This is a genomic window from Amycolatopsis echigonensis, assembly GCF_014174495.1.
In the GTDB taxonomy this organism is placed as follows: Bacteria; Actinomycetota; Actinomycetes; order Mycobacteriales; family Pseudonocardiaceae; genus Amycolatopsis; species Amycolatopsis echigonensis.
The window spans coordinates 1-56,820 of the sequence record NZ_JACJHR010000053.1 but is presented as its reverse complement, the minus strand read 5'-3'; the positions used below and the strand labels follow the sequence as shown (position 1 = coordinate 56,820).

Below are 56,820 nucleotides of genomic sequence, written 5' to 3'. Positions count from 1 at the left end.
AGCCGCCCTTCGCCGACTGGATCCCGCGAGACGTCGAAACCGTCACTGTGTTGGCCGTGGAGTACTGACACTGCGGCCCGCTCATCTCTGGCTTGAGCACTGAAGTTTGAAGGATCGCGCCGAGGTCTTGGGTGCTAATGAGGTCGCAGGACTTTTGGGAGCCCATCTTCTTCGTCGGCGCTCCGGCGGGAGAACTGCATCCCGTGAGGACCAGGAGTGAAATCCCGAGCAAGGTGGACGTTCCTGCCCTCAGGACTCGTTGTTTCAACGGGCACGTTCCTTCTGATTGCTCCTGCGTGTGCAAGTCACTACGCGTTGTGTGTAGCCGCGCCAGCTGTTCCGCGTGGCCGAGAACCGGACCGACCATCCGAACGGGTTACGTCTTGACTCGGGAGCAGGCTGCGGTGCGCTGTGCTCGCTCCTGCGGCGCGTCGACCCGCCGGAACTGTCCGGCCGGTCTCCGCGGTGGTGTGTGCACAGGCACCGGATGGGCCGATGGCGACGGCAACCGGGGGATCGTCAGCGGTGGTGCGGTTGCAGGCGTGCCGCGGGCTTAGTTGTGCTCCCGGTCATGCGGATGACCAGTGACTTTGTGCATGCGTTCACAAGTGGACTACCGTAGGAACCCGTCCCCGCGAGGTCCGGCATCGAACCGGACGGAAGCCGTGGGGTCAAGGGTTGGTTTTCCACTGCCGGACAGGCAGGTGGGAGACAGCGCGGGCACGAAGCCGGATTGAGGAGACGTCAGCGTGGTGACACAGCGGGGTGGGCGCGGTGGTGCCGAACCGCCGGGCACGCCTCCTCGCGACGAATCCGACGCCGCCGAACCCGCCCCGCCAGCTGCGCGCCGCTCCGGGGGACGGCATGCCGCGGGCAGCCGCCGTCGAGCTACGGTAAGCGAGAACGGCTTGGGGCGCAACGGGAATTCGGCGGAAGCCAGTCACGCGAGCGGCTCGGAGAACGGGCGGGCCGCCGCTGGTGGCGAGCATGCCGCGGGCAACGGCCGGGCGGCTGGTCGTGATCAGGTCGCCGGTGGTGGCGAGCATGCCGCGGGCAACGGCCGCGCTGCTGTTCGCCGTCAGGAGGCCGGTGGCGAACACGCCGCTGGCAACGGCCGGGCAGCGTCCGGCAACGGCCGCGCCAGCCGGGCGGCCGCCAAGGCCGCCGTCGAGGCTCAAACCCCCGCCGAGGACGAGCCGAAACCTCGCACCCGCCGCCCCGCCCGCCCTTCCCGGACCGCGCCGGACGCCGACAATGCCCCGACCGCCGAGATGCCCGCCGTCTCCGACGCGGAGGACACCGCGGTCCGCGCGAAGCAGATCCCGGAGGCCGCCGTCGCCCGGCTGGCCGTCTACCTGCGGATTCTCTCCGGCTTGGCCGAACAGGGCGCGACCACCGTCTCCAGCGAGGAACTCTCCGCCGCCGCCGGCGTGAACTCCGCCAAACTGCGCAAAGATCTCTCCTACCTGGGCTCCTACGGCACCCGCGGCGTCGGCTACGAGGTGCAGGTGCTCGTCAGCCAGATCGAGCGCATCCTCGGCCTCACTCGCCAGCACCGGGTCGCCGTGGTCGGAATCGGCAACCTCGGCCACGCGCTCGCCAACTACGGCGGCTTCCCCGGCCGCGGCTTCCCGGTCGAGGCGCTCTTCGACCTCGACCCCGACCTGATCGGCGTGCCCGTAGGCGGCCTGCCGGTCTCCCACATGGACGACATTCCTCGCGTTTGCTCCGAAAGGGAGATTTCCGTGGGGATCATCGCCACACCTCCTACCGCCGCGCAGTCGGTGTGCGACAGGCTGGTGGCAGGCGGCGTCCAGTGCATCCTCAACTTCGCGCCGGTAGTGCTTCAGGTACCGGCACACGTCGAGGTCCGCAAGGTCGACCTGGCTGTCGAGCTGCAGATCCTCTCGTTCCACGTGGCTCGGCGCGCCGACAGCGCGGCCAGCGCGGGCGCCGCCGGGGAAAACCAGGGAAATACCGGGTTACCCGGCACGGGCCGACCAGCCGACAATGGCAGCGGCGGCGGACAAAACGGCGCCGGTACGGACGGCGGTCTCGGAATGGTGGTGCGCTGAATGAGCGTGTTGGCGGTCGGGCTCTCCCATCGCAGTGCGGATCTCGGCACGCTCGAGCGTGCGGCGATCCCCGCGGACGAGCTGACCAAGGTCCTGCACGACCTGCAGCAGGCGGAGCACATCAGCGAGGTCATGCTCGTCTCGACGTGCAACCGCATCGAGGTCTACGCCGTGGTCGAGACGTTCCACGGCGGCGTCAACGACGTCTCGGAGGTGCTCTCCCGCAAGGCCGGGATGGAGCCCGCCGAGCTGTACGACAGCCTGTACGTGCACTACGCCGGCGCGGCCGTCGAGCACCTGTTCTCCGTCGCCTCGGGCCTCGACTCGATGGTGGTCGGCGAGACGCAGATCCTCGGCCAGGTGCGCGCCTCGTACGCGACCGCGCGCGACGCCGGCACCGTCGGCCGCACGCTGCACGAGCTGATCCAGACCACGCTGCGCGTCGGCAAGCGCGTGCACTCCGAGACCGGGCTCGACCAGCTCGGCGCGTCCGTCGTGTCCGAGGCGCTGGCCGCCGCGGGCGACATCGCGGGCAAGCACGCGCTGATCGTCGGGGCCGGTTCGATGGGCGCGCTCACCGCGTCGCAGCTGCGCAAGGCCGGGATCGCCGAGATCACCGTCGCCAACCGCACCGAAGCCAACGCCGTCCGGCTGGCCGAGAAGGTCGTCGCCGAGGGAATCCCGGCCCGGTCGGTGCCGCTGTCCGACCTGGCCGCCGCGGTCGAACTCGCCGACCTCGTCGTGGCGTGCACCGGGGCGCAGGACGCGGTGTTCCTCGCCGGCCACGTGCCCGCGCGCGCCGGACGTCCGCTGGTGGTCTGCGACCTCGGGCTGCCGAAGGACGTCGACCCCGCGGTCGCCGAACTCGCCGACGTCACCGTGGTCGACCTGGAGACGATCCAGCGCCGCATGCGCGACGCCGGGGCCCCGACCACCGAGCGGCAGACCGCCAAAGCCAACGGCATCGTGCTCGACGAGGTGCGCGAGTACCTCGCCGGACAGCGCAGTGCCGAGGTCACGCCCACGGTCACCGCGCTGCGCAGGCGCGCGGCCGAGGTGGTGGACGCGGAGCTGCTCCGCCTGGACAACCGGCTGCCGGAACTCGACAGCCAGGTTCGCGAAGAGGTCGGCCGCACGGTTCGCCGGGTGGTCGACAAGCTGCTGCACGCGCCGACGGTGCGGGTCAAGCAGCTGGCCGCCGAGACGGCCGACACCGACTACGCCAACGCGTTGCGGGAACTGTTCTGCCTCGACCCGCAGGCTCCTGCGGCCGTGGCGAGCCCGACAGCGCCGGAATCCGAGAAGAAGCGGTAAGTGACCAGAGTCATTCGCATCGGCACGCGGGGCAGCAAGCTCGCCCTCGCGCAGACCGGCATCGTCGCCGACACCATCCGCGCCACCGGAGCGGAGGTGGAGATCGTCACCGTCACCACACCGGGCGACCTCTCCAGCGCCCCGATCTCGCAGATCGGCGTCGGCGTGTTCACCTCCGCGCTGCGGGAAGCGTTGCTGCGCAACGAGATCGACGTCGCCGTGCACTCGTACAAGGACCTGCCCACCGCACCCGAACCCGGCCTCGTGCTGGCCGCCGTGCCGCCGCGCGAGGACCCGCGCGACGCGCTCATCGCGCGCGACGGCCTCACCCTCGGCGAGCTTCCGCCGGGCTCGAAGGTCGGCACCGGAGCGGCCCGGCGGATGGCGCAGCTGCGCGCGCTGGGTCTCGGTTTGGAAATCGTGCCGATTCGAGGCAATATCGATACCCGCATGCGCAAGGTGACCGACGGCGAGCTGGATGCCGTGGTGCTCGCGCGTGCCGGACTGGCCAGGGTCGGCCGGGTGGACGAGATCACCGAAACCCTCGACCCGATCCAGATGCTGCCCGCCCCCGCGCAGGGGGCGCTGGCGCTGGAATGCCGGGCCGCCGACGTGGACGTCGAGCACCTGCTCGCGTCCGCGGCGGACGACGAGAGCACGAGGGTCGCGGTGACGGCCGAACGGGCTCTGCTCGCCGCGCTCGAAGCCGGGTGCAGCGCGCCGGTGGGCGCGCTCGCCGAGATCGTCGAGGACCTCGACGACGAGGGCGCGGTGGTGGAGCGCATCTCGCTGCGCGGCACCGCTGCCGTCGAAGGCGAGAACGGCGGCGTCGACATGGTGCGGGCGTCCGCGATCGCCGGGATCGGCGAGGCGGAGAAGCTCGGCCGGGAACTGGCCGCCGAACTGCTTGACCTGGGAGCCGGGGCGCTGCTCGGCCCCGCGCTGTGACGCCAGCCGTCACCGACCCGCACGACCTGCCCGACACCAGCGGCCGGAGCACCGGCCGCCCAAGAGGAGAAGAACACCAACGATGACCCCTGCTCGCAAGACCGCCGGGCGCGTCGCCTTCGTGGGCTCGGGCCCCGGGGACGCCGGGCTGCTCACCGTCCGCGCCCAGGAACTCCTGGCCAAGGCCGAGGTCGTGGTGACCGACCCGGACGTGCCGGCCAGCGTGCTCGCGTTCGCGGCTCCGACCGCCGAGGTCCGCCCCGCCGTCGGCGAACCGTCCGACGTCGCCAAGGACCTGACCGCCGAGGCCAAGGCAGGCCGGCTCGCGCTGCGGCTGGTCTCCGGCGACCCGCTGACCAGCCCGGCCGTCGTGGCCGAGGTCCAGGCCGTCGCCCGCACCTCGGCTGTGTTCGACGTCATCCCGGGTGTCGCGCCGGGCACCGCGGTGCCGGCGTACGCGGGTGTCGCGCTCGGCGGCACCTACACCGAGGCGGACGTCCGCGGCGAGGTCGACTGGGGCGCGCTGGCCGCGGTCCCCGGCCCGATCGTGCTGCACGCGACCTCGGCGCACCTGGCCGAGGCGGCGAGCCAGCTGACCGAGAAGGGGCTGCCGCCGACCACCCCGGTCGCGGTCACCGCGAACGGCACCATCAACACCCAGCGCACGCTGGACACCACCCTCGCCTCGGTCGCGAACGACGCGGGCGAGCTGGTCGGCCCGCTGGTCGTGACGGTCGGGCAGGCCGCCGGGCAGCGCTCGAAGCTGTCCTGGTGGGAGTCGCGCGCGCTGTACGGCTGGAAGGTCCTGGTGCCGCGCACCAAGGAGCAGGCGGGCGAGATGGCCGAGCGGCTGCGCGGCCACGGCGCGACCTCGCACGAGGTGCCGACGATTTCCGTCGAGCCGCCGCGCAGCCCGGCGCAGATGGAGCGGTCGGTCAAGGGCCTGGTCGACGGCCGGTACCAGTGGATCGTCTTCACCTCCACCAACGCGGTGCGCGCGGTGTGGGAGAAGTTCGAGGAGTTCGGCCTGGACGCCCGCGCGTTCTCCGGCGTGAAGATCGCCTGCGTCGGCGAATCGACCGCGGCTAAGGTCCGTTCCTTCGGCATCATCCCGGAGCTGGTCCCGACCGGCGAGCAGTCGTCCGAGGGCCTGCTGGCCGAGTTCCCGCCATACGACGACGTGCTGGACCCGGTGAACCGCGTCCTGCTGCCGCGCGCGGACATCGCCACCGAGATCCTGTCGGCCGGCCTGGTCGAACGCGGCTGGGAAGTGGACGACGTCACCGCCTACCGGACCGTCCGGGCCGCGCCGCCGCCCGCCGAGACCCGCGAGATGATCAAGACCGGCGGTTTTGACGCGGTCTGCTTCACCTCGTCGTCGACCGTGCGGAACCTGGTGGGCATCGCCGGGAAGCCGCACACGCGCACGCTGGTCGCGTGCATCGGGCCGAAGACCGCCGAGACCGCGGTGGAGTTCGGTCTGCGGGTGGACGTTCAGCCGGAGAAGGCGGATGTGCCGCATCTGGTGGACGCGCTTGCCGAGCACGCGGCTCGGCTTCGGGCGGAGGGTGCGTTGCCGCCGCCTCGGAAGGCGAAGCGGACTCGGCGTAGCTGAGGTTCGTCGCGGCTGAGGTTTTGGTCCGTGAAGGGCTCCTTGGGGGAATCAGATTCCCCCAAGGAGCCCTTCACGGCTTTCGGGGTGAGCGCGGGAGTACCTTGGGTGTGTGTTCCCTGAGCAGCGACCCCGCAGGCTTCGTACTACTCCGGCAATGCGCAGGTTGGTCAGCGAGACCACGTTGCGGCCACGGCAGCTGATCCTGCCGATGTTCGTGGCCGAGGGCCTCGACGCGCCGCGGCCGATCGCCAGCATGCCGGGCGTCGTTCAGCACACTCGCGACACTCTGCGCAAGGCCGCGGTCGAAGCGGTCAACGCCGGGGTCGGCGGGCTGATGCTCTTCGGCATTCCGGAGAAGCGGGACGCGCAGGGCTCCGGCGCGGTGGACGAGAACGGCATCCTGAACGTCGCGCTCCGGGATCTGCGCAGCGAACTCGGCGACTCCACCGTGCTGATGGCCGACACCTGCCTGGACGAGTTTACCGACCACGGACACTGCGGCGTCCTCGACGCGGACGGCGTGGTCGACAACGACGCCACGCTCCGGTTGTACGCGGACATGGGCGTCGCGCAGGCCGAAGCCGGGGCGCACGTGCTCGGGCCGAGCGGAATGATGGACGGCCAGGTCGGCGTGATCCGCCGGGCGCTTGACGAGGTCGGGCACAGCGAGACCGCGATTCTCGCCTATTCGGTCAAGTACGCCAGCGCGTTCTACGGTCCTTTCCGCGAGGCCGTCGATTCGCAGCTCAAGGGCGACCGCAAGACCTACCAGCAGGATCTCGGCAACGCGCGCGAGGCGATGCGCGAGCTCGAGCTGGACCTCGCCGAGGGCGCGGACATGGTGATGGTCAAGCCCGCCCTGTCCTATTTGGACATCATAAAGGCGGCGGCCGACATTTCCCCGGTTCCCGTCGCGGCGTACAACATCTCCGGCGAGTACGCGATGGTCGAGGCGGCCGCGGCGAACGGCTGGCTCGACCGCGAGCGCACCGTGCTCGAGGTGCTCACCTCCATCCGCCGCGCGGGCGCGGACCTGATCCTGACCTACTGGGCGGCCGAGGCCGCAGCCTGGCTGGACTGAGCCCGGGTAGGGTCTTTCGGGTGGCCGAGAAGGACGACAACACCCCGAAGCCAGCCGAGGTGACCCCGGACGAGTTCGCCGGGCTCACCGACGACGAACGCCGCAAGCGCGGTCGTGCGCCGGATCCGATGCTGCCGGGGGAGTCCGCGCCGAAGGCCAGGCCGCCGATGCAGGTGCACGTCGCGTTCGTGCTCGCCATCGTGGGTGCGGTGATCGTGGTCGCCGGGCAGGTCGTCGTCCTCGCGTTCAAACAGCAGCTGGTCGACCACGCGGTCGAGCAGCTGCGGAAGAGTGGGCAGAAGGTCGACGTCGCTCAGCTGCAGACCAACGCCAACACTCTCGTGTGGGCCATGCTGATCGGCGCGCTGTGCTTCGGTGCGTTGCTCGTGCTGTTCGCCTGGAAGGCCCGCGAGGGCACGCGGTCGGCGCGCAGCATCGCGACGCTGCTTGCGGTGCTTGGCATCGTCTTCGAACTCGGGGCGAACCGCAGCGTCTTCGCGCTCGCCGCTTCGCTGGCGCTGGTCGTCATGTTGATCCTGCTGTACCTGCCGAAGGTCGCGGACTACTTCCCGAAGGTTGGCAAGACCCTGTAATGGCGGCCAGGACGCTGTACTCCGAGGCCGGTGTCGGCTGGTCGGCACTGGTCTGGGGCCCGCTGTTCGCGCTGCTGGGCGCGCTCGCCGAACTCGCCACCGGCGGGCCGACGCACATCGTCGGCTGGGTGCTGATCGGCGCCGCGCTGTGCGTGCTGACGCTGCCGTGGGTTTACGCGCGGCGACGGTTCCTTTCGCTCGAGGTCACCACCGAGAGGCTGCGGCAAGGGCGGGAGACGCTGGCCGCCGAGCGAATCGCGTCGGTGACCGACGTCGGCGCGCCGGTCGGGACGCGCGTTCTCGGCGGTGGCTGGTCGGTGCCGCGGAAGTACGACGAGTTGCCGGTCGAGCTGGACGACGGCACGGTGGTGCTCGCCTGGGCCCGCGACGTCGAAGCGCTGAAGGCCGCGCTGTCGGAGCTGGCCGCGAAGAACCGGCCCGAGACCGAATCGACCGGGGAGGAGCAGTCCGATGACTCCCGGAACTGAACCCCCACGAGGGACGCGGAACGACGGTGAACCTGAAATGCTGGACCCCGTGATCGACCTACCCCAGCCGACCGGAGCCGGGCTTTGGCCGCCGGAGGAAAAACAGCCCGAGGCGAAACTCAACCAGCCGTGGCGCGCGTTCGTCGCGCTCGGCGAGGTCGTGGTGGCCGGATTGGTGCTCTGGGCGGCGTTCGCGCTGTGGCACGCCGGGGTCGTCACGGTCGTCACCACCGCGGGCGACGGCACGCGATTGGCGTCGCAGCGCTACTTCGGCGGGCACATCGCCGGGGCGCTCGGGCTCGGCACGTTGTCCGCGGTGCTGGTGGTGGACGCGTTCCGCCAATTGCTGCTCGCGGTGCGTGCCCGGCACAAAAAGAAAAAGGACTGAATTACACAGCTGGCCCACAGGGAACCAACAGCTGACTGCTAAGCAGGCCCCGCAGTCTTGCGCCCATGACGCGGCTGCGCACACGAACCTGGGTGGTCAACGGAGTCCTTGTCGTGCTGCTCGGCGGCGCGGCTTTCGGGATTTACCAGGCATTTTCTCCGGCTAGCTCCACGGCGTCCGCACAAACCCGGACCACGCCGGTCCGCCGCGCGAACGTCTCCCAGACCGTGTCGGCGGCGGGCACGATCGCGAGCACGTACACCGGCGTCGCGAACTTCACGACGTCCGGCAAGGTGACGAGCATCGACGTGAAGGTCGGCGACGTCGTGAGCGCCGGGCAGAAGCTCGCCACGATCGACTCTTCCCAGGCGAGCAAACAACTTCAGGTCGCCAAGGACAATCTCGCGGTCGCCGAGGACAACCTCACGAACGCGGAGGACAACCCGCCGGCGAACCAGACCGCGGCACAGGCGCAGAGCAGCACCGCGTCGCTTCAGGCCAAAGTGGATCAAGCGCAGCTGGACGTCGACAACGCGGAATCGGCGCTGGCCGCGACGACGTTGACCGCACCGGGGGCGGGAACGGTCACCGCGATCAACGGGACGGTCGGGCAGCAAACGGGCAGCGGATCCGGTTCCAGCAACAGTTCAGCGGGCACGTCTTCCTCGAATTCCGGTTCCGGCGGCCAGTCCGGCCAGCAGTCGTCCTCCGGTAACAGCACCACGAGCAGCAGCACCGGTTTTATCGACATCACCGACATGGGCAATCTCGTCGTCAATACTTCGGTGGCGGAAATTGACGTGAGCAAGGTGAAAACCGGTCAGAAAGCCACGGTTGCGCTGAACGCGACACCGGATCAACCGTTGCAGGCGACCGTTTCCAGCATTGATCTCACGCCGACCACGAGCAGCAATGTCGTCAGCTACGGCGCGAAACTGGCGTTGTCGAATCCGCCGTCGGGGTTGCGGCCCGGGCAGTCGGCGAGCGTCGTGATCACCGTCGCGGAAGCCGACAATGTGCTCAGCGTTCCGGCCGCGGCGGTGCGGACCAGCGGGACGACGAACGTGGTCACGGTGGAACAGAACGGGCAGCCGGTGTCGCGGCAGGTCGAGGTCGGGGTGCGCGGAGAGTCCACCGTGGAGATCAAGTCCGGGCTGCAAGAGGGCGACAGCGTGGTCCTCACCGCGGCGTCGCCGACGACGTCGAGCGGCTCCAATGGCCAGCAGCGAACCGGTGGCACCGGCGGTCTCGGCGGGTTCGGCGGCGGTCAGCAGGGCGGATTCGGCGGCGGACGCCAGAGCGGCGTCGGCGGCGGGGGCCGGGGATGAAGCCGGTGATCGCGGTCTCCGGACTGCGCAAGACCTACGGCAGCGGGGAAACCGCCGTGCACGCGCTGCGCGGGGTCGATCTGCGGGTGTGGCCGGGCGAGTACGTGGCGATCATGGGCGCGTCCGGGTCCGGGAAATCGACGCTGCTGAACATGCTCGGCTGCCTCGACACTCCGACCTCGGGCCGGTACCTGCTGGACGGATTCTCGGTCGCCGACCTCAACGAACGGCAGCTTGCCTTGCTGCGCAATCGAAAGATCGGCTTCATCTTCCAGTCCTTCAACCTCGTGCCGCGCACCAGCGCGTTGTCCAATGTGGAATTGCCGATGGTCTACAGCGGACTCAAGCGAGGGGAACGGCGACGCCGCGCGCTCGCCGCGCTGGAGATGGTCGGGCTGACCGACCGGGCCAAGCATCTGCCGAACGAACTGTCCGGCGGGCAGCAGCAGCGCGTCGCGGTGGCGCGAGCGCTGGTCGGCGGACCGGCGTTGCTGCTCGCCGACGAACCGACCGGAAACCTCGACCACGCAAGCACGGTCGACGTCCTCGGCGTTTTCGACCGGCTCAACGCGCTCGGCCGCACGGTCGTGGTGATCACGCACGAGGACGAGGTCGCACACCACGCCCGCCGCGTCGTGCGGGTAAGCGACGGGCGGATCGTGTCGGACGAGGTCCGCGCCGGGGTGGTCGCGTGAACTTCCTCGAGATCATGCGGTTCGCGGTGCGCGGGCTCGCCTCGAACAAACTGCGTTCGGTGCTCACCACGCTCGGCATCACCATCGGCGTCGCGTCGGTGATCTTGCTGGTGGCAGTGGGAAACGGCGCTTCGGCGGCGATCACCGCGAGCATCCAGGGCCTCGGCACCGACGTGGTCAACGTGTCTCCGCTCCGCGGCGGCGGGCAGACCAGCCAGGTCCGGCCGCTCACCGTGCAGGACGCGCACGCGCTGGTCGACCCGGTGGGCGCGCCGGACGTCAAGGCGGCGGCCCCGGTGGTGAACACCAGCGGGACCGCGACCTACGGGCAGACGTCCTACGACGTGTCGAGCGTCGTCGGCACCGAACCCAGCTACTTCACCACCACGAACCGGCAGATCGCCGACGGCCAGCTGTTCGGCGCCGAGGACGTGACGCAGGCGCGCAAGGTCGTGGTGCTCGGGCCGACGACGGCGCAGTCGATCTTCGGCACCGCCGAACCGGTCGGCAAGAACGTGCTGATCAACAGCATCCAGTTCACCGTGATCGGCGTGCTGCAGACGAAGGGCAGCACCGGGCTGCAGAACGCCGACGACGTCGCGATCGCCCCGATCAGCGCGGTGCAGAACTCGCTCGCCGGCTACGGCGGGCTGAACCAGATCGCGGTGCAGGCGACCACGGCCGATTCGATCGGGCTGGCGCAGGCCGAGGTCACCGCGATCCTCGACGCCCGGCACGGCATCCAGGCCTCGGCCAATCCGGACTTCCAGATCCAGAACTCCGCGCAGCTGCTGCAGACCCGCACGTCGGCGATCCAGACGTTCACCGTGCTGCTCGGCGCGGTCGCGGCGATCTCGCTGCTGGTCGGCGGGATCGGCGTCACGAACATCATGCTCGTCACGGTCACCGAGCGGATCCGCGAAATCGGCATCCGCAAGGCGATCGGCGCGCCGCGCTCGGCGATCCTTGGCCAGTTCCTCGCCGAGACGACCATGCTGAGCCTGTTCGGCGGACTGCTCGGCGTGCTGATCGGCGTGGTCGGCAGCCGGTTCAGCGTCGCGGGCATCCAGCCGGTCGTGGTGCCGTCGTCGATCGCGCTCGCGTTCGCGGTGTCCGCCCTGATCGGGCTTTTCTTCGGCAGTTTCCCGGCGAACCGGGCTTCGCGGCTGCGGCCGATCGACGCCCTCCGGCACGAGTAGGAGCCCCATGTCCGCGTCGACCACCCAGCCCATTCCGACCCCGCCGGAGGAGCCGGCCGCGCAGCGTCCGGAAGACCTCATCGCCGAACCCGCCGTCCAAGGCGATCTCACGACTGAGCTGAAGCAGGTCGCGCGGCCGTTCGGCAAGCCGACCCTCGTGCTCGCCGGGCTGCTCGTGCTGGCGCTGGCGTTCGCCGGCGGCGCGTGGACGCACGCGGCGTTCGGTCCGTCGAGCAGTACTTCCAGTGCCCGTCCTGATTCGACAGCCGGACAACAGGGGACCGGCTTCGGCGGACGCACGGCAGGCGGTCGCGGCACGATCGGCACCGTGGAGAAGGTCGACGGCAGCACGGTCACGCTGAAGACCGTGCAGGGCAGCGAAGTCAAAGTGTCCACTTCGGACAGCACGACGGTCGGGGTGACGCAACCGGGCAAGCTCAGCGACCTCAAGCCGGGCCAGACGGTGACCGTCCAGGGCCGCACCGGATCGGACGGATCGGTGGCCGCACAGGCGATCGTGGCGCAGCCGGGCCGTTAGGGGACGTCGTTGAGCGCGATGATCGCGACGTTCAGCGCGGTCGTGTAGAGCAGCCACGCCAGATACGGCACGAGCAGCAGCGCGGCGATGCGGGACCGGCGGTAGAACAGCGCGATCGTCACCATCACGGTGAAATCGAGCAGCACGATGTCCACGCACGCGACCTGCGTGGAACCGCCCGCGAAGAACAGCGAGATCCACATCAGGTTGAACAGCAGGCCGATGCCGTACGCGGCGAAGCCCTGGTTCTCGCCGTCGGTGCGCCAATAACTCCAGCCGGCGACGGCGAGCACGAGGTACAGCACTGTCCACACCGGACTGAACAGGGACGAGGGCGGGGCCCACGCCGGCAGCACGTAGCGGTTGTAGGCGTCCGGTGCGGTCGTCGCGGCCAGCGCGCCGACCAGCGCGATGACGCCGACCAGCCCGAAGAACACCGCGAGCATCAGCCACGGGTTCCGGCGATGTGTGGGCGCCGTCACGTCTCCTCCATGGCTCGCCCCGTCCATGGGCGCCCATCCTAAGAGCGGTCGGGCCGGTGCGCCGGGTGGCAAACGGGTGGCAGCTTGGGCGCCACCGACACCCGATCGGAGGATTTGCAAGACTGGGACGGTGAGCACTGGCACCGAGCAGTCCAAAGCATGGTTCGCACGCGCCAAGGCGGCCGTTCCGGGCGGGGTGAACTCGCCGGTGCGCGCCTTCAACTCGGTCGGCGGCACGCCGCGGTTCATGGTCCGCGGCGAGGGCCCGTATCTGTGGGACGCCGACGGCAACCGCTACGTCGACCTCGTCTCCTCGTGGGGCCCGATGATCCTCGGGCACGCGCACCCGAAGGTGGTGGCCGCCGCCCGCGCGGCCGCGGAGCACGGGCTGTCCTTCGGCACGCCGACGATCGGCGAGGTCGAACTGGCCGAGGAGATCATCGGCCGGGTCGGCCCGGTCGAGCAGGTCCGGCTGGTCAACTCCGGCACCGAAGCCACGATGAGCGCCATCCGGCTGGCCCGCGGTTTCACCGGCCGCGCCAAGATCGTGAAGTTCGCCGGGTGCTACCACGGCCACGTCGACGCGCTGCTCGCCGAAGCGGGTTCCGGCGTCGCGACGCTCGGCCTGCCGACTTCGCCGGGCGTCACCGGCGCGCAGGCCGCGGACACGATTGTCTTGCCGTACAACGATCTTGACGCGCTTCGCAAGTCCTTCGCGGAAAACGAAGGCCAGATCGCCGCGGTGATCACCGAAGCGGCCGCGGGCAACATGGGCGCGGTGCCGCCGGACCCCGGTTTCAACGCCGCGCTGCGTGACCTCGCGCACGAGAACGGCGCGCTGCTGATCATGGACGAGGTGATGACCGGCTTCCGCGTTTCGCGCGCCGGCTGGTTCGGCCTCGAAGGCGTGGCCGGCGACCTCTACACGTTCGGCAAGGTGATGTCCGGCGGGTTGCCCGCCGCGGCGTTCGGCGGCCGCGCGGACATCATGGCGAAGCTCGCGCCCGGCGGTCCCGTCTATCAGGCTGGTACGTTGTCCGGTAACCCGGTCGCGGTCGCCGCGGGTCTCACCGCGCTGCGCGAAGCCGACGACGCTGTGTACGAGAAGCTCGACGCCAACGCGAAGCGTCTCGGCGGGCTCTTCGACAAGGCGCTCAGCGAAGCGGGCGTCACGCACACGGTGCAGTTCGCGGGCAACCTGGTGAGCGTCTTCTTCACCGACAAGCCCGTACGCAACTACGCGGACGCGCAGGCCACCGAGACGTGGCGCTTCCCGGCGTTCTTCCACGCGCTGCTCGAAGCGGGCGTGTACCCGCCGCCGAGCGCGTACGAGGCCTGGTTCGTGAACGCCGCGATGGACGACGAAGCGTTCGGTGTCATCGAGGCCGCGTTGCCGGCGGCGGCGCGCGCGGCGGCTGAGGCGGTTCGCCCATGACGACCGTCGTGCACATGCTGCGGCACGGTGAGGTCCACAACCCGGAGAAGATCCTCTACGGACGGCTGCCCAACTACCGCCTGTCGGAGCGTGGACAGCGTCAGGCGCTCACTGTCGCGGAGGCACTCGCCGGACACGACCTGGCGTACGTCGTCGCTTCGCCGCTTCAGCGCGCGCAGGAGACCGCAGCGCCTATCGCGGGCGCGCACCGTCTCGACATCGCCACCGACGACGGTCTCATCGAAGCGGGGAACGTCTTCGAGGGCCAGCGCGTGGCGGTAGGCGACGGCGCGCTGCGGCAGCCGAAAGCGTGGCCGCACCTGGTGAATCCGTTCAAGCCGTCATGGGGCGAGCCGTACGTCGAGATCGCACACCGCATGCTCGGCGCGGTACACCGTGCCCGCGTACAGGCCGAAGGGCGCGAAGCGCTGTGCGTGTCGCACCAGCTCCCGATCTGGACGCTTCGCCGGTTCCTCGAAGCGAAGCGGCTGTGGCACGACCCGCGGCAGCGGCAGTGCTCGCTCGCGTCGCTCACCAGCCTGGTGTTCGACGGCGAACAGCTGCTGGAGATCGTCTACAGCGAACCCGCGGGCACCACGGACCCGAAGGTGACCGGCGCATGAAACGGCGGCTGCTCGGAATGCTGCTGGCCGCCGCGCTGGTCGTGACGGGCTGCTCGACCGGCAAGGACGCGGTCGTCTCGGGCGGCACGTTCACCTTCGTCTCGCCCGGCGGCAAGGTCGACATCACGTACCCGCTGAACGAGCGCCAGCAGGCCCCGACGCTGACCGGCGACGACCTGATGCACGAGGGCAAACAGCTCTCGCTCGCGGACTTCCCCGGCAAGGCGCTGGTGATCAACCTGTGGGGCCAGTGGTGCGGCCCGTGCCGGGCCGAAGCGCCCGAGCTGGAGACCGTGAGCAAGCAGATCGCCCCGCTCGGCGCCGAGGTGATCGGGCTCGACGTGCGCGATCCGGCGCGCGACGTGGCACAGGACTTCGTGCGCGACCGCGGCCTGACGTACCCGTCGATCTGGGACCCGTCCGGACGCGTGCTGCTGCAGCTGTCCGGATATCCGCGCAACATCATCCCGTCGACGCTGGTGCTCGACAAACAGCACCGGGTCGCGGCGGTGTTCCTGCGGCAGGTGCTGGCTTCGGACCTGGTTCCGGTGGTGCAGCGGCTCAGCGCGGAGAAGTGACCCGGGACCAAGGTCCCGGCTGCGCTGTGGCGTAGGTCCTGTGAGCGGGCCCCGCCCGCCTCACGTCCAGCTCACTGCCTACTCTCAAGTGCGTGAACTCCGTGTCCGAGCTGGCGCTCTCCGGGCCGCTGCTGCTCGCCGCGGGTGTCGCGCTGGTCGCCGGGGCCATCTCGTTCGCGTCGCCGTGCGTGGTGCCGCTCGTGCCCGGGTACCTCGCCTACCTCGCGGCTCTCGTCGGCGCGGACGCCCCGGCGGTGCGCGACGGCGAGGAACGCAAGAAGGGCCGCTACGCCGTCCTCGGCGCGGCGGGGCTTTTCGTGCTCGGGTTCACCGTGGTGTTCGTCGCGACCATGGGCACGCTGGTCTGGCTCGCGAACACCTTGCTGGTCAACGAGGATCTGCTGCAGCGCATCGGCGGCATCCTCACCATCCTCATGAGCCTGGTCTTCCTCGGCTGGATCCCGGGGCTGCAGCGCGAGGTCCGCTCGCACCACGTGCCCGGCGGCGGCCTGTGGGGCGCGCCGGTGCTCGGCGCGGTGTTCGGGCTCGGCTGGACGCCGTGCATCGGGCCGACGCTCTCGGCCGTCACCAGCCTCGCCAGCGCCACCGGCGGGGCCGCGATCCGCGGGTACGTGCTGGTGCTCGTCTACTGCCTCGGCCTCGGCGTCCCGTTCCTGCTGATCGCGCTCGGCGCGCGCTGGGCCGTGCGCGCCACCGACTGGCTCCGCCGCAACGGCCGCCGCGTGCAGATCTTCGGCGGGGCGCTGCTGATGCTGGTCGGCATCCTGCTGGTCACCGGGCTGTGGGGGGACGTCATGGGCTGGCTCCGCAACTCCGTCGCCTCCGATCTCGAGCTGCCGTTGTGACCACTACCGAAGCGCCCCCGAAGAACCCGCAGCCGTACCGGCCGTCGCCGGCCAGGCAGGTCCTGGCTTTCCTGCGCAACACCTGGCGCGGCCTGACCTCCATGCGCACCGCGCTGGTGCTGCTGTTCCTGCTGGCGCTCGCCGCGCTGCCCGGCGCGCTGCTGCCGCAGCGGCGGCTGAACGCGCCGAAGGTCGACCAGTACATCAGCGCGCACGGCTGGTGGGGTTCGCTGCTCGACAAGCTGGAGTTCTACGACGTCTACTCCAGCGTCTGGTTCTCCGCGATCTACCTGCTGCTGATGATCTCGCTGGTCGGCTGCCTCACGCCGCGCAGCTTCGAGTACCTCAAGCAGATGCGGGCGAAGCCGGTGCTGACGCCGCGCAACCTCGCGCGCATGCCGCACCACCGGATCGCCCGCACCGCGCGCAGGCCGGAGACGATCCGCGAGGACGTGCGCAAGCAGCTGTCCGGCTGGCGGCGTATCGAGCGCGAGGAGGACGGCGGCGGATTCAGCGTCTCGGCCGAACGCGGCTACCTGCGCGAGACCGGCAACCTGCTCTTCCATTTCGGCATGCTCGGCCTGATCATCTTCTTCGCCCTCGGCAAGCTCTACAGCTACGAGGGCCAGGTCATCGTGCAGGCCAACGGCGGCCAGTTCTGCAACTCGGGCATCTACAACTACGACTCGTTCGAGGCCGGGCTGCGCATCGACGGCACCGACCTCGACCCGTTCTGCGTGAAGGTCAACGACTTCACCGCCCGCTACACCGCCACCAACCAGGCGGACTACTACCACTCGCACATCGAGTACCAGTCCGGCGAGGACCTGCAGACCGGCACGTGGAAGCCGTACGACCTCGAGGTCAACGAGCCGCTGCGCACCGCCGGCGACCGGGTTTACCTGCTCGGCAACGGGTATTCGCCGCAGTTCACGGTGACCTTCCCGAACGGCGAGAAGCGCACCCAGAACACCCAGTGGATGTTCACCGACCCGTCGACGATGCTGTCCGAGGGCGCGACGAAGTTCGACCAGCCCGGCGTCACCGACGAGGTCCAGCGGCGCACCAAGCAGCTCGCGATCACCGGGCTGTTCGCGCCGTCCTCGTTCATCCACGGCGGCGTCCTCACCTCGACCGGGCCGCAACTGAACAACCCGATGGTCGCGGTCGACGTGCTGCGCGGCGACCTCGGTCTCGACGCGGGCCGCGGCCAGTCGGTGTTCTCGGTCGACCAGTCCCGCGTCGAGGACGGCCGGCTGAAGCGGGTCGCCCGCAAGAACCTCGCGGTCGGCCAGGAACTAACGCTCGACGACGGCACCAAGGTGCGCTTCGACGGCGTCAACAAATGGGTCAACCTGCAGGTCTCGCACGATCCGACGCAGGGCTACGTGCTCGGCTTCGCGATCGTGATGTTCGCCGGACTCGGGGCGTCGCTGCTGGTCAAACGGCGTCGCGTGTGGGTGCGGGTGCGGCCGGGCAAGGACGAGGGCGCGAGTACCGTGATCGAGGTCGCGGGGCTCGCGCGCACGGATCAAGCCGGATACGGCGAGGAATTCCAGCGGATCAGCGAACGGCTGGTCACGGGCCGGAAGGGCAGCTGAGGCATGGAAATCAACGAGACTTTCTCGCAGTACAGCGACCTGCTGTACACGACGACAGTGGCGATTTACGTGCTGGCGCTGCTGTTCACGCTCTTCGAGCAGGCGTTCGGGGCCAAGGGCCGTCTCGCCGCCGAGCGCAGCAGGCAGCGCGTGCTGGTCGGCGCGGGCGGGCCGGACTCCGACTCGGCCTCGGTCGAGGACGGCGACGCACCGGCCGAGCCCGAGGCTCCGCGCACGATCGGCCGCCCCGAGCGGATCGGCCGGATGGGCGCGGCGCTGCTCGTCCTGGGCGCGCTGCTGCAGCTGTCGGCGATCGTGCTGCGCGGACTCGCGGTGCACCGCGCGCCGTGGGGCAACATGTACGAGTACGGCATGGCGGTCACCTTCATCACCGTCGTCGCCTGGCTCGTGGTGATCAAGAAGTTCCCGGTCCGCCACCTCACCGGCTTCCTGCTGCTGCCCGTCGTGATCCTGATGTTCATCAACGGCACGCTGCTGTACACGGTGGCCGCGCCGGTCGTGCCCGCGCTGCAGTCCTACTGGCTCTACATCCACGTGTCCGCCGCGATCATCGGCTCCGGCGTCTTCCTGGTGCCGGGCGTGGCGAGCGTGCTCTACCTCTTCCGCACCGCGCACGACCGCAACCCGGCCAAGTTCTCCGGTTTCGGCCCGAAGCTGCCCGCCGCCGACGTGCTCGACCGGATTGCCTACCGTGCCACGATCGTGGCGTTCCCGATCTTCACCTTCGGCGTGCTGTGCGGCGCGGTGTGGGCCGAGGCCGCGTGGGGCCGGTTCTGGGGCTGGGACCCGAAGGAGACCGTCGCGTTCATCGCGTGGGTCGTCTACGCGGCATACCTGCACTCCCGCGCCACCGCGGGCTGGCGCGGCACGCGCGCGGCGGTGATCAACATCGTCGGGTTCTCGGTGACGATCTTCAACCTGTTCTTCGTCAACCTGGTGACCGTCGGACTGCATTCCTACGCAGGGGTGAGCTAGCCGGGGGTCCGCCACCCGGACCGGGCCTCGGGCGACTACCGTCGTTGTCAGGGGCCCTTCGACGTACCCGGGAGGTTGGCAACGGTGACCGGACCCAGTGAAGAGACTGCCGGCGAACAGCAGTCCGAGCAGGCCCAGGAACCGGCTGCCATGTTCTCCGAGGAACGGACCGATTCGACGCCGCATCCCGGCACCGGACCGTACGACGCGCAGCCGACGCAGGTCGTCGACCCGCCGCCGCAGGGGGCGTACCAGCCGCTGCCGCAGCCGGGCGGCTACCAGCCGCACTACGACCAGAATCTGCCGCCATTGCAGCCTCCGGCGCAGCAGCATCCGCAGCACGCCGCGCCGGGCGGGTACCAGCAGCCGCCCGCAGCCCCGGCTGGCACGCCGGTTCCTGCTCCGGGTGCGGTTCCCCCAGCGAACGCGCAGGGGCTTCCGCAGCCCGCGTCCAGCGCGGACGAGCTGGCCACGGCACACCTGGTGAAACAGCAGAAGCGGACGCCGCAGTCAGGCTGGCGCAAGGCGGTGTACCTGGGCAGCGGCAAGCTGATCAACCCGGGGGAGAGCCCCGCGGACACGCGGCGGCGCGAGCTGATCGCGCGCGTCAACCAGCCGCTGCGCGGGTGCTACAAGATCGCGATGCTGAGCCTCAAGGGCGGCGTCGGCAAGACCACGACCACGACCACGCTCGGCGCGACCTTCGCATCCCTGCGCGGCGACCGCGTGGTGGCGGTGGACGCGAACCCGGACCGCGGGACGCTGTCGCAGAAGATCGCCATCGAGACCACCGCGACCGTCCGGCACCTGCTGCGGGACGCGGACAAGATCACGCGCTACAGCGACGTCCGGTCCTACACGTCGCAGGGTTCGAGCCGGCTGGAAATTCTTGCCAGCGAACAGGATCCGGCCGTGTCGGAGGCGTTCTCCGAGAACGACTACCGGCGCACGGTGAACCTGCTGGAGCACTTCTACAACATCGTGCTCACCGACTGCGGCACCGGTCTGATGCACTCGGCGATGAAGGGCGTCCTCGACGTCGCCGATTCGCTGGTCGTGGTGTCCTCCGGTTCGGTCGACGGAGCCCGCAGCGCCTCGGCGACGCTGGACTGGCTGGAGGCGCACGGCTACGGCGACCTGGTGAAACGCTCGGTCGTGGTGATCAACTCGGTGCGCCCGAAGGGCAGTTCGGTCGACCTGGACAAGCTGGCCGCACACTTCGGCGCGAAGGTGCGCGCGGTGTGCCGGATCCCGTTCGACGCGCACCTGGAAGAGGGCGCGGAGATCGAGCTGGAACGCCTCGGCGGGGACACGCGGCTGGCGCTGCTGGAACTGGCGGCGACGGTGGCCGACGGGTTCAACGGACAGCAGTACCGTATTTGATTGCCCCGGCTGTGTCTAATTGCCCCGGCTCCGCCGGGGCGCCGAGATCGCCGGGGAGCCGGTTTCTTCCCTCCCGATTCGCCCGGCCTGGGGGCCGGTCGAATCGCTCAGTCCAGAAACCGGCGCGATCTCGGGTTGTGGTTCCGGAGTCTGTGAGGGTTCCCTCGGGTGACGCTGCTAGGTCGTGAGGGCAGCTTGAGGGCTGCGGAGCCCGTGAAGGGATCTGTGGCTGGTCGTGAGGGAAGCTCGAGGGTGGCGGAGTTTGTGAGGGTTTCTCTCAGGGGCTGCCGCTGGTCGAGGGCCACGCAGGTGCCGTGAAGGGGTCCTTCACGGCAAGTGCGGACGGCTCAGGAGTCGTTGTCCTCGGGGCGGCGGTTGCGCTGCTGTTCGGAGAGCTTGCGCAGGAATTCAGGATCGTCGTCAGGGGCGACGGCCGGACGGCGCTGCGGGACGCTGATCCGCTGCGCGCCGAGTGCCCGCCACAACAGAACGGCGATGGTGATCGCGCCCACCGCTGCGAGCAGAGGAATCATGCCCGGGTCCTTCCGTCGTGCTGGCCCCCAGATTAGCCGCAATCCGGCTGGGTCGGGGGCAACGGGCCGCCCCGGAACGCGGCGAAGGGTCGTGACCGGCAAGCGATGCGGGAGGCACCCCTTGCCAGTCACGACCCTTCGGCGTGTTCGAGACCCGCGGTCAGATCTTGCGGGTCGGCTCGCTGGCGTCCGTGGTGAGTTCGGCCAGAAGGTCGTTCACCTCGGACTCGCGGAACCTGCGGTGTCCGCCCGGCGTGCGGATCGAGCCGATCCGGCCCGCGGTGGCCCAGCGGGTCACGGTCTTCGGGTCCACCCGGAACAGAGCGGCCACCTCACCCGGGGTGAGCAACCGTCCGCCCATGGTTGCGGTCATTTTCCGCCTCCTTAACGCCCAACTTGCTATACCGGGGGCATCGGGCGATTTCGCCCGTCGCGCCCGGGTGGCCAACGCGGCAATCGTGGCACTTCACCCGTCGGGTACTCGAACGGTTGTCCTTGGGTAAAGAGCCCTTAAAGTGCAAAAGGGACATAACTCAGCAGATTCTCAGGATCGCTCAGGGCCTGTTCGCGCCGCGCTGACCAGGCATTTTCCAACCGGATGCGCCGAGATTCGGGTAAAGACCAGGCAAAGGCCGAGTCTGGGCGGCGTCCGGCGCTCAGGTTGCTGTGACGCAGGAGACAATTCGGGGCCTACCGGGATGAGCCGGTCGCGCGGGCGCGCCGCATAATGAGCCGGTGGATCAGCTGGACCGGAAGATCATCGCCGAGCTGCGGGCCAACGGCCGGGCTACCTACGCCGATCTCGGCCGCACGGTGGGGCTCTCCGCGTCGTCGGTGCACGAACGCGTCGGGAAGCTCGAGGCGGCGGGCGTGATCACCGGCTACCACGCGATGGTCGACCCGAACACGGTCGGGCTCGGCGTCACCGCGCTGGTCGGCATCCATCCCACCGACACCGCCACCGACGAGGACGTCGCCGCCTCGCTCGGCGAACTGCCCGAGGTGGAGAGCTGCTACGCGGTCGCGGGCGACGAGGCCTTCGTAGTAAAGGTGCGGGTTTCGACCGTCGACGAACTGGAGCTCACCCTCGGCAGGCTGCGCCGCATCCCCGGCGTCGGCCGCACCAACACCACGGTGGTGCTCTCCACCCGGTTCGAGGGCCGCCCCAACAACGCGGGCCTGGACGAAGACCCGCCGAGCGGGGCGTAGCCTGTTTCGGTGTGAGCGAGACACCGGACCACCTGCCCCGTGACCTGACGGTGTACTTGATCGCGCGGTTCGCGCTCGTCGCGGTGGTCGCGGTCGTGCTTTCGCTGGTCGGCGTGCCGCTGCTGGTCGCTTTGCTGATCGGGCTCGTCGTCGGCCTTCCGCTCGGCCTGCTGCTCCTGCGCGGCCTGAACCAGCGCGTGACGGCCGGTCTGGCCAAGCGCAACGAATCCCGCGCGCGTGCCCGTGCCCAGCTGCGGTCGCAGCTGCGCGGCGAGACCTCGGCTGACGATTCCGCGGCATGAGCAAACCGCACGACCGCGCCTGGGTCCGGGAGGCCGTCCGGATCATCGAGGCCGACGCCAACCGCAGCGCCGACACTCATCTGCACGTTTTCCCGTTGCCTCCGGAATGGGACATCGACCTCTACCTGAAGGACGAGTCGGTGCATCCGACCGGCTCGCTCAAGCACCGCCTCGCGCGCTCGCTCATCCTGTACGGCCTGGTCAACGGGCACATCGGGCCGGACACCGTGCTGGTCGAGGCGTCCAGCGGCTCGACCGCGGTGTCCGAGGCGTACTTCGCGCGGATGCTCGGCCTGCGGTTCGTGACCGTCGTGCCGCGGCGGACCAGCAAGGAAAAGATCGCGCTCATCGAGTTCTACGGCGGCGAGTGCCACTACGTCGACGCGGCGCCGGCGATGTACCCGGAGGCCGAGCGGCTGGCCGCCGAGTGCAACGGGCATTACCTCGACCAGTTCACCTACGCCGAGCGCGCGACGGACTGGCGCGGCAACAACAACATCGCCGAGTCGGTGTTCGCGCAGATGCGTGCCGAACGCCATCCGGTGCCGTCGTGGATCGTCGTCGGCGCGGGCACCGGCGGGACGAGCGCGACGTTCGGCCGCTACGTCCGGTACAAGCGGCACACCACGAAGATTTGCGTGGTGGACCCGGAAAACTCGTCGTTCTACGGCGCGTGGGAAACCGGCGCGCTCGACTACGCGACCGGGATGCCGTCGCGGATCGAGGGCATCGGACGGCCGCGCTGCGAACCGTCGTTCGTGCCCGGCGTGATCGACGAGATGTTCCAGGTGCCCGATGCCGGTTCCCTGGCGGCGATCCGGCTGCTGCGCGAGCGCACCGGGCACTGGGCGGGCGGCTCGACCGGGACCAACCTGTACGGCGCGTTCAAACTGATCTCGCGGATGCTGGCGGAAGGCCAGGCGGGTTCGGTGGTGACGCTGCTGTGCGACGGCGGCGAGCGGTACGCGAACACGTACTACTCCGACGAATGGCTTGGCGAGCAGGGGATCGACCTCGCGCCGTACCGGGCGCGGTTCGACGAGTTCCTGCTCACCGGCCGGTTCGACGGCTAGCTGCCTGCCCGGTAGCCCCTCACCAGCACGATCACGATCCGGCGGAGCCGGGCCTCGAAGTCGACGCGGGAGCCGGACAGGCGCGGGTCCTTGATGGCTTCCCGGACGGCTTCGTTCGGGTGCGCCAGCGGCCACAACCCCGCGGTGAACACGAAGATCGCCGCCGACAGTTCTTGTGCTGCCTCCGGTGACAGGCCCGGCAGCGCGGTGCGCAGCAAGTCGGCGGTGCGGGCGTTGTGCTTCGCCGACCGCAGCTTGTACTCCCGCGCGATCTCCGCCGAGACGTTCCGCTCCAGCACGTTCGCCAGCACGCTGATCAGTTCGCACAGCACTGGCCGCGCCGCCAGTGAAGCGGCGAGTGTCGCGGCGACCTCCGGCAGATCGCCGTCCAAGGTGAGCGAGTCGAGCCACGCGCCGCGGGCGCGGTCGAGCACCTCCAGGTAGACGGCCTCTCGGGTGGGGAAGTAGCGCGCGACGTTCGAGGCCGACAAGCCCACCCGGCGAGCTAGTTCGCGCATGCTGATCTCGTCGACGGAGGACTCCGTCATCAGCTGCTCGGCGACGTCGAGGATCGCCTCGCGGCGGGCTTCCACCTGCTCGGGGCTGCGGGCGCGCTGGAAGTCGGACACGTCGGGGAGTGTAACAGGACACTGCTCTCTTGATAAGAGAACAGTGTGCTGTTAGATTCGAGAGCAAGAGAACAGTGTTCCGTTAACTTCGGCAGGAGATCCCGATGCGCACCTACGACCAGCTCTTCCTCGGCGGCCGGTGGACCGAGCCCGCGACGACCGACGCCTTTGAAATCCGTTCGCCGCACGACCGTTCGCTGGTGGGCCGCGCTCCGAAGGCGGCGGAGGCTGATGTCGACCGCGCGGTGGCGGCGGCTCGGCGGGCGCTCGAACCGTGGGGGAGAACTCCGCTGGCCGAGCGGTTGCGCCTGGTCGAGCGGTTCAACGAACTGCACGCCGCCCGGGCGGACGAGATCGCCGAGCTGATCACCGCGGAAAACGGCTCGCCGAGGTGGTTCACCGGCTGGACGCAGCACAACCTCCCGGAGCGCACGGCCGCGTGGCTGAAGATCGCGCGCGAGTTCTCCTGGGAGGAAACGCTGGCCGACGAGGCGGGCAATCGGACGATCGTGCGGGCCGCGCCGATCGGTGTCGTCGCGGCGGTGATCCCGTGGAACTCGCCGCATTCGGCCGCGCTGGTGAAGCTGATCCCGGCGCTGCTGGCGGGCAATCCGGTGCTGCTGAAGGCCGCGCCGGAGACCGCGCTCGACGCGATGGTGCTGGCGGAAATCTTCGAGCAGGCCGGTTTCCCCGAGGGCGTGGTGAGCGTGTTCGCGGCGGACCGCGACGTGAGCGAGCACCTGGTGACGCACCCGGGCGTGGACAAGATCGCGTTCACCGGCTCGACGGCGGCCGGGCGGCGGATCGCGTCGCTCGCCGGACAGCAGCTCAAGCGCGTCGGGCTGGAGCTCGGCGGCAAATCCGCGGCGATCGTGCTCGCGGACGCGGACCCGAAAGCCGTCGCCGAGGGGATCCGGACCGCGACGTTCGCGAACAACGGCGAGATGTGCGTGGCCCACACCCGGATCTTCGCCGCGCGCGAGCGTTACGCCGAGATCGTGGCCGCGCTCGCGGAAATGGCCGACGGACTTGTGGTTGGCGACCCGGCGAAGCCGGACACGTTCGTCGGGCCGATCGTCCGGCAGGACCAGTACGAACGCGTGCTGTCCTACCTGCGGCTAGGCGTCGAGGAGGGCGCGCGGATCGCGGCGGGCGGACCCGAGCCGCTGGCGAATCCTGAGCTGGCGAACGGGTTTTACGTGCGCCCGACGGTGTTCGCCGACGCCGCGAACGACATGCGGATCGCGCGCGAGGAGATCTTCGGGCCGGTGCTCGTGGTGATCCCGTTCGACACCGAGGAGGAGGCGATCCGGCTCGCGAACGACTCCGACTACGGCCTGAGCGGCGGCGTGTGGACGGCCGACGCGGAGCACGGCGTCGAGATCGCGCGGGCGGTGCGCACGGGCACCTTCCACGTCAACGGCGCGCCGCGGCACGGGAGCGCACCGTTCGGCGGGTTCAAGGCGAGCGGGGTCGGCCGTGAGTACGGCTCGCACGGGTTGGCGGAATTCGTGGAATGGCAGGCGATCGCGGTGGGCGCGTGAGCTAGAGCGCCAGGGCGACCGCGCTCAGCACCGCCCAGGCCAGCATCGCCATGCCGGTGTCGCGCAGGGCCGGGATCAGCTCCCGGCCCTTGCCGCCACCGCCGACGGCCTTGATCGGCTTCAGCAGCAGCGGCGCGGTCGCGAACGCGATGAACAGCAGCGGGTGCCAGATCCCCATCAGGACGGTGAGCGCGTACGGAACCGTCACCAGGGTCAGGTAGAGCTTTCGCGTGCCGCCGTCGCCCATGCGGGTCGCCAGGGTGTGCTTGCCGGCCTCGATGTCGGTGGGGATGTCGCGCAGGTTGTTCGCCACCAGCACCGCCATCGAGAACGAGCCGACGGCTACCGCGCAGCCCAGTGCGTCCCAGCTGACCCGGCCGGCCTGGACGTAAACCGTGCCGAGGACGCCGGCCAGGCCGAAGAACACGAAGACCGCGATCTCGCCCAAACCGTAGTAGCCGTACGGCTTTTTGCCGCCGGTGTAGAACCAGGCGCCGAGGATGCAGAGACCGCCCATCGCGAGCAGCCACCAATATCCGCTCAGCGCGACGAGCGTCAGGCCCAGCACTCCGGCCAGGCCCAGGGACGTCAAAGCGGCGCGCAGCACGGCCTTCGGGTTGGCCGCGCCGGACCCGACGAGGCGCAGCGGGCCGACGCGGTGCTCGTCGGTGCCTCGGATGCCGTCGGAGTAGTCGTTGGCGAAGTTCACGCCGATGATCAGCGACAGCGCGACCAGCAGGGCGAGCAGCGAACGCCACCAGGAGAACGCGTCGAGCGCGATCGTCGCACCGACGCCCGCCACGACCGGCGCGATCGCGTTCGGCAGCGTCCTCGGCCGAGCGCCTTCGATCCACTCACTGACTGTCGCCATGGGGTCCATTCAACGCCATGCGATCTTCACCCGTTCGGTGCCCGGCCAAAAGCCGTGAAGGACTCCTTGAGGGAATCAGATTCCCTCAAGGAGTCCTTCACGGAACGAGCCGGGACCGCACTGCCTGGCGGTCGATCTTTCCCGGGCCGCGCAACGGCAACGCGTCGGCGAACTCGATGCGTTTCGGCGTGGCGGCGGCCCCCAGCTCGGCCCGGACTGCGGCTCGCAGCTCCGCTTCGTCCGCGGAAGCCACGACCATGGCGACCACCGCTTCGCCCCATTGCGGATCCGGGATGCCGACGACACAGGCATCGCGCACTCCGGGCTGCGCGCCGAGCAAACGTTCGACGGAGGCAGCGGACACCTTGACCCCGCCGGTGTTGATGACGTCGTCCGCGCGCCCGAGCACCTCGACCCGGCCGTCGGGCAGCAGGCGGCCGCGGTCCGAGGTGCGAAAAGAGCCGTCCCGGAACGACTCCGCGGTCAGCTCCGGCGCGAGCCGGTAGCCGTGCGACAGCACCGGGCCGGAGATCCACAGCCGCTCGTCGGCGTCGGGCGCCACGTGGACGCCATCGAGCGGGACGCCGTCGTAGACACAGCCGCTCGCGGTCTCGCTCATCCCGTACGAGGGGACGATCCGCACACCTTCCTCGACGGCTTGCGCCCGGAGTTTCGGCGAGGTGGCGGCGGCGCCCAGAATGATGCCGTCGAACGCCTTCGCGGCGGCCAAGCCAGCGCCGCCGTCGTCGAGCAGCCGGACGAGCTGGGTCGGCACGAGCGCCGTGTAGCGCGGCCCGTTTTCCGCCAGCACGGGCGCGGCCGCGGCGGCGAACTCGTCCGGACGGAAGCCGCTACCGGTCAGGAACGCCGGTTTCGTGCCCGCCAGCCGCGCCCGGATCAGGACTTGCAGGCCGCCGATGTAGTGCGCGGGCGTGGCGAGCAGCCAGTGTCCGGGACCGCCGAGCCGGGCGTGCGTAGCCGTCGCGGACGCGGTGAGCGCGCGCGGCGACAGCAGCACTCCCTTCGGCGCTCCGGTGGATCCGGACGTGGCGATCACCACGGCGGTGTCCGGCTCGACCGGCTGGTCCGGGGCCATCGCTTCGAGCAGCGCCGGGGCCGACGGATCCGCCGAGCTCAGCGGCAGCACCGCCGGGCCGCCGTCGAGGGCCGCCGCCAGGGCCGCGTCGAGGGCGGTCAGCGCGTCGGCGCTGCCGTCGAGCCACACCACGTGCACGGAACGACCTTCTCAGTAGTAGTACGGGTAGTCGGACCAGTCCGGGTCGCGCTTCTCCAGGAACGCGTCGCGGCCTTCCACAGCCTCGTCCTGCATGTACGCCAGCCGGGTGGTTTCGCCGGCGAACAGCTGCTGTCCGACGAGCCCGTCGTCGATCGCGTTGAACGCGTACTTCAGCATCCGCTGCGCGGTCGGCGACTTGCCGATGATCGTCCAGCCCCATTCGAGCGCGACCCGCTCCAGCTCGGCGTGCGGGACGACCTCGTTGACCGCGCCCATCCGGTGCATTTGCTCGGCGGTGTAGTCGCGGCCGAGGAAGAAGATCTCCCGGGCGAATTTCTGCCCGACCTGCCGGGCGAGGCCCGCCGAGCCGTAGCCCGCGTCGAACGAGCCGACGTCGGCGTCGGTCTGCTTGAACCGTGCGTGCTCGGCCGAGGCGAGCGTGAGATCGCACACGACGTGCAGCGAATGCCCGCCGCCCGCTGCCCAGCCGGGCACCACGGCGACCACGGGTTTCGGCATGAAACGGATCAAGCGCTGCACCTCGAGGATGTGCAGCCGGCCCGCACGCGCCGGGTCGACCGTGTCCGAGGTCTCCCCGCTCGCGTACTGATACCCGGAGCGTCCGCGAATACGCTGGTCACCGCCGGAGCAGAACGCCCAGCCGCCGTCCTTGGGCGAAGGGCCGTTTCCGGTGAGCAGGACGCACCCGACGTCCGCGCTCATCCGGGCGTGGTCGAGCGCCCGGTAGAGCTCGTCGACGGTGTGCGGGCGGAAGGCGTTGCGGACCTCCGGACGGTCGAAAGCGATCCGGACCACCCGTTTGCCGGAGCGGGCGTCCCGCGAACGGTGGTAGGTGATGTCGGTGAAGGAGAACCCTTCGACCTCGGACCAGGCGGCGGGGTCGAACAGCTCGGAAACTCGGGCGTCATCCACGTTTGGGAGAATAGGACCTGTGGACATGATCGCTGAGCCTGACGCCGCTGCCGACGAGGGACGGCCGCACGGCGCTCGAGCGGGGGTTTGCCGGTGAACCCGTCCACCGCGCAGGCCAGGGTCATCGTCGACGAACTCGTCCGCAACACCGTCTCGCACGTCGTGTTGTGTCCAGGATCTCGCAACGCGCCCCTGTCCATCGCGCTCTACGACGCCGCCGCTTCGGGACGGCTGCAGCTGCACGTCCGCATCGACGAGCGGGGCGCGGCGTTCCTCGCGCTCGGCATCGCGGCGCGCACCGGCCGTCCGGCGGCGGTGGTCTGCACCTCCGGCACCGCGGCGGCGAACTTCCACCCGGCGGTCCTGGAGGCCGACCGGGCAGGCGTGCCGCTGATCGTGCTCACCGCCGACCGTCCGCCGGAGCTGCGTTCGGCGGGCGCGAGCCAGGTGATCAACCAGTACGAGCTGTACGGCGACGCGGTCCGCTACTTCGACGAGCTGGCCGTCGCCGAACGGCGGGCCGGGCAGAACTCCTACTGGCGCAGCCAGATCTGCCGCGCGTGGAACGCCGCGTACGGCGAATGGCGCTGCGGGCCAGTGCACCTGAACATCCCGTTCCGCGAGCCGCTCGTGCCGGATCTCGACGATGACGGCGAGTGGTACGAATCGCTCGAAGGCCGCCCGGACGGCGAACGCTGGACCGAGCTGCCGGACTTCGGCGCACTGCCCTCGTTCGTGGTGCCCTCGGCACGGCACGGCCTGGTGATCGCGTGCGACACCGGCGCGCAGGCGGCCAGCGAATGGGCTGAGCAGCACGGCTGGCCGGTGGTTTCGGAGACCGGCGGACTGGGCCTGTCCGGCGCGACCGCGATGTCGTCCGGCGCCTGGCTGCTGGGCGTTGAGGAATTCATTTCGCGACACCGTCCCGAGCAGGTCTTGTGCCTCGGCCGCCCGACGGTGTTCCGGCAGGTACAGAAAGTGCTGTCGGACCCGGAGGTCGAGGTTCTTCTGGTGCGTCCGGATTCGGACTGGCCCGCGCCCGCGCACAACGTCCGCCAGGTCGGGCAGTGGTTCGCCGAACCGACGAAGCCCGCTGACCCGGAGTGGCTGGCGAGCTGGCAGCGCGCGGACGCAGCGGCCAGCCAAGCGGTTTCGACAGCGCTGGCCGCGGAGCCGTGGCCGAGCGGCGTACGGGTGGCCGCTGAGCTGGTCGACGCGCTGCCGGAAGGCGCGCTGCTGGTGGTCGGCTCCTCGAACCCGACGCGTGATGTCGCGCTCGCCGGACGGCTGCGTCCGGACGTCCTGGTGCACCGCAACCGCGGAGTCGCCGGGATCGACGGCACGGTGTCGACGGCCATCGGCGCGGCCACTGTGCACCGCGCGCCGTCGTACGCGCTGCTCGGCGATCTGACCTTCCTGCACGACGCGTCCGGCCTGCTCACCGGGCCCGCCGAGCAGTTGCCGGACCTGACGATCGTGGTGCTGAACGACGACGGCGGCGGCATTTTCTCGCTGCTGGAACAGGGCGCGCCGGAACACTCGGCGAGCTTCGAGCGCGTCTTCGGCACGCCGCACGGCGCGGACTTGGGTGCGCTCTGCGCGGGCTACCGGGTGCCGCACGTCGTGGCCGAGACGGTAGAAGAGTTCCGTGCCGCGTTGCGGCCGGCGCCGGGCCTGCGGGTGGTCGAGGTTCGGGTCGACCGGGCGCAGCACCGGAATCTCCACGCGCGGCTGAAGTCCGCGGTGGCGGAAGCGGTGGGGACGGTTTAATCCGGCGGGGGCCGGTGACCATGGGGGAGTTCTTGAACGAGGCGGACTTGCGCCCGCGAGGCCGATGGGCCTGGTTCAGCGCGGCAGTGGCGGCACTGGCGCTGGTCGGGCTCGTGTGCTCGTATTTCTCGTCGTTTCTGGTGATGGCCAGCGACAACTGCTTCGCCGGGGACAGCCGCGCGATCTGCAGCACGGCCGGACAGCACGCGGTCTTGTCGCTGCCGTGGGTCGGCTGGTTCGCGGCGATCGCCGGGTCGTTCGCGATGGCCGGGCTGGCCGTGCGGCGCGGCTGGGGACCATGGCCGGGCCTGTACGCGGGGCCGATCCTGTACGGCATTCCGATCGCCATCGCGTGGTGGATCGCCGAATCCGGCTGAACCTCCCAGTGGGTAAGAACCCGTCGTTCGGACGTACCCGTGGAGTGCTCACGTGGATACGTTCGGTCGCATGGGCCACCTTGGAGGAACCATGCGATCGAGAACTCGGGCCGGGATCGGGGCGGTTGCGGCTGGAGTCGCGACGGTGCTGCTGGCAGGCACCGCTTCGGCAGTACCGGCACCGGGCTCGCCGGGCGTCGGCGACCCGTACTACCCGAACGCCGGCAACGGCGGCACCGACGTGCGGCACTACGACATCCGCGTGAGCTACCAGCCGGAAACTGACGTCCTGTCGGGCACCACGACGCTGCTGCTCACCGCCACCCAGGACCTGTCGCGCTTCGATCTGGACTTCGCGCTCAAGGCGTCGAAGGTGCTGGTGAACAACCGGCCGGCGCAGTTCGCGAACTCCACCGGCGACGGCGAGCTGGTGATCACCCCGGCGCAGCCGCTGCTCAAGGGCCAGTCCGCGACCGTCGTCGTGAGCTACTCCGACAGTCCGTCGACGGAGAAGGTCGGCGGCCTGAACGCGTGGAAGAAGGGCGCTTTCGGGGCGCTCGGCGTCGACGAGCCGCAGAGCGCGCAGTGGTGGTTCCCCTCCAACGACCACCCGACCGACAAAGCGACTTACGACGTGTCGATCGAGGCACCGGACGGGCTCGCCGCCATCACGAACGGCACGCTCGTGAAGAAAACCAAGAAGCGCGCGGGCTGGACGCGGTGGAACTGGCGCAGCACCCAACCGCAGGCGACCTACCTGACTTCGTTCATCGTCGGCAAGTACGACGTGGTCCAGTCCACCACGCCGGACGGCAAGCCGTTCATCACCGCCTACGGCTCCGACCTCGGGGATTCGCTCGACGCGGCCAAGGCGAGCGTGGAGCGGACGCCGGAGGTCGACGAGTTCCTGGCGTCGCAGTTCGGGCCGTACCCGTTCGAGGCCGAGGGCGGCGTCGTGACCAGCGGGATCACCTTCTCGCTGGAAAACCAGACCCGGCCGACCTACGGCGCGCGCAACTTCGCCGCCGGCTCCAACACGACGTTGATCGCGCACGAGAACGCACACCAGTGGTTCGGGGACAACGTTTCGCTGGGCAAGTGGAGCGACATCTGGCTGAACGAGGGCTTCGCGTCCTACGCCGAGTACCTGTGGTCCGAGCACGAGGGCGAGGGCACGACCGCGCAACTCGCGCAGTACGCGTACGACTCCTACGCGGCCGACGATCCGTTCTGGCAGGTCCTGCCGGGCAACCCGGGCGAGCCGAAGCAGTTCGACCGCGCGGTGTACGACCGGGGCGCGATGGCCCTGCAGGCGTTGCGCACCAAGGTCGGCGACGAGGCGTTCTTCTCGATCCTTCGGCAGTGGCAGGTGGAGAAGGCAGGCAAGGCGGCGGTGATCCCGGACTTCGTGGCGCTCGCGGAGAAGGTGTCGGGCAAGCCATTGCAGGACCTGTTCCAGACCTGGCTGTTCACGGCCGGCAAGCCCGCGGTCGGTCCTAACGGGACGGTCGCGGCCAAGGCGTTCGCCGCCGCCCCGGCGAAGCCGAAGGCGTGGGACCAGATCCAGGCGAACCACCGTGCGCTGGCGGGGGCCGGTCGGCACTGAAATTCGCTTGCCTGGCTGCGGGATCCTGGAGAGTTCCGCTCTCTGAAGGCGGATTCGGTGGCCATGAAAGTGCGGGCGTAGCTCCGCCACGCTCGGCTGGACGGCCGGGAGTGGCGGGTGCTGCGCCCTGATCCTGGATTAGATACCGCGGTGCTGTACGAAAACGACCGGTACCCGCAAATGTGCGTCGACCGCCGTGCGGCGTATCGGATCGGGGTGTTGTGGCTGCTGGCCGCGCGGTCCCGGCATACGGTCATCCACCTGCCGTTGCGCGCTGGCCGGACTCCCGCTCAGCCGGAGTGCACCGGTCGTCCGCTGGATCTCGTGCTGAGCCAGCACACCGCGCAGCTGCGGGCATCGCACTGGCCTCGGCTCAGGGCGGCGCTTGGCCCGGCCCGGCCGCACATGGTGCGAATCCCGGCTGACCGGCGTCCGGTGGAGTGGCCGTATTGGCGGAGCCGGGACCGGCTGTACGACCGGATTCACGCCGACACGATGTTCCTGACCGGCAGCGCGGGGGTCTTCCGGCACACGGCGGAGTACTTCTTCGCCCTCGCCTTCGGCGCTCCGGGTTCTGCTCCGGGCGAGGAAACGCCGCACCACGCGTGTTCGGACCTGAATTGGACAACTCGGGTGCTGGTGAACACCTACTGCCTGCACGTCCTCTACCGGGCGCACTGGCTGCCGCGTGCCGGGCGGGTCGGCGGGCCCGACTAAACTCTCGGTGTGGCAGCCAGGAGTGTGCAGGCGCGGCGGATCGGGTGGTTCGCCGTGCTGGGCGTGGCTGTGCTGCTCACCGTGATGTGCGTGAGCCTGGTTTTCGCCGCGTTCCGCAACGACAGCGCGATCGAATCGCATCTGGGCACGGCGACTGCGACGGTCGAGTCGGTCGCTTTCGACCGCACGATCATCCAGTACCAGACCCCGGACGGCATCGTGCACAGTCCGCCGACCGGGGTGCTGTATCCGTCGGGTCTCGCCGCCGGTCAGCTGGTGGCGATCGAGTACGACGCGACCAATCCGGAGCTGACCCGGGTCGCCGGCCGGACCGCGACGTTGACGCTGCTGCCGGTCGGCATGACGGTGCTGATCACCTGGCTCGTGGCGGGCCCGCTGCTGTGGTGGCTGCGCCGGGTGCTGAAGCGAACCGCCGCCGCTCCGGAGCCGGTGCCCGCCGAGGTGTGATCAGGCACCGACGGTTTCCTGCCACCAGCTGAGCACCTCGTCGGCGACGCCGGGGGCGGCCACCAGCAGCCCGTCCGTAGGCAGCGCGGTGTCCTCGCCGTGCTTGTCCAGCACGACCGCGCCCGCCTCGATTGCCATCGCGACGGAGCCCGCGACGTCCCATTCGTGGTAGCTGTGCAGCACCGCCGCGGCCGCGTGCCCGAGCGCGACCTGCGCGATCGACAGCGCGGCCGACCCCAGCACCCGCACTCCAGCGTGGGCAGCCGCCGCTCGTTCGATGAACTCGCCCATTCCCGGCCACGGGCCCTTGCGCGCCAGTTCGGTGCAGACGATCGCTCCGGCGGTACCCGAACGGTCCACCAGCTTCAGCGGTTTCCCGTTCGCGCGAGCGCCTCGTCCGCGAGCGGCGGCGTAGATCTGCGCCCGGTACGGGTCGGCGACGACGCCCACCACGGGGCCGCTCGCATCGACCAGGGCGAGGCTGTAAGCGCACCAAGGCACTCCGGCGACGTAGTTCGCGGTGCCGTCCACGGAATCGACCACCCAGCGGTACTCCGCGACGTCCGCGCCGTGGTCGGCGCCGAATTCGTGGCCTACCACCGGGATTCCGGGGAACTCCGCGGTCAGCACGCGCCGGGTGTGCCGTTCCAGGATCCGATCGGTGTCGGTGACCCAGTCGAACGGCGAATCCAGCGTCGCCGGGTGCGCGCCGCGGCCCGCGGTCGCGGTGATCACGTCGGTGGCGTCGTTCGCCAGCCGGCCCGCGACCTCGAGCGCTCGCGAGAGCAGCCCGGGTTCCACGGGCCGCGACGGCCTGGAGGACAAGAGGGTCATGCCTGCTTAGTCTGGGTGTTCCTGGTGTCCGGGACGCGACCGGAAGATGACATGTCGTGGCGAATTCTTCGACGGTCGGCGCCCGGCCGCGGACGCTGCGGAGTGTTTCGCCACCGTTGGCCGGTCGGTTACGCGGGATTGGCCCGCCTGGCCTGCGGTTTTGCGACAGTGACGCCGTGCGAGTCGCCATAGTCACCGAAAGTTTCCTGCCCCAGGTGAACGGCGTGACGAATTCCGTGCTGCGGGTCGTCGAGCACCTGGTCGAATCCGCGCACGACGTGCTGGTCGTCGCGCCGGGACCGGGTCCGGCGAGTTACCGCGGCGCTCCGGTCGTCCGCATTCCGGCGCTGGACTTCCCCGGCGTGAACTCCCTGCCGATCGGCCTGCCGACGCGCACCGTGCTGACCGCGCTGGCCGATTTCGGACCGGACGTCGTGCATCTGGCCTCGCCGTTCGTCGTCGGCGCGCGCGGGCTCGCCGCGGCCAGACGGCTGCGCGTGCCGTCGATCGCCGTCTACCAGACCGACATCGCCGGGTTCGCCACCTCGTACGGCTTCGGCATCGGCGCGCGGGCGGCCTGGCGCTGGGTGCGCCGCCTGCACTCGCGGGCCGACCGGACGCTGGCACCCTCGTCGGACTCGATCGAACAGCTGAAGTTGCACGGGGTTCCGCGCGTGCATCGCTGGGCGCGCGGCGTGGACATCAGCCGGTTTTCCCCGGCACACGCGGACCCGGCGCTGCGTGCGGAACTCGCGCCGAACGGCGAGCTTCTGGTCGGGTTCGTCGGACGGCTCGCACCGGAGAAGGAGGTCGACCGGCTGACCGTGCTGGCCGGGATGCCGGGCGTGCGCGTGGTCGTCGTCGGCGACGGACCGGAGCTGCCGGCGTTGCGGGAACGGTTGCCTGGCGCGGCTTTCCTTGGCGCGAAGTACGGTGACGAGCTGTCGGTCGCGTACGCGAGCCTCGACGTTTTCGTGCACACCGGACCGCACGAGACGTTCTGTCAGGCGGTGCAGGAAGCGATGGCGTCCGGACTGCCGGTGCTCGCGCCGGACGCCGGTGGGCCGAAGGATCTCGTGCTGCCGGGGCGGACCGGTTATCTGCTGCCCGCGGATCGCGAGTCGTTCGGCCCGGCGCTGGTTTCCAAGGTCGATGACCTGCGGGACGCGGCGCTGCGGGCCCGGCTGGGCGAGAAGGCGCGGAAAGTGGTCCTGGGCCGGACGTGGCCCGCGGTGTGCCGGGAGCTGGTCGGGCACTACGAAGCGGTACAGGGCCGAGTCGCACGTGCGGCTTGAGCCATGCACATCGTCCAGCTGGCGAACTTCTACGGACCGCGTTCCGGCGGGTTGCGGACCGCTCTGAATCACCTCGGCGCGGGGTACGTTGCCAGCGGGCATCGGGTGACGCTGGTCGTGCCGGGGCGGCGGTACGCGGTGGAAACCCTGCCGACGGGGGTGTGCCGGTATTCCTTGCCTGCCTTGCAAATCCCTGGCACTGGCGGCTACCGCGCGGTCGATCCGCAGCGGGTCCGCGCGGTGTTGCGGCGGCTGGAACCGGATCGGTTGGAGGTGTCGGACCGGCTGACGTTGCGGGGCATGGGGGTGTGGGCTCGGCGGAATGGCGTGCCCAGCACGGTCATCTCGCACGAGCGGCTGGACCGGCTGCTGGAGCAGTTTTTGCTGCCGGGGGTGATGGCCCGGCACGTCGCGGATGTGGCCAACCGGCGGATGGCGGCGTCGTACGACACGGTGGTTTGTACGACGGCCTTCGCACACGCGGAGTTCGAACGGATCGCCGCGCCCAACGTCCGGCGGGTGCCGTTGGGCGTGGATCTGGCGACGTTCGCGCCGTCGATGCGGGATTCGGGATGGCGGTCGGCGTTGGCCGGCGGTGCGGACGCGCTGATTGTCCATTGTGGGCGGTTGTCGCCGGAGAAACACGTTGAGCGGAGCGTGGATACGGTCGCGGAACTGACGGAATCCGGGGCGCGGGTGCGGTTGGTGATCGCCGGGGACGGGCCGCGTCGGCGGGCCTTGGAACGACGGGCTCGCGGGTTGCCGGTGACGTTCCTGGGCTTTTTGGCGGGGCGGGGCGAGGTAGCTCGGTTGCTGGCCAGTGCGGACGTTTCGCTCGCTCCGGGACCGCACGAGACGTTCGGGTTGGCGGCGTTGGAGGCGCTCGCTTCGGGGACGCCGGTGGTGGTTTCGGCGTCGTCGGCGTTGCGGGAGATCGTGCGGCCCGGTTGCGGGGCGGCGGTGGACGACCACGCGCCCGCGTTCGCCAGCGCGGTGACCGGGTTGCTGGACAGCCCGGAGGAACTCCGCCGGGCAGCTGCGCGGGCGCGGGCGGAGGAGTTCGCGTGGCCGAACTCGGTGCGGGGAATGCTCGCCGCCCTCGGCTGAGGCTGCGGAAGGTCCGTGAAGGACTCCTTGAGGGAAACAGATTCCCTCAAGGAGTCCTTCACGGACAGCGGGTCAGGTGCGGTAGCCGGGGTGGACGCCGGGCATGAGGCCCCGGTCGGCGGCGATCCGGGCCAGCAGTTCGTGCAGGGTTGAGCGTTCCTCTGTGGACAGTGCAGACGTCAGCTCGTTTTCGTGCGCCGCGCCGGCTTTCGCCAGTTCGGCCATCGTTTCTTGGCCTTTGTCGCTGAGGAAGACCGCGTAGAGGCGGCGGTCTTGGGGGTTGCGCCGGCGTTCGATCAGGCCTTGCTGCTCCAGGCCGTCGACGAGGGCGACCAGCCGGGTCGGCGGCGTGCCCAGTTCCGCGGCCAGCACCTGCTGGCTCTCGCCCGGACGCCGCGCGATCGCCCGGAGCAGTCCGGTCTGCGGCGGGGTCAGGCCGAGGTCCGCGACGCGTTCGGCGAAGCGCTGGGTCGCGTGTGCGCCCAGCTGGGCCAGCAGGAAAGCGCTGCCGAACGTCGGTGGTCCTTGCATGCCCTGAACCGTATCGCTTGACAATTCATTACACCAGTGTAATCGTTCTGTTAGTGAAACTAATTGACCTGGAGGTTTGCCATGACGACCATGACTCGACAGCAGGGCGGCCCGCCGTTGCTGGCCCCGGCACTGGCGTTCGGGGTGCTGACAGTCGCGTCGGCGGTGCTGGGGGCGGCGGGGACCCGGCCGGATTCCAGTGCGGCTGAGGTCGCCGCGTACCTCGGCGGCAACCAGGGCGTCGTGCGGCTGCTCGCGTTCGCGGTGTTCGGCGCGTCGGTTCCGTTGGCGGTGTGGGCCGCGACGGCCTATCGCAGACAGCGGCGGCTCGGGGTCGCGGCCCCGGGCGCGGTGATCGGGCTCACCGGTGGCGTGCTCTCCGCGGCTGCGCTCGCGATGAGCGGATTGATCACCTGGACCGCCGCGCAGGCCAGTGACGCTCCCGCGGTGGCGCGGGCGTTGACCAGCCTCGCGTTCGCGTCCGGCGGACCGGGCTTCGTGGTGCCGCTGGCGTTGCTGATCGCCGGGATCGCCGTCCCCGCGTTGTTCCTGAAGCTGTTGCCGCGCTGGATGTCGGTCGCCGGGCTAGTGGTTGCCGCGGCCGCCGTGCTCGCCTCGCTGTCATTGCTCACTCCGGCGCTGTATCCGCTCATCCCGGTCGGCCGGTTCGGCGGGCTCGTCTGGCTGGTCGCCGCCAGCGTCCTGCTCCCGCGCGACCGCGCGGCACGGACGGACTAATCTCGAACCCATGCCCCGAGCGAGCCTGGACAAGGATCCGCACGAAGTCGCCGCGATGTTCGACGGCGTCGCGTCCGGTTACGACCGGGCGAACTCCTTCATGACGTTCGGGTTCGACCGGCGCTGGCGCACCACCACGGCTCGCGTGCTGGACGCCAAGCCGGGCGAGAAGGTGCTCGACCTGGCGGCCGGCACCGGGGTGTCCACCGTCGAGTACGCGCGCGGCGGCGCCTGGTGCCTCGCCGCCGACTTCTCCGTCGGGATGCTCAAGGCGGGCCTGCACCGGAAGGTGCCGATGGTCGCCGCGGACGCGATGTGCCTGCCGTTCGCCGACAACAGCTTCGACGCCGTCACCATCTCGCTAGCGCTGCGGAACTTCGTCGACACCAAGGGCGCGCTCGCCGAGATCCTGCGCGTGGTCAAACCGGGCGGCCGGCTGGTGATCTGCGAGGTGTCGACGCCCACCTTCGCCCCGATCCGGTTCCTGCACCGGCGGTTCCTGCTCAAGATGCTCACCTGGGTCGGCAGCCGGACGTCGTCGAACCCGGAGGCCTACTCCTACCTGGCCGAATCGATGCTCGCGTGGCCGGACCAGCGGACGCTCGGCGAGATCATCGCGAGCGCGGGCTGGACCGAGGTCGAATGGCTGAACCTCACATTCGGCGTCGTCGCGATCCACCGGGCGGCGAAGCCTCTCTGACTCCGCCTTCCTCCACCGCCCTCAACGGGTGCGGCTGCACCACGCTGTATTTTCGAGTGCATGACGACCTCGCGCCGCAGCCCGGACCACGACGCCGAAGTGATCGTGGTCGGCGCGGGACCCGCTGGTTCGACCGCGGCCACCTACCTCGCCCGGGCGGGCGTGGACGTGCTGTTGCTGGAGAAGACCGTGTTCCCGCGCGAGAAGGTGTGCGGCGACGGCCTCACCCCGCGCGGCGTGAAGCAGCTGATCGACCTCGGTCTCGACACCAGCGAGGAAGCGGGCTGGGTGCGCAGCCGCGGTCTGCGCATCCTCACCGGCGACCTGACGCTCGAGTTCGACTGGCCGGACCTCACCGACTACCCGCCGTACGGCGTCTCCCGCACCCGCCACGACTTCGACGACCTGCTCGCGAAGACCGCGGTGAAGGCGGGCGCGCGGCTGTACGAGCGCACCACGGTCACCGGCGCGATCACCAACGCTTCCGGCCGCGTGGTCGGAGTCGAGGCGAAGGTCGGGCCGGAGAAGACGCCCGTTAGTTACCGGGCGCCGTTGGTGCTGGCTTGCGATGGGGTGTCGGCTCGGCTCGCGCTGAGTGTCGGGATCGACAAGAACGAGAAGCGGCCGATGGGGGTCGCGGTGCGGCGGTACTACAAGAGCCCGAAGCACGACGACCCGTTCATCGAGGGCCACCTCGAGCTGTGGGACCGGTCCGATCCTCGGGATCCGAAGCTGTTGCCCGGTTACGGCTGGGCGTTTCCGCTCGGCGACGGGACGGTCAATGTCGGGCTGGGCATGCTGTCGACGTCGGCGTCCTTCCGGAACACCGATTACCGGGCGTTGCTGAGGCAGTGGCTCGACGGGACTCCCGAGGAGTGGGGGTACCGCGAGGAGAACGCGATCGGCAAGGTCGGCGGGGCCGGGTTGCCGATGGGGTTCAACCGGACTCCGCACTATCGCAACGGGTTGTTGCTCCTCGGTGATGCCGGCGGGATGGTCAGTCCGTTCAACGGCGAGGGCATTTCCGCGGCGATGGAGTCGGCGCAGCTGGCGGCTGAGGCTGTGGTGCAGGCGCTGGCCCGGCCGGAGGGGCCGTCCCGGGAGCGGGCGTTGGAGGGGTATCCGCGGGCTGTTGCCGAGTTGATGGGCGGGTACTACCGGCTCGGGAATGTGTTCGCGAAGTTGATCGGCAAGCCGAAGATCATGCACGCGGCTACTAAGTATGGGTTGCGGGTCAACAAGCTTCTTCCCTTGGTGTACAAGGGGCTTTCCGGGTGTTACGACGCTCGGGGCGGGGATGGGGTGGATCGGTTGATCTCGGCTTTGGCGCGGGTTACGCCTAGTCCTCGGTGATCTGGTCGGTCTGCTCGGTCTGCTCGTCGCCTGGCGGCGACCTTGCGTCCGGGTGGTTGCGTGGGGCACCCCGAAGTTTGATTGTGCTGACGGTTCGGGGGTGCTTGTCAAGGCGGGAAAGATGCCTTGACAAGCACCCCCGAACCGCAGGGGGGCTTCGTATCGGGGTGCGGGGGTGGGTCTGGGTGCCTCGATTGTTGGGTGCATCGGCTGCGGTTGGGTGCGTTTGGTTGGTGGGTGCGTCGGCTGCGGTGGGCGGCTCGGTTGGTGGGTGCGTCGGCTGCGGTTGGGTGGGGTGATTCGGGCTGGCGCATGGGTTTTGGGCCTGGGGATTACCCGGCTGGAGCAATCGGTTGTCCGGCCGGTCAGTGTGATACGTCACAAGATCGAGTCGGCTGGAGTGCTCGGCGCAGTTGTTCAAGGGGCCTTTACCGCTGGTCTCGCCATTGCGGCCGGGGGTGGGCCTGGGAAAGTTCCCGGTCAAGTTAGGGCTGCCTTAGTCCGCAACCCCTAGGGACAAGAGTGTGACTCACGTCCTACACTCGCCCCATGCTTTGTGAATCGCTTCACAACCGCGACGAGTCGCTTGTGAACTATTTCACAAGCGTGCGGTGGTCCGGACACGGGCCGTAAGGGCGCCCTGACCCTCGGCGGTGTGACCCAGCTCCCTTAGGGTGCCGACGAGGACTCGGACCACCACCCGAGAACAACCCGCAGCGGCGCGGAAAGGATGGCGAAGACCCCGTGCTGATGGTGCCCGTGCTGGCGCAGGCCGATCCCGGACCGGCGGCGCCCGGACTGAACGTGTATCTGCCGCTCGTCCTGCTCTTCGTGCTCGCGGCCGCGTTCGCCGTGTTCTCCGTCCTGCTGGGTCCGCTCGTCGGGCCCAGCCGGCGCAACCGCGCGAAGACCGCGGCCTACGAATGCGGCATCGAACCGTCGCCGCAGCCGCTTGTCGGCGGCGGCCGGATGCCGGTGGCCTACTACATCACGGCCATGCTCTTCATCCTGTTCGACATCGAGATGGTGTTCCTCTACCCGTTCGCGGTGAACGCCAACGCACTCGGTGTCTTCGGCCTGGTGGAGATCGTGCTGTTCATCGTGACGGTCGGGTTCGCGTACGCCTACGTGTGGCGGCGCGGCGGCCTGGATTGGAACTGAACCCATGGGCCTCGAAGAAAAACTCCCCAACGGCATCCTGCTGGCCAGCCTCGAGGGACTGGTCAACTGGGCACGCAAGAACTCGCTGTGGCCGGCGACCTTCGGGCTCGCCTGCTGCGCGTTCGAGATGATGTCGGTCGGCGGTTCGCGCTACGACATCGCGCGCTTCGGCATGGAGCGGTTCTCCGCGACGCCGCGCCAGGCCGACCTGATGATCGTGGCCGGCCGGGTGACCCAGAAGATGGCCCCGGTCCTGCGCCAGATCTACGACCAGATGGCCGAGCCCAAGTGGGTCCTCTCGATGGGCGTCTGCGCCTCGTCCGGCGGCATGTTCAACAACTACGCCGTCGTGCAGGGCGTCGACCACATCGTGCCGGTCGACATGTACCTGCCCGGCTGCCCGCCGCGGCCGGAAATGCTGCTCGACGCGATCCTCAAGCTGCACGCCAAGATCCAGGACGAGCCGATCAACGCCCGCCGCGCCGCGATCCGCGCGGCCAGCGGGGCCCGTACCGAGCTGATCCCGTCCTCGATCAAGTACGCGAAGAAGTGAGCACCGGTGCCTGAGAACCCCGAAGAGAACCCGCAGACGGGCGGCCCGCAGTCCAGTGCCGAACGGCCCGAGGCCGGGCTGGAGCCCCAGGGCACCCGGCCCGCCGAACCGGTCGTCGCCGGCCGCGAGCGCAAGGGCATGTTCGGTGTCCGCGGCAGCGGGGACACCTCCGGCTACGGCGGCCTGCGGCTGCCCGCCTACAGCCCGCCGCCCGCGGAGCGCCCGTACGGCGGCTGGTTCGACGAATTCGCCGACGAGTTCATGGCCGCCTTGGCGGACAACAAGATCCCGCCGACGGCGATCCTCCAGACCACTGTGGACCGCGGCGAGATCACCTTCTACGTCCGCCGCGAGCACCTCGTCGACATCGCGAAGGTGCTGCGCAACGACCCGGGCCTGCGGTTCGAAATGCTGATGGCGGTGACCGGCGTCGACTACGGCGTGGACGTCCCGCAGCGGATGCACACGGTCTACGACTTCCTGTCGATGACCTACCGCCGCCGGATCCGGCTCGAAGTCACCATGGACATGGACGACCTGCACGTGCCGTCGCTGGTGCCGGTCTACGCGACCGCGGACTGGCACGAGCGCGAGGCCTACGACATGTTCGGCATCGTCTTCGACGGCCACCCCGGGCTGACCCGCATCTTCATGCCGGACGACTGGGACGGCTTCCCCCAGCGCAAGGACTACCCGCTCGGCGGGATCCCGGTCGAATACAAGGGCGCGGAAATCCCGCCGCCGGACCAGCGGAGGTCGTACTCGTGACCAGCACCAACGAAACGACGGAAGCCGAGTACGCGGAAGTCCGGGAAACCACTGAAGGCCCGGTCTACCACGTGTCCGGCGGCGACTGGGACGAAGTTCTCGGCGACGCCCAGCACGACGACCGCATGGTCATCAACATGGGCCCGCAGCACCCGTCCACGCACGGCGTGCTCCGGCTCGTGCTGGAGCTGGAAGGCGAGACGGTCACGCAGCTGCGCGCGGTCGTCGGCTACCTGCACACCGGCATCGAGAAGAGCGCCGAGTTCCGCAACTGGACCCAGGGCGTCACCTTCGTGACGCGCGCGGACTACCTCGCCCCGCTGTCCAACGAGATGTGCTACTGCCTCGGCGTCGAGAAGCTGCTGGGCATCAAAGCCCCGCCGCGCGCGGAGCTGCTGCGCGTGCTTCTCCTCGAGCTCAACCGGATCACCTCGCACCTGGTGTTCATCGCGACCGGCGGCATGGACCTCGGCGCCACCACCGCGATGACGCTCGGCTTCCGCGAGCGCGAAGAAGCCATGCACCTGCTGGAGTACCTGACCGGCCTGCGGATGAACCACGCGTTCATCCGGCCCGGTGGGCTCGCCCAGGACTTCCCGGAGGACTGGACCGAGAAGGTCCTCGACTTCTGCAAGCTCATGGACAAGCGGCTTCCGTTGTACGACAAGATGTTCACCGGCCAGCCGATCTGGCGCAACCGGCTCAAGGACGTCGGCGTGCTGCCGCTCGACGCGTGCCTCGAACTGGGCGTCACCGGTCCGGTCCTGCGCGCCGCGGGCCTGCCGTGGGACCTGCGCAAGACCGAGCCGTACTCGCGCTACGACGAGCTCGAGTTCGACGTGCCGACCTCGACCGACGCGGACAGCTGGGCGCGGTACCTGCTGCGGCTGGAGGAAATCCACCAGAGCCTGCGGATCATGAAGCAGGTCGCGAAGATGGCCGAGCCGGGCCCGGTCATGGTGGAGGACAAGAAGATCGCCTGGCCCGCGCAGCTGTCCATCGGCAGCGACGGCATGGGCAACTCGCTCGGCCACGTCAAGAAGATCATGGGCCAGTCGATGGAATCCCTGATCCACCACTTCAAGCTCGTCACCGAGGGCTTCCACGTGCCGCCGGGCCAGGTCTACGCGCCGGTCGAATCGCCGCGCGGCGAGATCGGCGCGCACCTGGTGTCCGACGGCGGCACCCGGCCGCTGCGCGTGCACCTGCGGGAGCCGAGTTTCGTGAACATGCAGGCGATGCCCGCGATGGCCGAAGGCGGCCTGGTGGCCGACCTCGTCGTCGTGATCGCCTCGATCGACCCGGTTCTGGGGGGAGTTGACCGATGACGAACCCGACCGCGGTCCCGGAGCCGGGACCGCACGACGCGACGAAGACGTACGCCGCCGCGGGAGCCGACACCGATGTCGCCGCGATCGCGCCCGATCCCGCTGTCGCCGAGGAAATCCTCGCCGACACGCCGGCAGTGGACGTGTTCGACGCCGAGACGCACCGCGAGGCGAAGGAAATCATCGCCCGGTACCCGATGTCGCGTTCGGCGCTGCTGCCGATGCTGCACCTCGTGCAGTCGGTGCAGGGATACGTGAGCCAGGAAGGCATCGCCTTCTGCGCGCGGCATCTCGACCTGACCGACGCCGAGGTCAGCGCGGTCGCGACGTTCTACACCATGTACAAGCGCCGCCCGTGCGGCGAGCACCTGGTGAGCGTCTGCACCAACACGCTGTGCGCGGCGCTGGGCGGCGACGACATCTACCGGAAGCTCCAGACGCACCTCGGTTCGCCGGAAAAGCCGCTGGGGCACGAGGAAACCGCGGGCGCGCCGGGCGAACCAGGTTCGATCACCCTGGAGCACGCGGAATGCCTCGCGGCCTGCGACCTCGGCCCGGTCCTCCAGGTGAACTACGAGTACTTCGACAACCAGACGCCGGAGCAGGCGGTGGCGCTCGTGGACGCGTTGCGGGCAGGCAAAAAGCCCGCCCCGACGCGCGGCGCGGCGCTGACCGACTTCAAGGGCGCGGAGCGGCAGCTCGCCGGGTTCTGGCCGGAGGACGAGGCCGCTTACCGCAGTGCCGTGGACGGCCCGTCGCAGGCGGTCGAGACCCTGCGCGGCGCGCAGCTGGCGGCCGACCGCGGCTGGTCCGCCCCGGGCATGAAGGACGTCCCTCTCCCTGAAGTGGAGAAGAAGTAATGGCAGATCCCATCACTCCGGTCCTCACGAAGCGTTGGCTGTCCCCGGAATCCTGGCGCATCGAGACGTACGAGGCGCTCGAGGGCTACACCGCGGCGCGCAAAGCACTGGCCGCCACGCCCGAGCAGCTCGTGCAGGTGGTCAAGGACTCTGGCCTGCGCGGTCGCGGCGGCGCGGGCTTCCCGGCGGGCGTGAAGTGGTCGTTCATGCCGGCGAACGAGGACAAGCCGCATTATCTAGTGATCAATGCCGACGAGGGCGAACCCGGTACCTGCAAGGACATTCCGCTGATGATGGCGGACCCGCATTCGCTCATCGAGGGCTGCATCATCGCCTCGTACGCGATGCGGTCGCACCACTGCTTCATCTACGTCCGGGGCGAGGCGCTGCACTGCATCCGCCGGCTCAACGCGGCCGCGCGCGAGGCGTACGCGAAGGGCTACCTGGGCAAGAACATCTTCGGCAGCGGCTGGGACCTCGAGCTGACCGTGCACGCCGGGGCCGGCGCGTACATCTGCGGCGAGGAAACGGCGTTGCTGGACTCGCTCGAAGGCCGCCGCGGCCAGCCCCGGCTCAAGCCGCCGTTCCCTGCCGCCGCCGGCCTGTACGCCGCGCCGACGACGGTGAACAACGTCGAGACCATCGCGAGTGCGTCGTACATCATCAACGCCGGTTCGTCGTGGTTCCGCGAGATGGGCCGCGAGAAGTCGCCCGGCCCGAAGATCTACTCGATCTCCGGGCACGTCGAGAAGCCCGGCCAGTACGAATGCCCGCTCGGCACCACGCTGCGCGAGCTGCTGGAGCTGGCCGGCGGCATGAAGGACGGCATCCCGCTCAAGTTCTGGACGCCGGGCGGGTCGTCGACGCCGATGTTCACCGCCGAGCACCTCGACGTCCCGCTCGACTTCGAGGGCGCGGCCGAGGCCGGTTCGATGCTCGGCACCACCGCGGTGCAGGTCTTCAACGAGACCGTTTCGGTGCCGTGGGCGGTCATGAAGTGGACGCAGTTCTACGAGCACGAGTCCTGCGGCAAGTGCACGCCGTGCCGCGAAGGCACGTACTGGCTGGCGCAGATCCTGGAGCGGATGGTCGAGGGGCACGGCACCGAGGAGGACATCGACACCCTCCTGGACGTGTGCGACAACATTTTCGGCCGTTCGTTCTGCGCGCTCGGCGACGGCGCGGTGTCGCCGATCCAGAGCGGCATCAAGTACTTCCGGGACGAATTCCTGGCTCTGTGTGAGAGCAACAAGCGCGAATTGGTGGGAGCGCAGGCATGACGATCGCGCCCGACAAGCCCGAGACGGCTGAAACGCCGGTCCCCGAGGGCTACGTCAAGCTGACCATCGACGGCGAAGAAGTCATCGCGCCCAAGGGCGAACTGCTGATCCGCACCGCCGAGCGGCTCGGCACGAGCATCCCGCGGTTCTGCGACCACCCGCTGCTCGACCCGGCGGGCGCCTGCCGCCAGTGCCTGGTTGAGGTCGAAATGGGCGGCCGTCCGATGCCGAAGCCGCAGGCCTCGTGCACGATGACGGTCGCCGACGGCATGGTGGTCAAGACCCAGCTCACCTCGCCGGTCGCGGACAAGGCGCAGCAGGGCGTGATGGAGCTGCTGCTCATCAACCACCCGCTGGACTGCCCGATCTGCGACAAGGGCGGCGAGTGCCCGCTGCAGAACCAGGCGCTCGCGCACGGCCGTGCGGAATCGCGGTTCGTCGACACCAAGCGCACGTTCCCGAAGCCGCTGCCGATCTCGGCGCAGGTCCTGCTCGACCGGGAACGCTGCGTGCTGTGCCAGCGCTGCACCCGGTTCTCCGAGCAGATCGCCGGCGACCCGTTCATCGCGCTGCTCGAACGCGGCGCACACCAGCAGATCGGCACCGCGGAAACCGCCGACGTGCTGGACCTCGCCTCCCGCACCACCGGCGGCGAACCGTTCCAGAGCTACTTCTCCGGCAACGTGATCCAGATCTGCCCGGTCGGCGCGCTCACCAGCGCGGCGTACCGGTTCCGGTCGCGGCCGTTCGACCTGGTGTCGTCGCCGAGCGTGTGCGAGCACTGCTCGTCCGGCTGCGCCGAGCGCACCGATTTCCGGCGCGGCAAGATCCAGCGCAAGCTGGCCGGCGAGGACCCGGAGGTGAACGAGGAATGGCTGTGCGACAAGGGCCGGTTCGCGTTCCGCTACGTTCAGGCCGGTGACCGGATCCGCCGTCCGCTCGTCCGCAACGCCGACGGCGAGCTGGAGGAAGCGTCCTGGACCGACGCGCTCCGGATCGCCTCGGCCGGGCTGCTGAAGGCCCGCGAGGGCAAGGGCGGCGCGGTGCTCACCGGCGGACGGCTGACCGTCGAGGACGCCTACGCGTACTCGAAGTTCGCCCGGATCGCCTTGCGCACCAACGACATCGACTTCCGCACCCGCGCGCACTCGGACGAGGAGCTGGCGTTCCTCGGCTCGACGGTCGTGGGCACCACGCCGGAAACCGGCGTGACGTTCAGCGAGATCGAGAACGCCCGCACGGTGCTGTGCGTGGCGTTCGAGCCCGAGGACGAAGCGCCGATCGTGTTCCTGCGGCTGCGCAAGGGGGCCCGCAAGAACCACACCCGAGTTGTCCACTTGGGACAGTGGACGACCTCCTCGGTGCGCAAGACCTTCGGCGAACTGCTGGCCTGCGTCCCCGGCGGCGAAGCGGCCGCGGTGGACGGCATCGCGCAGCACGCGGCCGACCTCGACGCCGCGCTCAGCGGCGAAGGAGCGGTGATCCTGGTCGGCGAGCGGGCCGCGGAAATCCCCGGCCTGTTCTCCGCGCTGCTGCGGCTCACCGCTCGCACCGGAGCCCGGCTGGCGTGGATCCCGCGCCGCGCGGGCGACCGAGGCGCGCTCGAAACCGGTTGTGTGCCCACGCTGTTGCCGGGCGGGCGCCCGGTCACCGACGCCGCGGCCCGCGCCGAGGTCGGCAAGCAGTGGGGCGTCGAGCTTCCGGCCGAACCGGGTCGCGACGTCACGGGCATCCTCCAGGCCGCTTCGGGCGGACAGCTGGACGCGCTGGTGGTCGGCGGCGTCGACCCGAACGACCTGCCGGACCCGGACCTGGCCCGCCGCGCGCTCGACAACGTCGGGTTCGTGGTCAGCCTGGAACTGCGGGCGAGCGAGGTCACCGAACGGGCCGACGTGGTCCTGCCGGTGGCTCCGGCGGTCGAGAAGGCGGGCAGCTACCTCAACTGGGAGGGCCGCCGCCGCGAGTTCGACATCACGCTCGAGGGCACCGGTTCCCTTCCCGACAGCCGGGTCCTGGACACCCTGGCCGTCGAGATGGACGCCGACCTGTTCACCCAGACCCCGGCCGCCGCCGCGGGCGACTTCGCGAAGCTCGCGCCGGTCGCCCCCTCGGTGCCCGCGCCGTCGGTCGCCGCACCGGCGGCCCCGGTCCCGAACGGCAAGGCAGTGCTCGCCACCTGGCGGCAGCTGATCGACAACGGCTCGCTGCAAGACGACGAACCGCACCTCAAGGGCACCCAGCGGCCGCCCGTCGCACGGCTTTCGGCGAAGACCGCCGAAGGCCTGGGCACGACGGCCGGCACGGTCCGGGTGTCGAACGAGCGCGGGTCGATCACCCTGCCGGTCGAGGTCGCCGACCTGCCGGACGGCGTCGTGTGGCTGCCCGGCAACTCCGACGGTTCGGCCGTCCGCGCCGCACTCGCCGCCGGACACGGCGCGCTCGTGCAGATCTCCGGAGGTGACCAGTGAGCCCGCAGCTCACGCAGTTCCTCGCTGCGTACCCGGACGCCGCCGAGCGGGCCCGGCTCATCGCCGACGACCCGTGGTGGCTCGTCCTGATCAAGGCGGTCGTGGTCCTGCTGATCGGGCCGGTCCTGACGATCTTCCTGATCGTGTGGGAGCGGAAGGCGATCGGCCGGATGCAGAACCGGCCCGGCCCCAACCGGGTCGGCCCCGGCGGCTACCTGCAGTCGCTCGCCGACGCGATCAAGCTCCCGTTCAAGGAGCAGATCATCCCGGACACCGCCGACCGCAAGGTGTACTTCCTCGCCCCGGTGCTGTCCGCGGTCCCCGCGCTGATCGCGCTCTCGGCCATCCCGTTCGGACCGGTCGTCTCGATCTTCGGGCACCGCACGGTGCTGCAGCTGATGGACCTCCCGGTCGGCGTGCTGGTGATCCTCGCCTGCTCCTCGGTCGGCGTGTACGGCATCGTGCTGGCCGGCTGGTCGTCCGGCTCGCCGTACCCGCTCTTCGGCGGCATGCGCTCGGCCGCGCAGGTGATCTCCTACGAGATCGCGATGGGCCTGTCGATCGTCGCGGTGATCCTGTACTCCGGTTCGCTGCAGACGTCGGAAATCGTGCAGGCGCAGTCGCACGGCTGGTACTTCTACATGCTCATCCCGAGCTTCGTGATCTACGTGATCTCGATGGTCGGCGAGACGAACCGCGCGCCGTTCGACCTCCCGGAGGCCGAATCCGAGCTGGTCGGCGGGTTCCACACCGAGTACAGCTCGATGAAGTTCGCGATGTTCTTCCTCGCCGAGTACGTCAACATGGTGATCGTTTCGGCGTTCTGCACGACGCTGTTCCTCGGCGGCTGGCGGTTCCCGTTCGTCGGCGACGATTCGCCGCTGAACCAGAACTGGTGGCCGATCCTCTGGTTCTTCGCCAAGACGTTCATCCTGCTGTTCGGCTTCATCTGGCTGCGCGGCACGCTCCCGCGGCTGCGCTACGACCAGTTCATGCGGCTCGGCTGGAAGGTCCTGGTCCCGGTCAACCTGGTGTGGATCGTGGTCGTGGTCGCGATCAAGACGATCCAGTGGAGCTGGCCGCAGATCCTCGTCGGCGTCGGCATCGTGCTGGTGGTGCTCGTGCTGCTGAGCCTCGCTCTGCCGGACAAGAAGCTGCCCGAATCGGACTACGTGGACCTGACCGGAAGCGGCTATCCGCTGCCGCCGCTGGACCTGCGGGTCCCGGACGCGACGCCGCGGCAGAAGGCGCTGGCCAAGGCCGAGGCGAAGGCCGCGCGGCGCAAGCCGGCCAGCGTCACCGCCGCGGCCGCACAGGAAGGAACGGAAGATGGCGGCAACTGACTTCCTCAATCCCATCAAGGGATTCGGCGTCACCTTCGGGATGATGTTCAAGAAGGTCGCGACCGAGGAGTACCCCGAGGCGGGAGCCCCGGCCGCGCCGCGCTACCACGGCCGCCACCAGCTCAACCGGCATCCGGACGGGCTGGAGAAGTGCGTCGGCTGCGAGCTGTGCGCGTGGGCGTGCCCGGCGGACGCGATCTTCGTCGAGGGCGGCGACAACACCGAAGAGGCGCGGTACTCGCCGGGCGAGCGCTACGGCAAGGACTACCAGATCAACTACCTGCGCTGCATCGGCTGCGGCCTGTGCATCGAGGCGTGCCCGACCCGGTCGCTCACCATGACCAACTTCTACGAGCTGGCCGACGACGACCGGCAGCGGCTGATCTACACCAAGGAAGACCTGCTCGCCCCGCTGCTGCCGGGCATGGAGCAGCCGCCGCACCCGATGCGGCTCGGCGACAACGAGCAGGACTACTACGTGAACGGCCCCGAACTGGCCGCCAAGGCGCAGCAGGAGGCGAAGAAGTGATCGCCGCCCTTCTCGCGCAGGCCCCGGCGGCCGGCGTCGACGCGTCCGTGACGACCGGCGAGGCCATCGCGTTCTGGATCCTCGGCCCGCTCTCGCTGCTGGGCGCGCTCGGGATGATCTTCTCCCGCAACGCCGTGCACTCGGCGCTGTGGCTGGTGCTCACGATGCTGACGCTGGGCGCGCTGTACATGACGCAGAACGCGCCGTTCCTCGGGTTCACCCAGATCATCGTCTACACCGGCGCGATCATGATGCTGTTCCTGTTCGTGCTGATGCTGGTCGGCCGGGACAGCTCGGACTCGGTGGTGGAAGTCCTGCGCGGGCAGCGGCTCGCCGCCGGCGTGCTCGGCGTCGGGCTCGCCGCGCTGATCGCCGCGGGCGTGTTCCGCGCGATGGCGAACGTGACCCCGGCCAAGCCGCTCGACCCGTACCAGCAGAACGGCGGCGGGCCCGGCGGCCTCGGCAGGCTGATCTTCACCCAGTACCTGTTCCCGTTCGAGCTGACCTCAGCCCTGCTGATCACCGCCGCGCTTGGCGCGATGGTGCTGGCCTTCACCGGCCGCAGCGGCAAGAGCAAGCTCTCCCAGCGCGAACTGGTCAAGCTGCGCTTCCGCGGCGAGCACGACCGCCCGTCGCCGCTGCCCGGCCCGGGCGTGTTCGCCACCGCCAGCTCGGTCTCGACCCCGGCGCTGCTGCCGGACGGTTCGGTCGCGCCGGAGTCGCTGTCGGAGATCATCGAATCCACCTCGGCGATCCGGCTCATGCGCGAGCGCAAGCTCATCGCGGACGAGGGCCCCAAGCCCGACGCGCACGCACTGGTCGGCGGCTCCGAAAAGGCCGCGCCGGCCGAGGAAGAAGGGGAAGGAAAGTGACCCCGAGCTACTACCTGCTGCTGTCCGCGCTGCTGTTCTGCATCGGCGCGGTGGGCGTGCTGGTCCGCCGCAACGCGATCGTCGTGTTCATGTGCATCGAGCTGATGCTGAACGCGGTGAACCTGACCCTGGTCACCTTCGCCCGCATCAACGGCGGGCTGCACGGCCAGGTGATGGCGTTCTTCGTGATGGTGGTCGCGGCCGCCGAGGTCGTGGTCGGACTGGCGATCATCATGGCCATCTTCCGCACCCGCCGCTCGGCCTCGGTCGACGACACGAACCTGCTGAAGTACTGAGGGAGACGACCGAGTGACCGCATCATCGTGGCTGCTGGTGGCCCTTCCCGCCCTCGGCGCCCTGGTTCTGCTGCTATCCGGCAAACGCGCGAAAGCGTGGGGGCACCTGCTCGGCTGTGCCACCGTCACGCTCGCCTTCGTGTACGCCGTGATCCTGTTCTTCTCCACCGACAGCCACTCGGTCACCGACACCAAGGTCTACTCCTGGATCCCGGTCGGCCAGCTGCAGGTGGACTTCGGGCTGCGCATCGACGCGCTGTCGCTGACGTTCGTGCTGCTGATCACCGGCGTCGGCATGCTGATCCACTTCTATTCGATCGGCTACATGGCCGACGACGAGGGCCGGTACCGGTTCTTCGCGTACCTGAACCTGTTCGTCGCCTCGATGCTGGTCCTGGTGCTGGGCAACAGCTTCGTGACGCTGTACCTCGGCTGGGAGGGCGTGGGCCTCGCCTCGTACCTGCTGATCGGCTGGTATCAGAACCGCCCGTCCGCGGCGACCGCGGCGAAGAAGGCGTTCCTGATGAACCGCGTCGGCGACGTCGGGCTCGCGCTGGCGATCTTCCTGATGTTCAAGTACGTCGGGTCGACCGGCTACTCGCAGGTCTTCGAGGGCGTCGCGCAGGGCAAGATCCCGCCGGGCGCGATCACCGCCATCGCGATCCTGCTGCTGCTGGGCGCCTGCGGTAAATCGGGTCAGTTCCCGCTGCAGGCGTGGCTGCCGGACGCGATGGAGGGGCCGACCCCGGTGTCGGCGCTCATCCACGCGGCAACCATGGTCACCGCGGGCGTGTACCTCGTGGCCCGCTCCAACGTCATCTTCACCGCGACGCCGGACGGCAGGCTGGTGGTCACCCTCGTCGGCGCGGTCACGCTGCTGCTCGGGTGTGTCGTCGGCTGTGCCTACGACGACATCAAGAAAGTGCTCGCGTACTCGACGGTCAGCCAGATCGGCTACATGATGCTGGCGGTCGGCCTCGGGCCGGGCATTTACGCGCTCGGCATCATGCACCTGGTGGCGCACGGCTTCTTCAAGGCCGGGCTGTTCCTCGGGGCCGGTTCGGTCATGCACGGCATGAACGACGAGGTCGACATGCGCAAGTTCGGCGGACTGGCCAAGCGGATGCCGATCACGTTCGTCACCTTCGGCCTCGGCTACCTGGCGATCATCGGCTTCCCGTTCCTCACCGGGTACTACACGAAGGACGCGATCATCGAGGCGGCGTTCGGCCAGGAAGGCTGGCGCGGCTGGGCTTTCGGCCTCGCCACCGTGCTCGGCGCCGGGCTGACCGCGTTCTACATGACGCGGCTGATGATGATGACCTTCTTCGGCAAGGAACGCTGGAAGGACATCAAGAGCACCGACGGGCGCGACTTCCACCCGCACGAGTCCAAGCCGATCATGTGGGTCCCGATGGTGATCCTGGCGGTCGGCTCGGTCGGCGCCGGTGCGTTCTTCGCGATCGGCAACCGGTTCGTGGACTGGCTGTCCCCGGTGGTCGGCCAGTACGCGGAGGCCGAGCACACCCCGATCCCTTCGTGGACGGTCCCGGCGGCGACGCTGGTGCTGGCCGCGCTCGGCGTGCTGCTGGCGGTGTGGCTGTTCCGTCCGGCGCGCGACGTGCCGATCGAGAAGCCCGAGCGGGTGTCTTGGCCGGTCCGCGCGGCGCGCAAGGACCTGTACGGCAACGCGCTCAACGAAACCCTGGTCGCCCGTCCGGGCACCTGGCTGGCGCGGGCGCTGGTGTACGTGGACAACCGCGGCGTGGACGGCGCGGTGAACGGCCTCGCCGCGGCACTCGGCGGCGGGTCCGGACGGATGCGCCGGATGCAGACCGGATTCGTGCGGTCCTACGCACTGTCCATGCTCGGCGGCACGTTCCTGCTTCTCGCGGCCCTTCTGCTGGTGAGGTTCTCCTGACATGACTTGGCTTCTGGCGCTCATCCTGCTGCCGCTGGCCGGCTCGCTGGTGCTGGCGTTCCTCAAGGGGAACGACCGGGCCGCGGTCGCCACGGCGCTCGCCGTGTCCATTGTGGAGTTCCTGCTGATCATCCCGTTCTGGGCGAGCTACTCGCCCTCGGGCGCGCGCATCCAGCAGGCCACCACGATGGACTGGATCCCGAGCTTCGGCATCCACATCTCGTTCGGCACCGACGGCATCGCGCTCATCATGATCGCGGTGATCGCGCTCCTGGTGCCGATCGTCGTCGGCGCGCTCGGGCTCACCGACAAACTGCCCGCGGGCCGCAGCGCGGGCGGATTCCTGTCGCTGATCCTGCTGCAGGAGGCGATCACGATCGGCGTCTTCGCGGCGACCGACGTGTTCCTCTTCTACGTGCTGTTCGAGATCATGCTGATCCCGATGTACTTCCTGATCGGCGGCTACGGCGGCGCGAACCGGCAGTACGCGGCGGTGAAGTTCTTCCTGTACTCGTTTCTCGGCGGCCTGATCATGCTGGCCTCGGCGATCGGGGCGTACTCGCTGGCCTCGGACAAGCTCGGCAAGGGCACGTTCGACTGGGCCACGCTGGTGACGGTGGTCCGCGACGCCCCGACCGGCACGCAGATCTGGCTGTTCCTCGGCTTCTTCCTCGCCTTCGCGATCAAGGCTCCGCTGGTCCCGTTCCACACCTGGCTGCCGGACGCCGCCGGCCAGGCCCCGATCGGCGTCGCGGTGCTGCTGGTCGGCGTGCTGGACAAGGTCGGCACGTTCGGATTCCTGCGGTACTGCCTGCCGATGTTCCCGGAGGCGAGCAAGGCGCTCGCGCCGCTGGTGCTGATCCTTTCGGTGATCGGCGTGCTGTACGGCTCGATCCTCGCCGCCGGGCAGCAGGACATGAAGCGGTTCATCGCCTACGTGTCGATCGCCCACTTCGGGTTCATCGCGCTGGGCATCTTCACCTTCAACGAGCAGGCGATGGTCGGCTCGGTGTCCTACATGCTGAACCACAGCCTTTCCACCGGGATGCTGATCGTGGTGATCGGCCTGATCGTGATGCGCGGCGGGTCGAGCCGGATCTCGGACTACGGCGGGATGGCGAAGGTGACCCCGCTGCTCGGCGGAATGCTGTTGCTGGCCGGGCTTTCCGCGCTGTCGCTGCCGGGGACCAACTCGTTCGTCAGCGAGTTCCTCGTGCTGCTGGGGTCCTTTGTGGACCAGCCGGTGTACACGATCCTCGCGACCGTGGGCATGGTGCTCGCCGCGGCTTACGTGCTGTGGCTGTACCAGCGGATCATGCAGGGCCCGGTTCGCGGCGACGCTCTCGTGGGCGTCGGCGGGGGACCGGGCACGGCGATCGCGCCGGAACTCGGTGCGAAGAAGGCCATCAAGGACCTGGGCGGACGCGAGATCGCGATCCTCGCGCCCATGGTCATCCTGATCATCGGACTGGGCTTCTACCCCAAGCCGATGCTCGACACGATCACCCCGTCGGTGCAGGCGACGCTGTCTGCCGTGCAGGGAGGCAAGTAAACCGTGCTCGACATGTTCCTGGCGCAAGCGCCGGCAGCGCCGCTGGAAGTGCCTTCGGTAGATTACGCGGCCGTGCTGCCGATGCTGATCGTCTTCGGCGTCGCGTGCATCGGCGTACTGGTGGAAGCCTTCGCGCCGAAGGCCACGCGATGGGGGATCCAGGTCACGATCTCCCTCGTCGCGATCCTCGCCGCGGGGGTTTCGCTGATCCTGTACGCGACCGGTTCCACGTCCACGAAGGCGGGCACGACCACCTTCTCGGGCGCGATCTCGGTGGACCGTCCGTCGCTGTTCCTGTGGGGCACGCTGCTGCTGCTCGGCCTCGGCGCGGTCTTCCTGATCGCGGACCGCAAGGTCGAACCGGGCGGCGCGTTCGTGGCACAGGCGGCGATCCGGCCGGGCACCGTGCAGGACCGCGCGCAGGCCGGTGCGGCGACGACGTCGCAGACCGAAGTGTTCCCGCTGACGCTCTTCGCGCTCGGCGGAATGATGACGTTCTGCGCGGCCAACGACCTGCTGACGATGTTCATCGCGCTGGAAGTGCTTTCCCTGCCGCTGTACCTGATGTGCGGCCTGGCCCGGCGGCGTCGGCTGATCTCGCAGGAAGCCGCGGTCAAGTACTTCCTGCTGGGCGCGTTCTCGTCGGCGTTCTTCCTCTACGGGCTCGCGCTGCTGTACGGCTACGCGGACTCGGTGAAGCTGGCCGACATCGCCCACGCGGCGGCCGGTTCGGACCGCTCGGACACGCTGCTGTTCGCCGGTCTCGGCCTGCTGGTGGTGGGCCTGCTCTTCAAGGGCTCGGTCGGCCCGTTCCACACCTGGACGCCGGACGTATACCAGGGCGCGCCGACGCCGGTGACCGGATTTATGGCCGCCTGCACGAAGGTCGCCGCGTTCGGGGCGATTCTGCGCGTGCTCAGCGTCGGGTTCTCCTCGACGAGCTGGGAATGGCGCGGCGTCATGTGGGCGGTGGCCATCATTTCGATGGCACTGGGCGCGATTCTGGGTCTGACGCAGACTGACGTGAAGCGGATGATCGCTTACTCGTCCATCGCGCACGCCGGGTTCTTGCTCGTGGGTGCGATCGCGATGACTCAGGACGGGTTGTCGAGCACGCTGTTCTACTTGCTGGCTTACGGGTTTACGACGCTGGCGGCGTTTGGCGTGGTGAGCCTGGTCCGGGATTCCAGCGGCGAGGCTACGCATCTGTCGGCCTGGGCCGGGTTGGCCAAGCGGTCGCCGGTGCTGGCCGGGGTGTTCACGTTCCTGCTGCTGGCGTTGGCGGGGATTCCGTTGACGAGCGGGTTTGTCGGGAAGTTCGTGGTGTTCTCGGCTGCGCTGTCGGACGGGATGGCGCCGTTGGTGGTGGTCGCGTTGGTGTTCAGCGCGGTGGCGGCATTCTTCTATCTGCGGGTCATTGTGTTGATGTACTTCTCGGAGCCTGCGGCGGACGGGCCTACCGTGACGGTGCCGGGTGGGTTTACTACGGCGGCTATTGCGTTGGGTGTGGTGGTTACGTTGGTGCTCGGGGTCCTTCCGGCGTTCGCGTTGGATTGGGCTGGGGCTGGGGGGTTCGCTTCCTAGCGGCTCGTCGCCTGGCGGCGACGTTGCGCACGGGGTTGCGTGGGGCACCCCGAAGCTGATTGTGACGACGGACGGTGGGTGCTTGTCAAGGCGGGAAAGATGCCTTGACAAGCACCCACCGTCCGCGTTTTTGGCTTCGTATCGGGGTGCGGGGGTGGTGTGGGTGCCTGGTGGGGTTGGGTGCGTTGGCTGCGGTTGGGGGTTTGTGCGGGGGCGGGTGGCTGGTCGTGAAGGGCCCCTTGAGGGAATCTA

The 56,820-nt window shown here is 69.5% G+C and carries 56 protein-coding genes; 47 read left to right on the top strand and 9 right to left on the bottom strand.

Going from position 1 to position 56,820, the window contains the following annotated elements:
* Window positions 1-1,271 precede the first annotated feature (1,271 nt).
* From H5411_RS49840 to H5411_RS30340, 12 genes are all read left to right on the top strand, one after another.
* Window positions 1,272-2,075, top strand: a complete 804-nt coding sequence (locus tag H5411_RS49840) for a redox-sensing transcriptional repressor Rex (RefSeq protein ID WP_183125820.1) — start codon at window positions 1,272-1,274, stop codon at window positions 2,073-2,075.
* Complete coding sequence (locus H5411_RS30390) at window positions 2,076-3,389, top strand: glutamyl-tRNA reductase (protein WP_101436164.1); 1,314 nt, start codon at window positions 2,076-2,078, stop codon at window positions 3,387-3,389.
* Window positions 3,390-4,337: a hydroxymethylbilane synthase gene (gene hemC / locus H5411_RS30385; RefSeq protein WP_167441917.1), complete on the top strand. Its 948-nt coding sequence runs from the start codon at window positions 3,390-3,392 to the stop codon at window positions 4,335-4,337. It begins immediately after the preceding gene.
* Between the two features lie 82 nt (window positions 4,338-4,419).
* The gene (locus H5411_RS30380; RefSeq protein WP_101436163.1) at window positions 4,420-5,952 is read left to right on the top strand and encodes a bifunctional uroporphyrinogen-III C-methyltransferase/uroporphyrinogen-III synthase; all 1,533 of its coding nucleotides are present in this window, start codon (window positions 4,420-4,422) and stop codon (window positions 5,950-5,952) included.
* 109 nt (window positions 5,953-6,061) lie between these two features.
* Window positions 6,062-7,033 (top strand): porphobilinogen synthase, encoded by a 972-nt coding sequence (gene hemB / locus H5411_RS30375; protein WP_183125814.1) that lies wholly within the window; start codon window positions 6,062-6,064, stop codon window positions 7,031-7,033.
* 20 nt (window positions 7,034-7,053) lie between these two features.
* Window positions 7,054-7,626, top strand: a complete 573-nt coding sequence (locus H5411_RS30370) for a hypothetical protein (protein ID WP_183125813.1) — start codon at window positions 7,054-7,056, stop codon at window positions 7,624-7,626.
* The gene (locus tag H5411_RS30365) at window positions 7,626-8,114 is read left to right on the top strand and encodes a hypothetical protein (RefSeq protein WP_183125812.1); all 489 of its coding nucleotides are present in this window, start codon (window positions 7,626-7,628) and stop codon (window positions 8,112-8,114) included. Before H5411_RS30370 ends, H5411_RS30365 begins: the two co-directional genes overlap by 1 nt.
* Window positions 8,115-8,151: 37 nt before the next feature.
* On the top strand, window positions 8,152-8,502 hold the full coding sequence (locus H5411_RS30360; protein ID WP_101436159.1) for a hypothetical protein: 351 nt from the start codon (window positions 8,152-8,154) through the stop codon (window positions 8,500-8,502).
* Window positions 8,503-8,567: 65 nt separating this feature from the next.
* The gene (locus H5411_RS30355; RefSeq protein ID WP_183125811.1) at window positions 8,568-9,830 is read left to right on the top strand and encodes an efflux RND transporter periplasmic adaptor subunit; all 1,263 of its coding nucleotides are present in this window, start codon (window positions 8,568-8,570) and stop codon (window positions 9,828-9,830) included.
* Window positions 9,827-10,525 carry an ABC transporter ATP-binding protein gene (locus H5411_RS30350; protein WP_183125810.1) on the top strand — a complete coding sequence of 233 codons (699 nt, stop codon included), beginning with the start codon at window positions 9,827-9,829 and terminating at the stop codon, window positions 10,523-10,525. The genes H5411_RS30355 and H5411_RS30350 overlap by 4 nt, the downstream gene beginning before the upstream one ends.
* Window positions 10,522-11,724 carry an ABC transporter permease gene (locus H5411_RS30345; protein WP_183125809.1) on the top strand — a complete coding sequence of 401 codons (1,203 nt, stop codon included), beginning with the start codon at window positions 10,522-10,524 and terminating at the stop codon, window positions 11,722-11,724. Before H5411_RS30350 ends, H5411_RS30345 begins: the two co-directional genes overlap by 4 nt.
* Window positions 11,725-11,731: 7 nt before the next feature.
* Window positions 11,732-12,262, top strand: coding sequence for a DUF5666 domain-containing protein (locus H5411_RS30340; RefSeq protein WP_101436155.1), 531 nt, complete (start codon window positions 11,732-11,734; stop codon window positions 12,260-12,262).
* On the opposite strand, the gene H5411_RS30335 is transcribed toward H5411_RS30340, so the two are convergent.
* Window positions 12,259-12,744, bottom strand: a complete 486-nt coding sequence (locus H5411_RS30335) for a TspO/MBR family protein (protein ID WP_376772252.1) — start codon at window positions 12,742-12,744, stop codon at window positions 12,259-12,261. The two genes, H5411_RS30340 and H5411_RS30335, sit on opposite strands and share 4 nt — an antisense overlap.
* Window positions 12,745-12,874: 130 nt before the next feature.
* On the opposite strand from H5411_RS30335, the gene hemL reads away from it, so the two are divergent.
* The 7 genes from hemL to H5411_RS30300 all read left to right on the top strand — a co-directional run bounded on the left by hemL (window position 12,875) and on the right by H5411_RS30300 (window position 20,226).
* Window positions 12,875-14,179, top strand: a complete 1,305-nt coding sequence (gene hemL / locus H5411_RS30330; RefSeq protein ID WP_183125808.1) for a glutamate-1-semialdehyde 2,1-aminomutase — start codon at window positions 12,875-12,877, stop codon at window positions 14,177-14,179.
* A complete protein-coding gene (locus H5411_RS30325; RefSeq protein ID WP_101436152.1) occupies window positions 14,176-14,802 on the top strand; it encodes a histidine phosphatase family protein in 627 nt (208 codons plus the stop codon). The genes hemL and H5411_RS30325 overlap by 4 nt, the downstream gene beginning before the upstream one ends.
* On the top strand, window positions 14,799-15,380 hold the full coding sequence (locus H5411_RS30320; protein WP_183125807.1) for a TlpA family protein disulfide reductase: 582 nt from the start codon (window positions 14,799-14,801) through the stop codon (window positions 15,378-15,380). Before H5411_RS30325 ends, H5411_RS30320 begins: the two co-directional genes overlap by 4 nt.
* 92 nt (window positions 15,381-15,472) lie before the next feature.
* Window positions 15,473-16,246, top strand: a complete 774-nt coding sequence (locus H5411_RS30315) for a cytochrome c biogenesis CcdA family protein (protein ID WP_101436150.1) — start codon at window positions 15,473-15,475, stop codon at window positions 16,244-16,246.
* Window positions 16,243-17,847: a cytochrome c biogenesis protein ResB gene (gene resB / locus H5411_RS30310; RefSeq protein ID WP_183125806.1), complete on the top strand. Its 1,605-nt coding sequence runs from the start codon at window positions 16,243-16,245 to the stop codon at window positions 17,845-17,847. Before H5411_RS30315 ends, resB begins: the two co-directional genes overlap by 4 nt.
* A gap of 3 nt (window positions 17,848-17,850) precedes the next feature.
* Window positions 17,851-18,843: a c-type cytochrome biogenesis protein CcsB gene (gene ccsB, locus H5411_RS30305; protein ID WP_183125805.1), complete on the top strand. Its 993-nt coding sequence runs from the start codon at window positions 17,851-17,853 to the stop codon at window positions 18,841-18,843.
* Between the two features lie 84 nt (window positions 18,844-18,927).
* The gene (locus tag H5411_RS30300; RefSeq protein WP_183125804.1) at window positions 18,928-20,226 is read left to right on the top strand and encodes a MinD/ParA family ATP-binding protein; all 1,299 of its coding nucleotides are present in this window, start codon (window positions 18,928-18,930) and stop codon (window positions 20,224-20,226) included.
* A gap of 347 nt (window positions 20,227-20,573) precedes the next feature.
* Here the strand turns inward: H5411_RS30300 and H5411_RS30295 are convergent, their stop codons facing one another.
* Together H5411_RS30295 and H5411_RS30290 are read right to left on the bottom strand one after the other, a co-directional pair.
* Window positions 20,574-20,759, bottom strand: a complete 186-nt coding sequence (locus H5411_RS30295; protein ID WP_101436146.1) for a hypothetical protein — start codon at window positions 20,757-20,759, stop codon at window positions 20,574-20,576.
* Between the two features lie 160 nt (window positions 20,760-20,919).
* The gene (locus tag H5411_RS30290) at window positions 20,920-21,132 is read right to left on the bottom strand and encodes a BldC family transcriptional regulator (RefSeq protein WP_009072010.1); all 213 of its coding nucleotides are present in this window, start codon (window positions 21,130-21,132) and stop codon (window positions 20,920-20,922) included.
* A gap of 362 nt (window positions 21,133-21,494) precedes the next feature.
* Here H5411_RS30290 and H5411_RS30285 point away from each other — a divergent pair, with 362 nt between their 5' ends.
* From H5411_RS30285 to cds1, 3 genes are read left to right on the top strand one after another with little or no spacing between them, the layout of a single operon-like run.
* Complete coding sequence (locus H5411_RS30285; protein WP_167441916.1) at window positions 21,495-21,968, top strand: Lrp/AsnC family transcriptional regulator; 474 nt, start codon at window positions 21,495-21,497, stop codon at window positions 21,966-21,968.
* 11 nt (window positions 21,969-21,979) lie between these two features.
* On the top strand, window positions 21,980-22,270 hold the full coding sequence (locus tag H5411_RS30280; RefSeq protein WP_101436145.1) for a DUF4229 domain-containing protein: 291 nt from the start codon (window positions 21,980-21,982) through the stop codon (window positions 22,268-22,270).
* Window positions 22,267-23,343, top strand: a complete 1,077-nt coding sequence (gene cds1, locus H5411_RS30275) for an L-cysteine desulfhydrase Cds1 (protein WP_183125803.1) — start codon at window positions 22,267-22,269, stop codon at window positions 23,341-23,343. The genes H5411_RS30280 and cds1 overlap by 4 nt, the downstream gene beginning before the upstream one ends.
* On the opposite strand, the gene H5411_RS49055 is transcribed toward cds1, so the two are convergent.
* Window positions 23,340-23,972, bottom strand: coding sequence for a TetR/AcrR family transcriptional regulator (locus H5411_RS49055; protein ID WP_220817695.1), 633 nt, complete (start codon window positions 23,970-23,972; stop codon window positions 23,340-23,342). The two genes, cds1 and H5411_RS49055, sit on opposite strands and share 4 nt — an antisense overlap.
* 104 nt (window positions 23,973-24,076) lie before the next feature.
* On the opposite strand from H5411_RS49055, the gene H5411_RS30265 reads away from it, so the two are divergent.
* Window positions 24,077-25,516: an aldehyde dehydrogenase gene (locus tag H5411_RS30265; protein WP_183125802.1), complete on the top strand. Its 1,440-nt coding sequence runs from the start codon at window positions 24,077-24,079 to the stop codon at window positions 25,514-25,516.
* 1 nt (window position 25,517) lies between these two features.
* Here H5411_RS30265 and H5411_RS30260 read toward each other — a convergent pair whose 3' ends face one another.
* From H5411_RS30260 to H5411_RS30250, 3 genes are all read right to left on the bottom strand, one after another.
* Entirely contained in the window at window positions 25,518-26,387 is an 870-nt protein-coding gene (locus H5411_RS30260) for a 1,4-dihydroxy-2-naphthoate polyprenyltransferase (protein WP_183125801.1), read from the bottom strand.
* A 97-nt stretch (window positions 26,388-26,484) separates the two neighbouring features.
* Window positions 26,485-27,621, bottom strand: a complete 1,137-nt coding sequence (gene menE, locus H5411_RS30255; protein WP_183125800.1) for an o-succinylbenzoate--CoA ligase — start codon at window positions 27,619-27,621, stop codon at window positions 26,485-26,487.
* A gap of 12 nt (window positions 27,622-27,633) precedes the next feature.
* Window positions 27,634-28,557, bottom strand: a complete 924-nt coding sequence (locus H5411_RS30250) for a 1,4-dihydroxy-2-naphthoyl-CoA synthase (RefSeq protein WP_009072022.1) — start codon at window positions 28,555-28,557, stop codon at window positions 27,634-27,636.
* A gap of 93 nt (window positions 28,558-28,650) precedes the next feature.
* On the opposite strand from H5411_RS30250, the gene menD reads away from it, so the two are divergent.
* The 5 genes from menD (at window position 28,651) to H5411_RS30225 (ending at window position 33,495) form a co-directional block, all read left to right on the top strand.
* On the top strand, window positions 28,651-30,327 hold the full coding sequence (gene menD / locus H5411_RS30245; protein WP_183125799.1) for a 2-succinyl-5-enolpyruvyl-6-hydroxy-3-cyclohexene-1-carboxylic-acid synthase: 1,677 nt from the start codon (window positions 28,651-28,653) through the stop codon (window positions 30,325-30,327).
* Window positions 30,328-30,347: 20 nt separating this feature from the next.
* Complete coding sequence (locus H5411_RS30240; RefSeq protein ID WP_101440841.1) at window positions 30,348-30,704, top strand: hypothetical protein; 357 nt, start codon at window positions 30,348-30,350, stop codon at window positions 30,702-30,704.
* 91 nt (window positions 30,705-30,795) lie between these two features.
* Window positions 30,796-32,310, top strand: coding sequence for a M1 family metallopeptidase (locus tag H5411_RS30235; RefSeq protein WP_183125798.1), 1,515 nt, complete (start codon window positions 30,796-30,798; stop codon window positions 32,308-32,310).
* 150 nt (window positions 32,311-32,460) lie between these two features.
* Window positions 32,461-33,027: a hypothetical protein gene (locus H5411_RS30230; protein WP_183125797.1), complete on the top strand. Its 567-nt coding sequence runs from the start codon at window positions 32,461-32,463 to the stop codon at window positions 33,025-33,027.
* Between the two features lie 84 nt (window positions 33,028-33,111).
* Window positions 33,112-33,495 (top strand): DUF3592 domain-containing protein, encoded by a 384-nt coding sequence (locus H5411_RS30225; protein WP_246369441.1) that lies wholly within the window; start codon window positions 33,112-33,114, stop codon window positions 33,493-33,495.
* Here H5411_RS30225 and H5411_RS30220 read toward each other — a convergent pair whose 3' ends face one another.
* The gene (locus H5411_RS30220) at window positions 33,496-34,329 is read right to left on the bottom strand and encodes an inositol monophosphatase family protein (protein ID WP_101436135.1); all 834 of its coding nucleotides are present in this window, start codon (window positions 34,327-34,329) and stop codon (window positions 33,496-33,498) included. It lies immediately after the preceding gene.
* A gap of 224 nt (window positions 34,330-34,553) precedes the next feature.
* Here H5411_RS30220 and H5411_RS30215 point away from each other — a divergent pair, with 224 nt between their 5' ends.
* Both H5411_RS30215 and H5411_RS30210 read left to right on the top strand, forming a co-directional pair.
* The gene (locus H5411_RS30215) at window positions 34,554-35,624 is read left to right on the top strand and encodes a glycosyltransferase family 4 protein (RefSeq protein ID WP_312878653.1); all 1,071 of its coding nucleotides are present in this window, start codon (window positions 34,554-34,556) and stop codon (window positions 35,622-35,624) included.
* 3 nt (window positions 35,625-35,627) lie between these two features.
* The gene (locus tag H5411_RS30210) at window positions 35,628-36,731 is read left to right on the top strand and encodes a glycosyltransferase (protein WP_183125794.1); all 1,104 of its coding nucleotides are present in this window, start codon (window positions 35,628-35,630) and stop codon (window positions 36,729-36,731) included.
* Between the two features lie 72 nt (window positions 36,732-36,803).
* Here H5411_RS30210 and H5411_RS30205 read toward each other — a convergent pair whose 3' ends face one another.
* Window positions 36,804-37,262, bottom strand: coding sequence for a MarR family winged helix-turn-helix transcriptional regulator (locus tag H5411_RS30205; protein ID WP_183125793.1), 459 nt, complete (start codon window positions 37,260-37,262; stop codon window positions 36,804-36,806).
* Between the two features lie 81 nt (window positions 37,263-37,343).
* On the opposite strand from H5411_RS30205, the gene H5411_RS30200 reads away from it, so the two are divergent.
* From H5411_RS30200 to nuoN, 17 genes are all read left to right on the top strand, one after another.
* Window positions 37,344-38,000, top strand: a complete 657-nt coding sequence (locus tag H5411_RS30200) for a DUF4386 domain-containing protein (protein ID WP_183125792.1) — start codon at window positions 37,344-37,346, stop codon at window positions 37,998-38,000.
* 10 nt (window positions 38,001-38,010) lie between these two features.
* Window positions 38,011-38,700, top strand: coding sequence for a demethylmenaquinone methyltransferase (locus H5411_RS30195; RefSeq protein WP_101436130.1), 690 nt, complete (start codon window positions 38,011-38,013; stop codon window positions 38,698-38,700).
* A gap of 60 nt (window positions 38,701-38,760) precedes the next feature.
* A complete protein-coding gene (locus tag H5411_RS30190) occupies window positions 38,761-40,053 on the top strand; it encodes a geranylgeranyl reductase family protein (protein ID WP_183125791.1) in 1,293 nt (430 codons plus the stop codon).
* 750 nt (window positions 40,054-40,803) lie between these two features.
* Window positions 40,804-41,214: an NADH-quinone oxidoreductase subunit A gene (locus tag H5411_RS30185; protein WP_101440839.1), complete on the top strand. Its 411-nt coding sequence runs from the start codon at window positions 40,804-40,806 to the stop codon at window positions 41,212-41,214.
* Window positions 41,215-41,218: 4 nt separating this feature from the next.
* The gene (locus tag H5411_RS30180) at window positions 41,219-41,767 is read left to right on the top strand and encodes a NuoB/complex I 20 kDa subunit family protein (protein WP_009072052.1); all 549 of its coding nucleotides are present in this window, start codon (window positions 41,219-41,221) and stop codon (window positions 41,765-41,767) included.
* A gap of 6 nt (window positions 41,768-41,773) precedes the next feature.
* Window positions 41,774-42,535 carry an NADH-quinone oxidoreductase subunit C gene (locus H5411_RS30175; RefSeq protein WP_183125789.1) on the top strand — a complete coding sequence of 254 codons (762 nt, stop codon included), beginning with the start codon at window positions 41,774-41,776 and terminating at the stop codon, window positions 42,533-42,535.
* Entirely contained in the window at window positions 42,532-43,863 is a 1,332-nt protein-coding gene (locus tag H5411_RS30170) for an NADH-quinone oxidoreductase subunit D (protein ID WP_101436128.1), read from the top strand. Before H5411_RS30175 ends, H5411_RS30170 begins: the two co-directional genes overlap by 4 nt.
* A complete protein-coding gene (gene nuoE, locus H5411_RS30165) occupies window positions 43,860-44,723 on the top strand; it encodes an NADH-quinone oxidoreductase subunit NuoE (RefSeq protein WP_183125788.1) in 864 nt (287 codons plus the stop codon). Before H5411_RS30170 ends, nuoE begins: the two co-directional genes overlap by 4 nt.
* A complete protein-coding gene (nuoF, locus tag H5411_RS30160) occupies window positions 44,723-46,003 on the top strand; it encodes an NADH-quinone oxidoreductase subunit NuoF (protein ID WP_183125787.1) in 1,281 nt (426 codons plus the stop codon). Before nuoE ends, nuoF begins: the two co-directional genes overlap by 1 nt.
* Entirely contained in the window at window positions 46,000-48,471 is a 2,472-nt protein-coding gene (locus tag H5411_RS30155; protein WP_183125786.1) for an NADH-quinone oxidoreductase subunit G, read from the top strand. The genes nuoF and H5411_RS30155 overlap by 4 nt, the downstream gene beginning before the upstream one ends.
* Window positions 48,468-49,814 (top strand): NADH-quinone oxidoreductase subunit NuoH, encoded by a 1,347-nt coding sequence (gene nuoH / locus H5411_RS30150; RefSeq protein ID WP_183125785.1) that lies wholly within the window; start codon window positions 48,468-48,470, stop codon window positions 49,812-49,814. Before H5411_RS30155 ends, nuoH begins: the two co-directional genes overlap by 4 nt.
* Window positions 49,801-50,343: an NADH-quinone oxidoreductase subunit NuoI gene (nuoI, locus tag H5411_RS30145; RefSeq protein WP_101436123.1), complete on the top strand. Its 543-nt coding sequence runs from the start codon at window positions 49,801-49,803 to the stop codon at window positions 50,341-50,343. Before nuoH ends, nuoI begins: the two co-directional genes overlap by 14 nt.
* Window positions 50,340-51,215, top strand: coding sequence for an NADH-quinone oxidoreductase subunit J (locus tag H5411_RS30140; protein WP_183125784.1), 876 nt, complete (start codon window positions 50,340-50,342; stop codon window positions 51,213-51,215). Before nuoI ends, H5411_RS30140 begins: the two co-directional genes overlap by 4 nt.
* Window positions 51,212-51,511, top strand: a complete 300-nt coding sequence (gene nuoK / locus H5411_RS30135) for an NADH-quinone oxidoreductase subunit NuoK (protein ID WP_033291119.1) — start codon at window positions 51,212-51,214, stop codon at window positions 51,509-51,511. The genes H5411_RS30140 and nuoK overlap by 4 nt, the downstream gene beginning before the upstream one ends.
* A gap of 13 nt (window positions 51,512-51,524) precedes the next feature.
* Window positions 51,525-53,432 (top strand): NADH-quinone oxidoreductase subunit L, encoded by a 1,908-nt coding sequence (nuoL, locus tag H5411_RS30130; protein ID WP_183125783.1) that lies wholly within the window; start codon window positions 51,525-51,527, stop codon window positions 53,430-53,432.
* Between the two features lies 1 nt (window position 53,433).
* A complete protein-coding gene (locus tag H5411_RS30125) occupies window positions 53,434-54,984 on the top strand; it encodes an NADH-quinone oxidoreductase subunit M (protein WP_183125782.1) in 1,551 nt (516 codons plus the stop codon).
* Window positions 54,985-54,996: 12 nt separating this feature from the next.
* The gene (gene nuoN / locus H5411_RS30120; protein WP_220817699.1) at window positions 54,997-56,568 is read left to right on the top strand and encodes an NADH-quinone oxidoreductase subunit NuoN; all 1,572 of its coding nucleotides are present in this window, start codon (window positions 54,997-54,999) and stop codon (window positions 56,566-56,568) included.
* Window positions 56,569-56,820: the final 252 nt, after the last annotated feature.

Bases quoted from the DNA above. Each gene is read 5' to 3' on its own strand.
- H5411_RS49840 (WP_183125820.1), top strand. From the start codon at position 1,272: ATGCCCGCCGTCTCCGACGCGGAGGACACCGCGGTCCGCGCGAAGCAG.
- H5411_RS30390 (WP_101436164.1), top strand. From the start codon at position 2,076: ATGAGCGTGTTGGCGGTCGGGCTCTCCCATCGCAGTGCGGATCTCGGC.
- H5411_RS30380 (WP_101436163.1), top strand. From the start codon at position 4,420: ATGACCCCTGCTCGCAAGACCGCCGGGCGCGTCGCCTTCGTGGGCTCG.
- H5411_RS30365 (WP_183125812.1), top strand. From the start codon at position 7,626: ATGGCGGCCAGGACGCTGTACTCCGAGGCCGGTGTCGGCTGGTCGGCA.
- H5411_RS30360 (WP_101436159.1), top strand. From the start codon at position 8,152: ATGCTGGACCCCGTGATCGACCTACCCCAGCCGACCGGAGCCGGGCTT.
- H5411_RS30355 (WP_183125811.1), top strand. From the start codon at position 8,568: ATGACGCGGCTGCGCACACGAACCTGGGTGGTCAACGGAGTCCTTGTC.
- H5411_RS30350 (WP_183125810.1), top strand. From the start codon at position 9,827: ATGAAGCCGGTGATCGCGGTCTCCGGACTGCGCAAGACCTACGGCAGC.
- H5411_RS30340 (WP_101436155.1), top strand. From the start codon at position 11,732: ATGTCCGCGTCGACCACCCAGCCCATTCCGACCCCGCCGGAGGAGCCG.
- H5411_RS30325 (WP_101436152.1), top strand. From the start codon at position 14,176: ATGACGACCGTCGTGCACATGCTGCGGCACGGTGAGGTCCACAACCCG.
- H5411_RS30320 (WP_183125807.1), top strand. From the start codon at position 14,799: ATGAAACGGCGGCTGCTCGGAATGCTGCTGGCCGCCGCGCTGGTCGTG.
- ccsB (WP_183125805.1), top strand. From the start codon at position 17,851: ATGGAAATCAACGAGACTTTCTCGCAGTACAGCGACCTGCTGTACACG.
- H5411_RS30295 (WP_101436146.1), bottom strand. From the start codon at position 20,759: ATGATTCCTCTGCTCGCAGCGGTGGGCGCGATCACCATCGCCGTTCTG.
- H5411_RS30290 (WP_009072010.1), bottom strand. From the start codon at position 21,132: ATGACCGCAACCATGGGCGGACGGTTGCTCACCCCGGGTGAGGTGGCC.
- cds1 (WP_183125803.1), top strand. From the start codon at position 22,267: ATGAGCAAACCGCACGACCGCGCCTGGGTCCGGGAGGCCGTCCGGATC.
- H5411_RS30265 (WP_183125802.1), top strand. From the start codon at position 24,077: ATGCGCACCTACGACCAGCTCTTCCTCGGCGGCCGGTGGACCGAGCCC.
- H5411_RS30260 (WP_183125801.1), bottom strand. From the start codon at position 26,387: ATGGCGACAGTCAGTGAGTGGATCGAAGGCGCTCGGCCGAGGACGCTG.
- H5411_RS30240 (WP_101440841.1), top strand. From the start codon at position 30,348: ATGGGGGAGTTCTTGAACGAGGCGGACTTGCGCCCGCGAGGCCGATGG.
- H5411_RS30235 (WP_183125798.1), top strand. From the start codon at position 30,796: ATGCGATCGAGAACTCGGGCCGGGATCGGGGCGGTTGCGGCTGGAGTC.
- H5411_RS30225 (WP_246369441.1), top strand. From the start codon at position 33,112: ATGTGCGTGAGCCTGGTTTTCGCCGCGTTCCGCAACGACAGCGCGATC.
- H5411_RS30220 (WP_101436135.1), bottom strand. From the start codon at position 34,329: ATGACCCTCTTGTCCTCCAGGCCGTCGCGGCCCGTGGAACCCGGGCTG.
- H5411_RS30210 (WP_183125794.1), top strand. From the start codon at position 35,628: ATGCACATCGTCCAGCTGGCGAACTTCTACGGACCGCGTTCCGGCGGG.
- H5411_RS30205 (WP_183125793.1), bottom strand. From the start codon at position 37,262: ATGCAAGGACCACCGACGTTCGGCAGCGCTTTCCTGCTGGCCCAGCTG.
- H5411_RS30200 (WP_183125792.1), top strand. From the start codon at position 37,344: ATGACGACCATGACTCGACAGCAGGGCGGCCCGCCGTTGCTGGCCCCG.
- H5411_RS30195 (WP_101436130.1), top strand. From the start codon at position 38,011: ATGCCCCGAGCGAGCCTGGACAAGGATCCGCACGAAGTCGCCGCGATG.
- H5411_RS30190 (WP_183125791.1), top strand. From the start codon at position 38,761: ATGACGACCTCGCGCCGCAGCCCGGACCACGACGCCGAAGTGATCGTG.
- H5411_RS30185 (WP_101440839.1), top strand. From the start codon at position 40,804: ATGGTGCCCGTGCTGGCGCAGGCCGATCCCGGACCGGCGGCGCCCGGA.
- H5411_RS30180 (WP_009072052.1), top strand. From the start codon at position 41,219: ATGGGCCTCGAAGAAAAACTCCCCAACGGCATCCTGCTGGCCAGCCTC.
- nuoE (WP_183125788.1), top strand. From the start codon at position 43,860: ATGACGAACCCGACCGCGGTCCCGGAGCCGGGACCGCACGACGCGACG.
- nuoF (WP_183125787.1), top strand. From the start codon at position 44,723: ATGGCAGATCCCATCACTCCGGTCCTCACGAAGCGTTGGCTGTCCCCG.
- H5411_RS30155 (WP_183125786.1), top strand. From the start codon at position 46,000: ATGACGATCGCGCCCGACAAGCCCGAGACGGCTGAAACGCCGGTCCCC.
- nuoI (WP_101436123.1), top strand. From the start codon at position 49,801: ATGGCGGCAACTGACTTCCTCAATCCCATCAAGGGATTCGGCGTCACC.
- H5411_RS30125 (WP_183125782.1), top strand. From the start codon at position 53,434: ATGACTTGGCTTCTGGCGCTCATCCTGCTGCCGCTGGCCGGCTCGCTG.
- nuoN (WP_220817699.1), top strand. From the start codon at position 54,997: ATGTTCCTGGCGCAAGCGCCGGCAGCGCCGCTGGAAGTGCCTTCGGTA.